The 57,671-nt window shown below is 68.4% G+C and carries 51 protein-coding genes and 6 pseudogenes (1 of these 57 running past the window's edge); 32 read left to right on the forward strand and 25 right to left on the reverse strand.

Annotated features, from left to right (window positions below; translation table 11 throughout):
• From FF36_RS19115 to FF36_RS19135, 6 genes and pseudogenes are all read left to right on the forward strand, one after another.
• Positions 1–381 (forward strand): hypothetical protein (locus FF36_RS19115; protein WP_044886489.1); only part of this gene is annotated, 381 nt, incomplete at its 5' end.
• A 432-nt stretch (positions 382–813) separates the two neighbouring features.
• Positions 814–1,518, forward strand: coding sequence for an Imm52 family immunity protein (locus FF36_RS34970; protein WP_128423338.1), 705 nt, complete (start codon positions 814–816; stop codon positions 1,516–1,518).
• A 546-nt stretch (positions 1,519–2,064) separates the two neighbouring features.
• Positions 2,065–2,342, forward strand: a pseudogene (locus FF36_RS40930) (hypothetical protein); the annotation flags it as partial.
• Between the two features lies 1 nt (position 2,343).
• A pseudogene (locus FF36_RS40935) lies at positions 2,344–3,075 on the forward strand (polymorphic toxin-type HINT domain-containing protein); the annotation flags it as partial.
• 29 nt (positions 3,076–3,104) lie between these two features.
• Positions 3,105–3,560: a hypothetical protein gene (locus tag FF36_RS19130; RefSeq protein WP_044886492.1), complete on the forward strand. Its 456-nt coding sequence runs from the start codon at positions 3,105–3,107 to the stop codon at positions 3,558–3,560.
• Positions 3,561–4,320: 760 nt separating this feature from the next.
• Positions 4,321–4,581 (forward strand): DUF7660 family protein, encoded by a 261-nt coding sequence (locus FF36_RS19135; protein WP_044886493.1) that lies wholly within the window; start codon positions 4,321–4,323, stop codon positions 4,579–4,581.
• A 150-nt stretch (positions 4,582–4,731) separates the two neighbouring features.
• On the opposite strand, the gene FF36_RS19140 is transcribed toward FF36_RS19135, so the two are convergent.
• The 3 genes from FF36_RS19140 to FF36_RS36005 all read right to left on the reverse strand — a co-directional run bounded on the left by FF36_RS19140 (position 4,732) and on the right by FF36_RS36005 (position 6,909).
• Complete coding sequence (locus FF36_RS19140; RefSeq protein ID WP_052681222.1) at positions 4,732–5,610, reverse strand: ABC transporter substrate-binding protein; 879 nt, start codon at positions 5,608–5,610, stop codon at positions 4,732–4,734.
• A 106-nt stretch (positions 5,611–5,716) separates the two neighbouring features.
• Positions 5,717–5,902 carry a hypothetical protein gene (locus FF36_RS38405; RefSeq protein ID WP_236706178.1) on the reverse strand — a complete coding sequence of 62 codons (186 nt, stop codon included), beginning with the start codon at positions 5,900–5,902 and terminating at the stop codon, positions 5,717–5,719.
• A 677-nt stretch (positions 5,903–6,579) separates the two neighbouring features.
• On the reverse strand, positions 6,580–6,909 hold the full coding sequence (locus tag FF36_RS36005; protein WP_052681223.1) for a TetR/AcrR family transcriptional regulator: 330 nt from the start codon (positions 6,907–6,909) through the stop codon (positions 6,580–6,582).
• A 43-nt stretch (positions 6,910–6,952) separates the two neighbouring features.
• On the opposite strand from FF36_RS36005, the gene FF36_RS19155 reads away from it, so the two are divergent.
• On the forward strand, positions 6,953–7,198 hold the full coding sequence (locus FF36_RS19155) for a HepT-like ribonuclease domain-containing protein (protein ID WP_044886494.1): 246 nt from the start codon (positions 6,953–6,955) through the stop codon (positions 7,196–7,198).
• A 164-nt stretch (positions 7,199–7,362) separates the two neighbouring features.
• On the opposite strand, the gene FF36_RS19160 is transcribed toward FF36_RS19155, so the two are convergent.
• Together FF36_RS19160 and FF36_RS38410 are read right to left on the reverse strand one after the other, a co-directional pair.
• Positions 7,363–8,241 (reverse strand): ZIP family metal transporter, encoded by an 879-nt coding sequence (locus FF36_RS19160; protein ID WP_044886495.1) that lies wholly within the window; start codon positions 8,239–8,241, stop codon positions 7,363–7,365.
• A gap of 181 nt (positions 8,242–8,422) precedes the next feature.
• Positions 8,423–8,679: pseudogene (locus tag FF36_RS38410) on the reverse strand (IS6 family transposase); the annotation flags it as partial.
• A gap of 296 nt (positions 8,680–8,975) precedes the next feature.
• Between FF36_RS38410 and FF36_RS19165 the strand changes: the two are divergent.
• Positions 8,976–9,812, forward strand: a complete 837-nt coding sequence (locus FF36_RS19165) for a hypothetical protein (RefSeq protein ID WP_242422635.1) — start codon at positions 8,976–8,978, stop codon at positions 9,810–9,812.
• Positions 9,813–9,991: 179 nt separating this feature from the next.
• Here the strand turns inward: FF36_RS19165 and FF36_RS19170 are convergent, their stop codons facing one another.
• Positions 9,992–10,381, reverse strand: a complete 390-nt coding sequence (locus FF36_RS19170) for a hypothetical protein (RefSeq protein WP_044886497.1) — start codon at positions 10,379–10,381, stop codon at positions 9,992–9,994.
• 7 nt (positions 10,382–10,388) lie between these two features.
• Positions 10,389–10,583, reverse strand: coding sequence for a helix-turn-helix domain-containing protein (locus FF36_RS19175; RefSeq protein ID WP_044886498.1), 195 nt, complete (start codon positions 10,581–10,583; stop codon positions 10,389–10,391).
• A gap of 681 nt (positions 10,584–11,264) precedes the next feature.
• Here FF36_RS19175 and FF36_RS19185 point away from each other — a divergent pair.
• Positions 11,265–11,861, forward strand: a complete 597-nt coding sequence (locus tag FF36_RS19185) for a TetR/AcrR family transcriptional regulator (protein WP_052681224.1) — start codon at positions 11,265–11,267, stop codon at positions 11,859–11,861.
• A gap of 10 nt (positions 11,862–11,871) precedes the next feature.
• On the opposite strand, the gene FF36_RS19190 is transcribed toward FF36_RS19185, so the two are convergent.
• The 3 genes from FF36_RS19190 to FF36_RS19200 are packed head-to-tail and all read right to left on the reverse strand — an operon-like array spanning position 11,872 to position 14,318.
• Positions 11,872–12,642: an enoyl-CoA hydratase-related protein gene (locus tag FF36_RS19190; protein ID WP_044886500.1), complete on the reverse strand. Its 771-nt coding sequence runs from the start codon at positions 12,640–12,642 to the stop codon at positions 11,872–11,874.
• A 48-nt stretch (positions 12,643–12,690) separates the two neighbouring features.
• A complete protein-coding gene (locus FF36_RS19195; RefSeq protein WP_044886501.1) occupies positions 12,691–13,170 on the reverse strand; it encodes a nuclear transport factor 2 family protein in 480 nt (159 codons plus the stop codon).
• Positions 13,167–14,318, reverse strand: a complete 1,152-nt coding sequence (locus FF36_RS19200) for an NADH:flavin oxidoreductase/NADH oxidase (RefSeq protein ID WP_242422629.1) — start codon at positions 14,316–14,318, stop codon at positions 13,167–13,169. The genes FF36_RS19195 and FF36_RS19200 overlap by 4 nt, the downstream gene beginning before the upstream one ends.
• Positions 14,319–14,487: 169 nt before the next feature.
• Here FF36_RS19200 and FF36_RS19205 point away from each other — a divergent pair, with 169 nt between their 5' ends.
• On the forward strand, positions 14,488–15,111 hold the full coding sequence (locus FF36_RS19205) for a hotdog domain-containing protein (RefSeq protein WP_052681225.1): 624 nt from the start codon (positions 14,488–14,490) through the stop codon (positions 15,109–15,111).
• Positions 15,112–15,117: 6 nt separating this feature from the next.
• Here the strand turns inward: FF36_RS19205 and FF36_RS19210 are convergent, their stop codons facing one another.
• The 10 genes from FF36_RS19210 to FF36_RS19255 form a co-directional block, all read right to left on the reverse strand.
• Positions 15,118–16,290, reverse strand: coding sequence for an acyl-CoA dehydrogenase family protein (locus FF36_RS19210; RefSeq protein WP_044886502.1), 1,173 nt, complete (start codon positions 16,288–16,290; stop codon positions 15,118–15,120).
• A gap of 14 nt (positions 16,291–16,304) precedes the next feature.
• A complete protein-coding gene (locus tag FF36_RS19215) occupies positions 16,305–17,486 on the reverse strand; it encodes an acyl-CoA dehydrogenase family protein (RefSeq protein ID WP_044886503.1) in 1,182 nt (393 codons plus the stop codon).
• Between the two features lie 82 nt (positions 17,487–17,568).
• Positions 17,569–18,348, reverse strand: coding sequence for an aspartate/glutamate racemase family protein (locus FF36_RS19220; RefSeq protein ID WP_044886504.1), 780 nt, complete (start codon positions 18,346–18,348; stop codon positions 17,569–17,571).
• A 73-nt stretch (positions 18,349–18,421) separates the two neighbouring features.
• A complete protein-coding gene (locus tag FF36_RS19225) occupies positions 18,422–19,201 on the reverse strand; it encodes an SDR family NAD(P)-dependent oxidoreductase (RefSeq protein WP_044886505.1) in 780 nt (259 codons plus the stop codon).
• A 35-nt stretch (positions 19,202–19,236) separates the two neighbouring features.
• Positions 19,237–20,013 (reverse strand): enoyl-CoA hydratase/isomerase family protein, encoded by a 777-nt coding sequence (locus FF36_RS19230; RefSeq protein WP_044886506.1) that lies wholly within the window; start codon positions 20,011–20,013, stop codon positions 19,237–19,239.
• 125 nt (positions 20,014–20,138) lie between these two features.
• Positions 20,139–20,894, reverse strand: coding sequence for an SDR family oxidoreductase (locus FF36_RS19235; protein WP_044886540.1), 756 nt, complete (start codon positions 20,892–20,894; stop codon positions 20,139–20,141).
• 11 nt (positions 20,895–20,905) lie between these two features.
• On the reverse strand, positions 20,906–21,292 hold the full coding sequence (locus FF36_RS19240; RefSeq protein WP_236706182.1) for a Zn-ribbon domain-containing OB-fold protein: 387 nt from the start codon (positions 21,290–21,292) through the stop codon (positions 20,906–20,908).
• Between the two features lie 17 nt (positions 21,293–21,309).
• On the reverse strand, positions 21,310–22,461 hold the full coding sequence (locus tag FF36_RS19245; protein WP_044886508.1) for a thiolase family protein: 1,152 nt from the start codon (positions 22,459–22,461) through the stop codon (positions 21,310–21,312).
• A 7-nt stretch (positions 22,462–22,468) separates the two neighbouring features.
• Positions 22,469–23,404, reverse strand: coding sequence for a TIGR03620 family F420-dependent LLM class oxidoreductase (locus FF36_RS19250; protein WP_044886509.1), 936 nt, complete (start codon positions 23,402–23,404; stop codon positions 22,469–22,471).
• A 5-nt stretch (positions 23,405–23,409) separates the two neighbouring features.
• Entirely contained in the window at positions 23,410–25,119 is a 1,710-nt protein-coding gene (locus FF36_RS19255) for an AMP-binding protein (protein WP_044886510.1), read from the reverse strand.
• A gap of 667 nt (positions 25,120–25,786) precedes the next feature.
• Between FF36_RS19255 and FF36_RS19260 the strand changes: the two genes are divergently transcribed.
• Positions 25,787–28,120: an ATP-binding protein gene (locus FF36_RS19260; RefSeq protein ID WP_052681226.1), complete on the forward strand. Its 2,334-nt coding sequence runs from the start codon at positions 25,787–25,789 to the stop codon at positions 28,118–28,120.
• 144 nt (positions 28,121–28,264) lie between these two features.
• On the opposite strand, the gene FF36_RS19265 is transcribed toward FF36_RS19260, so the two are convergent.
• Genes FF36_RS19265 through FF36_RS19275 form a run of 3 tightly spaced genes read right to left on the reverse strand, consistent with a single transcriptional unit; the run spans position 28,265 to position 32,485 of the window.
• Positions 28,265–29,473, reverse strand: coding sequence for a Zn-dependent alcohol dehydrogenase (locus tag FF36_RS19265; protein ID WP_242422631.1), 1,209 nt, complete (start codon positions 29,471–29,473; stop codon positions 28,265–28,267).
• Positions 29,424–30,983 carry an aldehyde dehydrogenase family protein gene (locus tag FF36_RS19270; protein ID WP_044886512.1) on the reverse strand — a complete coding sequence of 520 codons (1,560 nt, stop codon included), beginning with the start codon at positions 30,981–30,983 and terminating at the stop codon, positions 29,424–29,426. The genes FF36_RS19265 and FF36_RS19270 overlap by 50 nt, the downstream gene beginning before the upstream one ends.
• A gap of 53 nt (positions 30,984–31,036) precedes the next feature.
• Positions 31,037–32,485: a cytochrome P450 gene (locus FF36_RS19275; protein WP_242419363.1), complete on the reverse strand. Its 1,449-nt coding sequence runs from the start codon at positions 32,483–32,485 to the stop codon at positions 31,037–31,039.
• A gap of 254 nt (positions 32,486–32,739) precedes the next feature.
• Between FF36_RS19275 and FF36_RS19280 the strand changes: the two genes are divergently transcribed.
• The 3 genes and pseudogenes from FF36_RS19280 to FF36_RS19285 form a co-directional block, all read left to right on the forward strand.
• The coding region (locus tag FF36_RS19280; RefSeq protein WP_242419364.1) for a porin PorA family protein at positions 32,740–33,588 on the forward strand (849 nt) is incomplete at its 3' end.
• A 1-nt stretch (position 33,589) separates the two neighbouring features.
• A pseudogene (locus tag FF36_RS40940) lies at positions 33,590–33,951 on the forward strand (hypothetical protein); the annotation flags it as partial.
• Positions 33,952–33,992: 41 nt separating this feature from the next.
• The gene (locus tag FF36_RS19285; RefSeq protein WP_242422633.1) at positions 33,993–34,862 is read left to right on the forward strand and encodes an enoyl-CoA hydratase/isomerase family protein; all 870 of its coding nucleotides are present in this window, start codon (positions 33,993–33,995) and stop codon (positions 34,860–34,862) included.
• Between the two features lie 90 nt (positions 34,863–34,952).
• On the opposite strand, the gene FF36_RS19290 is transcribed toward FF36_RS19285, so the two are convergent.
• Positions 34,953–35,987 carry a TIGR03617 family F420-dependent LLM class oxidoreductase gene (locus tag FF36_RS19290; RefSeq protein WP_044886514.1) on the reverse strand — a complete coding sequence of 345 codons (1,035 nt, stop codon included), beginning with the start codon at positions 35,985–35,987 and terminating at the stop codon, positions 34,953–34,955.
• A 155-nt stretch (positions 35,988–36,142) separates the two neighbouring features.
• Here FF36_RS19290 and FF36_RS19295 point away from each other — a divergent pair, with 155 nt between their 5' ends.
• The 4 genes and pseudogenes from FF36_RS19295 (at position 36,143) to FF36_RS19305 (ending at position 39,923) form a co-directional block, all read left to right on the forward strand.
• Positions 36,143–37,333: a TetR/AcrR family transcriptional regulator gene (locus FF36_RS19295; RefSeq protein ID WP_044886515.1), complete on the forward strand. Its 1,191-nt coding sequence runs from the start codon at positions 36,143–36,145 to the stop codon at positions 37,331–37,333.
• Positions 37,334–37,560: 227 nt separating this feature from the next.
• A pseudogene (locus FF36_RS36405) lies at positions 37,561–37,884 on the forward strand (helix-turn-helix transcriptional regulator); the annotation flags it as partial.
• 21 nt (positions 37,885–37,905) lie between these two features.
• Positions 37,906–38,718, forward strand: a complete 813-nt coding sequence (locus FF36_RS40430) for a LuxR C-terminal-related transcriptional regulator (protein WP_339325616.1) — start codon at positions 37,906–37,908, stop codon at positions 38,716–38,718.
• Positions 38,715–39,923 carry a helix-turn-helix transcriptional regulator gene (locus tag FF36_RS19305; RefSeq protein WP_044886517.1) on the forward strand — a complete coding sequence of 403 codons (1,209 nt, stop codon included), beginning with the start codon at positions 38,715–38,717 and terminating at the stop codon, positions 39,921–39,923. Before FF36_RS40430 ends, FF36_RS19305 begins: the two co-directional genes overlap by 4 nt.
• Positions 39,924–40,013: 90 nt before the next feature.
• Here FF36_RS19305 and FF36_RS19310 read toward each other — a convergent pair whose 3' ends face one another.
• Positions 40,014–41,231: an acyl-CoA dehydrogenase family protein gene (locus FF36_RS19310; protein WP_044886518.1), complete on the reverse strand. Its 1,218-nt coding sequence runs from the start codon at positions 41,229–41,231 to the stop codon at positions 40,014–40,016.
• A 399-nt stretch (positions 41,232–41,630) separates the two neighbouring features.
• Between FF36_RS19310 and FF36_RS19315 the strand changes: the two genes are divergently transcribed.
• The 14 genes and pseudogenes from FF36_RS19315 to FF36_RS19375 form a co-directional block, all read left to right on the forward strand.
• Complete coding sequence (locus tag FF36_RS19315; RefSeq protein ID WP_044886519.1) at positions 41,631–42,134, forward strand: ketosteroid isomerase-related protein; 504 nt, start codon at positions 41,631–41,633, stop codon at positions 42,132–42,134.
• A 34-nt stretch (positions 42,135–42,168) separates the two neighbouring features.
• Positions 42,169–42,669, forward strand: a complete 501-nt coding sequence (locus tag FF36_RS19320) for a ketosteroid isomerase-related protein (RefSeq protein ID WP_044886520.1) — start codon at positions 42,169–42,171, stop codon at positions 42,667–42,669.
• Between the two features lie 45 nt (positions 42,670–42,714).
• Positions 42,715–44,343, forward strand: a complete 1,629-nt coding sequence (locus FF36_RS19325) for an AMP-binding protein (protein WP_044886521.1) — start codon at positions 42,715–42,717, stop codon at positions 44,341–44,343.
• Complete coding sequence (locus FF36_RS19330) at positions 44,340–44,909, forward strand: flavin reductase family protein (protein WP_082122049.1); 570 nt, start codon at positions 44,340–44,342, stop codon at positions 44,907–44,909. The genes FF36_RS19325 and FF36_RS19330 overlap by 4 nt, the downstream gene beginning before the upstream one ends.
• 31 nt (positions 44,910–44,940) lie before the next feature.
• Positions 44,941–46,455, forward strand: coding sequence for an aldehyde dehydrogenase family protein (locus FF36_RS19335; protein WP_044886522.1), 1,515 nt, complete (start codon positions 44,941–44,943; stop codon positions 46,453–46,455).
• A gap of 103 nt (positions 46,456–46,558) precedes the next feature.
• Positions 46,559–46,901 (forward strand): 3-hydroxyacyl-CoA dehydrogenase NAD-binding domain-containing protein (locus tag FF36_RS38420; RefSeq protein ID WP_277912952.1); only part of this gene is annotated, 343 nt, incomplete at its 3' end.
• 1 nt (position 46,902) lies between these two features.
• Positions 46,903–47,619 (forward strand): annotated as a pseudogene (locus tag FF36_RS38425) (3-hydroxyacyl-CoA dehydrogenase family protein); the annotation flags it as partial.
• 385 nt (positions 47,620–48,004) lie between these two features.
• Positions 48,005–49,168 (forward strand): acyl-CoA dehydrogenase family protein, encoded by a 1,164-nt coding sequence (locus tag FF36_RS19345; protein WP_236706190.1) that lies wholly within the window; start codon positions 48,005–48,007, stop codon positions 49,166–49,168.
• 124 nt (positions 49,169–49,292) lie between these two features.
• Positions 49,293–50,960: an acyl-CoA carboxylase subunit beta gene (locus tag FF36_RS19350; RefSeq protein WP_082122051.1), complete on the forward strand. Its 1,668-nt coding sequence runs from the start codon at positions 49,293–49,295 to the stop codon at positions 50,958–50,960.
• Between the two features lie 68 nt (positions 50,961–51,028).
• Positions 51,029–53,044, forward strand: a complete 2,016-nt coding sequence (locus FF36_RS19355; RefSeq protein ID WP_044886524.1) for an ATP-binding protein — start codon at positions 51,029–51,031, stop codon at positions 53,042–53,044.
• Complete coding sequence (locus FF36_RS19360) at positions 53,041–53,808, forward strand: enoyl-CoA hydratase/isomerase family protein (protein ID WP_044886525.1); 768 nt, start codon at positions 53,041–53,043, stop codon at positions 53,806–53,808. The genes FF36_RS19355 and FF36_RS19360 overlap by 4 nt, the downstream gene beginning before the upstream one ends.
• Complete coding sequence (locus FF36_RS19365; protein ID WP_242422634.1) at positions 53,808–55,814, forward strand: acyclic terpene utilization AtuA family protein; 2,007 nt, start codon at positions 53,808–53,810, stop codon at positions 55,812–55,814. Before FF36_RS19360 ends, FF36_RS19365 begins: the two co-directional genes overlap by 1 nt.
• On the forward strand, positions 55,807–57,315 hold the full coding sequence (locus FF36_RS19370) for a CoA-acylating methylmalonate-semialdehyde dehydrogenase (protein WP_236706192.1): 1,509 nt from the start codon (positions 55,807–55,809) through the stop codon (positions 57,313–57,315). Before FF36_RS19365 ends, FF36_RS19370 begins: the two co-directional genes overlap by 8 nt.
• 11 nt (positions 57,316–57,326) lie before the next feature.
• Positions 57,327–57,671, forward strand: partial view of an acyl-CoA dehydrogenase family protein gene (locus FF36_RS19375; RefSeq protein WP_044886526.1) — the 5' end (the start) only. It continues 795 nt past the right edge of the window; the window shows 345 of its 1,140 coding nt (coding positions 1–345); it begins with the start codon at positions 57,327–57,329; its stop codon lies beyond the right edge, outside the window.

The raw sequence follows: 57,671 nt of genomic DNA on the forward strand, positions 1-57,671 counted from the left end.
GACCAGACCCAGACCGTCTACAACCTCACCGTCGACACCCTCCACACCTACTACGTCCTCGCCGGCACCACACCAGTCCTCGTCCACAACAGCGGTGCCTGTTTTGAGACACGAATGGAACGTGCTGGTGATCTCGCCGAGAATTATGTCGAAGGGCAGAAAACTCGCGATCCCTCGTCACAGTGGTATCACGAGTTCCTGAGTGACGATGAACTGCTGGATGCAATCAATGAAGCGCCCGAGGGGGACGGAATTCTTGTCTCGCGTGGCGGTAAAATCCTCGGCGGTCATCACCGCTGGGACGAACTCCTCACGAGAATCGCTGACGGGCGTATCGACCCGAATACGGAAATCCGCATCGATGTTCTTAATGGGGGGTAATAAACAATGCCTATGATCCGCCCGGCTGATCCCGACTTTCGGGTGTGCCAGATCAGCTTTGAAGTCCTGCTTGGTATCCAATTGGAGGCAGAGCGCCGGGGATGGGCGACCCGGTGGACATCGGTGGACGCGCTACGTGCACAGGTGAAAGACGACACGGTATTTCTTCAGTCGCTAATGAGGGAGGAGCGTTCCGGGGTCGTTCGGTCCTACCGGTGCCTCGTGCTATTCCGAACCCCAAGTGGTGCGGAAAGCGGCGCAATTACAACGATCGATCTCGCCCCGGAGACGCTCGCATCGCTGGACCGGCTGGATGTGGATGTGGTCACTTGTGGAGTATTTATGAAGATCTTTTCCATGGCGTTGGGGGGAATTTCGCAAATATCCAAGGAGTAGCGGAGGAGGTATCCCACAACAATCTGGGCCATCTGTATGAATGCGGACCGCTGCTATATCGGGGCCTATTGGGGAGGGCGCGTCGAGTCGGCTGGCGAATGCGCTGTACGGCTGGCCGGCTGTCTGGGCCAGCTCGGCGCCGCCCACCCGGCTTTGGCGACATGGTTCCGCAAGGGCAGGACCAAGGCCGCAGCCTCCGGCAACCCGGTGTCGACCAGCGTCGACTCGCTGGAATCGATGCTGAAGGCTGGCCGGAATCGCACCGACTTCGGTGGTCATGTCATCCCCGAGCTCGGGTTCAGAGTCTCACTGTGGAACAAGAGCCCCGAGCCCGCTTCCTTCAGCGCCCACTGCGGCGCCAATCCGGAAACGAATTCTATTAAGAACAGCTTTCTGCTGAAACTGCCTGAGCCATCGGAGTCCACGGCCGGCTTGTACGATCCACACACTGCACGAGGCCTTTTCCGGGCCGTGGTCGAGGCGTGGCGTCCAGAGTGGGCGACGTTCACGAGCCATTCGATGCGGGAAGCTCATGAAAACCCTCCAGGGCAGCTGGTAGGAGGCTGGCTCACATACCTCTCGGGAACCCCTGGCACATTGGCGACCAGGGATTCCCGGCTCTCGTTCGAACGGTTCGCGGGCGGGGATCTCATTATCACCGGAACCAGCCCTCTACACGTGTCGGAGGCACAGCTCTCTGCGGTCAACACGCTTCTCGCTGCCCTGGAGCCGGACACCTGACGGCACCTCATGTACCGTCTTCCAACCTTCGACCGGTGACCGGTGACCGGACCAGTGAGTATGAACCGAATCTCATCGGAGCGATTACCGCGGCGGCGGTGTACTTGTATGCGGGTCAGTTCCTGGCCAGGGACCGCGACCGCGACCGCGCTGGCCGAGCTTGTCGGGATCCCCTGGCGGCGGGCACCGTGGGTGCGATGACTGCCCGCGCTGCCGCCGGCCTGGACGGCTTCCTCGGCACGGTCCGTGGCCTGCTCGCGGGCGCCGAGGTGGTCGGGGGTGGCGGTGCCGCGGCTCCGCGGACGAACTCGGTGGTCTCGCGGCCGACCCCTGCGGCCGCGGGGCGAAGTCCGCTCCGGTGCCGCTGATCCACGGCACGTTCTACAACGGCTACTCCGACGTGGTCCTGCCTCCCGCGATTCGCTCGAACGACCTCACCCGATCTCCTCGGGCACCGTTCCGCTCACCACCGGCGGCAACAGCTTCGACCTAGACCGCCAGCAAGCAGTACTCGTCCGGACCTGTGCCCGCCGCTGCGCTGCATCGGTGACCCCAGCCTGGCCCCGAACATTACTGGCCTCTCCGCCGGCGCCGCCCGCGGCCGGCAACAACCCGGCCAACAATCCGGCCGACGACCCGGGCACCCTGGCGGCCCAGCCCACCTGCGCCGCCAGCCCCGCCACCCCCCTCACCGGCGAGGTCGCCGGCTACACCGGCACCCCGATCTGCGGACCGGGCGACGACGACTGCGATCTCCCCGGCAGCCAGCCCGCCTCCTGCGATACCCCGAACAGTTTTGACGGTGCCACCGAGGTCCTCCTGGCNGATGGCACCCGCAAGCGCATTGAGGAGGTGAAGGTCGGTGACCGGGTCCTGGCCACCGACCCGACGACCGGGCGTACCGAGGTTCACACCGTCACCGCGGTCATCGTCGGCCATGGCCTGAAGCATCTTGTCGATGTCACCGTGGCCACGGCGGATGGTCCACGAACCCTCACTGCGACCGATCATCATCCGTTCTGGGATGATGCCCACCACGGCTGGGTCGACGCCGACCAGCTCACCTCCGCCGACCGGCTGCGCACTCCCACCGGCGCCGACGTCCCTGTCACCGCCACCCACGACCGCGACCAGACCCAGACCGTCTACAACCTCACCGTCGACACCCTCCACACCTACTACGTCCTCGCCGGCACCACACCAGTCCTCGTCCACAACAGCGGCGGAAACGCCTCAATCGATGACAACCGACTGGCCCACGTCGAGTACCGGCACGGTCCGGGAGCTCGCGATCTAGCCATACGAGACGGCAGCCCCAACCTGCCTGGAGAGTTCAACGAGGATTTCATCTGGAACAGCGAGGATCAGCAGGTTCTCGGCGAAAATCTCCGGCGAGGCGTCGACAACTCGCCCGAGCTACCTAATCCCAACGGTCCTGGCCACCTACACCAGTATAACTTTGGACGCACGATTGGTATCAACGGTGCTGGAAACGAGACCAACGTTGCAGAAATCGTTGTGCGTGACGGAAGAATATGGACCGCTTATCCGAAATAGCGATCAAGCGTCCAGAAAGGGTTCCTTTTGTGACGCAGCGCATCTTCACCTGGACCAAGGTAATACATGGCTGGGCATCTTTTGAGCTGGCGAGCGAGGGTGTCGCTGCATATCGCACGACAGTCGGTGACTCGACGGACGTGTTCAGGGTACTTCTCGTCTCCATACTGGGAGTCCTGAACGGCGAGGAGCGCCAGGAGTGTTCCTTTGACAACGAGCCTGGCGAGATCCGGCTGGTTCTCGAATCGAGCCAACCTCTTCTGAACATACGAATAGAGAGGCACGATGAATGGGGTAAAGGCGCAGGCAAAGTTCAGTGGTCAGCCAGGAATATCGACGCCAGAGCGTTTGCGGCCGACGTCTTGATGTCCACTGTCGACCTGATGGAGAAGGCAGGGGTCAAACATTTTCAAGAGCTTTGGCCGGCCTACCCTTACCCGCAGGCCGAGGTCGACCAGGTTAAGCGAGTACTGGCCGTCTCCTGACGGGGGCCTGCGACTGTAAGGGCGTGTCTCACGTGGGCTGTCGGGATCTTGCCGGATGATGTGAAGCGCGAACGACCGCCCTGAAAGATCAAGAACGGACTGGGGAAAAGTGCAAAACCAGGGTCACTTGACGGACGAGGATTTTCGGGCGCTCGAGGACTTCGCCGAGCGTATCCGCGGAGAACTTCGGCTTGCCGGTCTACCGATCATTCACAAGGAAGGCGAAATAGTGGCCGGAGTCGAGGTTGCGAGCTCTTCGACGAGTTCAACTCCTTCCCAGAATCTCCTTGGAGCGGCGGATGAGCCACGCATTTCCACGCCTGGCGAAGTGGCAGATCGTCACCGCGGTCGTGATCGGCCACATGCCATACGGACTTAGGGCCCGAGTACCCTCCGGAGAGATCGGAGTCGTCGACCGGGTACTGATCAGCGATCTACCCATCGGTCTCTCCGAGTGGCCTGTTCTGGGCGATCAACTGACTTTGGTCTCGGGTGGTATACCTCAGGTGGACAGTTGCGCCTCAGCGCCCGTACCTCCGACCTCGAGCTCGCAAGGACTCGATCCAGACACAAACCTGGGTAAGCGGAGGCTCCATGCGACGAGATCTGGGGAACCACTGAGCGAAGCGGCTGGTATTACAGTCTCAGTGACCGCAGCGGCACCCCGGGCCGGATCGAGACCTGAAGAGCCCCAACGAAGGGGGAAGTTCGACCCGGGAGAGGTCGGGACCTCGACCAAGGTTCGAGAGGGAGGCGGTGTATGGAGGACCGAGCGATAGTTCGGCCGGAAGACGTACACGGGCGGGCGGGTCTTGTCAGCTACCTGGAACACCTCGTCGCCGAAATTGAGACAGGGAAGATCGTGACGGAGAATCCCAGGACTCACATGTACATCGAGGCGGCATCAGCTTGGACCGACGGCCTGGATCTATGGCTCGAAGGTAAGGGCATCGGCCTATCTGAAAATCCGACCTGGCAGATAGTTGCCATGATATTCACCGCCGCCGTCTACTGCGAATAGCACGTCTGCCATTGACTCCCTGCGTAGGCCCGAGAGCGTTCCGTGTCGTGAGGTCGCGGGTGGCGGTGTCGCGGGTGGACACGGTGTGGCGGGGGGCGGGCCGGGGTCGTGGAAGCGGGGCCGGTCGGCGTGGACTCCCGGCCCCGTCACCTATGCGGGATTCTCGGCGTCGACGATCCTGGTCGCCTGTGCGTCGGTCAGGTTGTAGTGCAGGAAGTCGCGGAGGAAGGTCCTGGTCTCCTGAAGGATGTTCAGCCCGGAGAACTCCGCGGAATGCAGCGTCTTCGCCGCCCACCGGATCTGGAGGGCCTCCTCGATGCCGTACCGGTCCCAGTGCCAGCCGCCGGTCGGATTGATGTAGGCGCGGTTGTTGCGGACCGCCGGCTGGTTCTTCCAGAACGGATCCGTGGTCAGTTTCGCCAGCGTCTGCTGGCCGGTGTCGTTGCCGGTGAACGCACTGCTGGCGAGGATGATCACATCTGGATTCCAGCTGGCGACGGCCTCGGTGGTCGTCGGCCGGACGGTGCCCTTCACCTCGGCGGCGGTGCGGCCGTCGGCGGCGGTGCTCCACTCGTCGATGATGCTGTCGGTGCCGTCGACGACCAGCGGGTTCAACGAGTAGATGTGCAGCACCTTGGGCCGCTGCTCGGTCGGGATCGTCGAGCTCGTCGCGCGGATCTGGGCGAGCTTCGCGTCGAGATAGGCGTTGTAGCGCTGCGCCTGAGTCCTGGCCGCGGGCCCCAGCACGTCGGCGGTCGTGCTGACGACCTTCTTCAGCCCGTCGAACGTCTGGAAGGCCAGTTGGAGCGTGGGAACACCCACACTCGTCGTCTTCGCCTGAGTCTGGGTGCCCGTGTTGTTGAACAGCACGTCGGGATGTGTGTTCAGGAGTTCCTCGGTGTTCGCCGTCGTCGACGTGAACACCGTCTTCGCCTGACGCAGCGCCGGGTCGATCGTGTAGAGCCACGGCGCCGAGGACGGCGTCAGCACGGTCGCGACGATTTTGCTGCCACCGCCGAGTATCTGCACGACCTCGTTGAGCAGCCGTAGCCAAGGCCATGGCCTGGATCGTGGCGACACTGCGCGCCGCGTGACGCTCGGAGGTCACACGACAAGCTGCGGGGGTGGGTGAACGTCAGCCATAGCTGGGATCGAGCGGGGTGGTGGGGTGCGCGGCCACGGCGTCGAGCGTGGGATCGGCGAGGACCGCGTCGATCGCGGCGTGGCTGGCACCGAGGTAGGTGGCGTAGCCGTCGATCTCGGTGGCGACGAGCCAGGTCCGATCGTAGGGCCACCACAGACTCGCGCACCTCCACTCCACCGGTAGCCGGCAGCACCGGGGCGGCGCTCACCGGCCCGGTGAGCAGGTGGTACGCCCGGTGCGTGGTCCGCACGCGCACCGGCCGGTCCTCCCAGGCTCGCGTCTCAGGGAGGCCGAAACCCTCCCAGAGGCAGAAGTACGCCTGGTCCGGCGTATGGGTGAAGCTGGACAGGACCCTCGCGAGAGTCTCCGTCTCCCGCGCGTCCAGGCCTCCATCGGAGGGCCGCCCCCAGCGGTCGGAACCGGCGACGAGGTCGTCGAACCGGGTCTCGGCGGTCAGCGCCACGCCTCGGCATGCGGCGATCTCGGACCATCGGTGTCGCCGTCCCTCATCCTCACGGTCGTACGTCGGCGGCAGCACCCTGGCATAGGCCGAGAAGACGGGCGGCACCATCGCCGCTACCGTCGCGGCTGACGTGGTGGCGGTCAGAGCAGCCGCTGCCCACGCCGCCGGACTGACGTCGGACAGCAGCGACATCCCCGGCGCCCAGGCGACCGGCTCCCCTATGTCCATCACTCCACTCTGTCAGGCAATCCCCACTCCGCGCTGCGGGTCGCCGAGCTCGCGTACACCCTGCGCCTGCCCCTGCGCGATCAGGTCGTGCATCAGCCCGAAGGGCGCGGCGGCGGCCGCGGTGAGCCGGTCGGCGCCCTCGCGGTGCTTGCCGGTGTGAACATCAGTTCCAGCAGCGCGGCGTCCTCGGTGGCGAACCGCGGTCGGCCGCAGCTATGGCGTGCAGGCGCGGCCGGAACTCCTGCCCCGCGGCGGCGGATGCTGCGCATAGTTCGTCGTCCAGCCGGGCGAACCCGGCCTCGGCGAGGGCGTCCAGCAGGGCCTGACGGTCCGGGAAGTGCCGGCGGGGCGTGGAATGGCTGGGTCCGCCTCGGCTCGCTTTTACACCCTTGCGCCGGGTCGGCGTCTGGGCTGGGACATCGAGCAGCTCGCCGATGACCTCGCCGATCTGTTTGGCCGGCCCGTCGATCTGGTCTCCGTCCGCGGGCTCCACCCGTTGCTACGCTCGTCGGTCCTGGCTGAAGCACGGCCCGTGGATGCGGCGTGACGTCCTCCTGCTCGGCGAGATGATCGAGGCAGCCGATCAGGCGCAGAGACTCACCGAGGGGATCACCATCGGCGATCTGGAGGCGGACCGCCAGCGCCGCGACGCACTCCTGTGGAACTTCACCGTGCTCGGCGAGGCCGCCAGCCAGCTCTCCGACGAGGGCTGGAGCGCAGCGGCCTGGACATCTGTGATGACCGGCGCGCGGTCGCGGCCAAGGATGCCGGAATCACAGTGATCGACCCGCGCGACTGATCACGCCGCCGGTCGTCGGAACGCGCGGCCGTCGGCGTTGGTGGTACAGACATCCGCCCTCGGTTCACACCGCGTGACCTGAGCGGCCACACGCCACGCCGCATCCGCGACGAGAGACCACGCGGCGATCGCTGGGGCTGTAGTGCTCTAGGCGCCGCCGGCGGTGACGACGGCGTCGGTGATGAATCCGGCGGCGAGGCCGGCCAGGACTCCGAGATAGAGCAGCTCACGGCGGCCAGCGCGGGACGCGATGCCGATGAGCTGGATGACGACGTAGAGGATGGAACCGGCGGCGAGGGACAGGAAGATCACGCTGAGCGGGTCGCTGGTGAACTGGCGGCCGATCGCGGTGCCGATGAGAGTGGGTCCGCCGCCGATGAGCCCGGTAAGCAGGAGGAATCCCCAACTTGGCCGGTCGGCGTCGGCGGCGAGCGGGGCGACGATCCCGAATCCTTCGGTGGCGTTGTGCAACGCGAAGCCGATCACGAGGAGGGTCGCCAACGTGATCTCGCCGCGGCCGGCACTGCCTCCGATGGCCAGTCCTTCGCCGAAGTTGTGCAGGCCGATCCCGACCGCGATGGTCAGCGCGAGCCGCCGGGCGGCTGACAGGCCCGTGGTAGTGGGTGGCTGAAGTGCGGCGAGTTCGTCGGCGGCCATTGCCCCGGGCCCGAAGCGCGCCCCGGCGCCCGGCTCCGGCTGTGGCGGGGTGGGCCGGCGCATGAGGACGCGTTCGTAGCCGAGGAGGCTGAGCAGCCCGACGGACAGGCCGCCGAGGAACAGCGCGCCGTAGCCGAAGACGGGGCCGAGGCCGCCGCTGTGGTCGTGGACCTTGCTCAACGCGGCGTCGAGAGGTTCCCAGGCATGCGCGAGCACATCCCACACGAGGAAGATCAGGATGCCGATGGCGGTCGCGTTCAGGAACTGCCGCACTCCTGGCATCGGGCGACGTAGCCGCCCCACGGGAAGCCCGATCAGGATCGTGACCCCCGCGATGAACCCCAGTACCAGCGTCCGTGTCTCGCTCACGTTGCCTCCCCGTCAAACCAGCCGAATCCGGTTGAGCTTAGGTAAGGCTTAACTATGAAGCAAGGAGAAGGTTGGGAGTGTTTCGGCCGTCCTGGGTCGAGTGATGATGTGACCACGCTGCCGAGGTTGGCGGGAGGACGGTGCGAAGGCTGGGCCGCCGCGACGGCGAACGCCTCGTCGTCCTGTCCCCGGGATGATGCCTGCACGGCCCGGGCCGCCTCGGCCAGCAGGGGGGTGCAGCGCTGCACCCGCCGGTACCTGGTCACCTGATCGCCCTCGGGGCCACGCTCGGCGAGCAGACCTTCGATGTCCCGGTACGACAATGGGTACCGGAGGCATCAGCGAACCGCCAGAATGATCACCTCTGCCGGGAGCCGGGAGCCGGGACTCGGCGAACTCCGATACCAGCACCGGCGGCGTGACCGCACCTCGACCCATCACCTGATCAGGTCCCACCGTCGGCACGAAAGTCCGGCCCCGACCGGATGCAACAGAGCCGGCCTGGTTAACCGCCCTGATGCCGACGCGGAGAGGATCGCGGTGAGCGGCAGGTCGTTTCCTCGCGGAGGGGCCTTGGATGTCCGTCGGTGGTGCTCCCGCCCCTTCCTCCCTCGCCCGGAGGAGGGATATTCCCCCTGCGGGGGAGGTTTCGCTCCTGTGACGCCACCTAACCTCCGGAGTGACGGTCGTCATAGGTGCGATGACTCCGGCCAAGGAGGCTCTCGTTGGGACGCATGCCGCAGGACGTGATGTCGCACGAGCTCAATCTGCTCTGGCAGTCGATCTTCACCTGGGTGAGCTGGGCCATCGCGCTCGCGATGATCCTGATCGCGATCTACTTATGGCGCAAGGAGCGGACGCCGTTCTATCTCTGCGCGGTGCTCGCGGCGGGCGTCGCGGCGTTCGCCGAGCCACTGTACGATGTTGCCTTCGACCTGTGGTTCTTCAACGCGGACAGTTCCGGTACCCCTGGTGCGATGTGGTCGCACTTCAGTGCCTTCGGTGTTGTGCAGCCCAACTGGACGCACAGTGGCTACATCATCCTGTACGCCGCCGTCGCACTATATGCGGGGCGGAAGATGTACGAAGGCCGTCTGACCCGCAAGGGACTGTTCGCAATCTGGGGTCTGGAGATTCTCACCTCGTGCGCCTTCGAGGCGATCGGTACCGGCGTCGACGTCTACACCTATTACGGCCCCTACGAGTTGCGGATCTGGCACTACCCAGCCGTGATCGGCGTGCTCGAGGGCACCCAGACAGTCCTGTTCACGGTTCTGGCCGTGCAGATCTGGCAGCGCGTCTCCCGTCCTTGGGGCCTGACCTCGCTGTTCGCTGCCTTCCCAATGACGATGTTCGGAGCGAATTTCGGCATCGGCAGCCCCATCATCATCGCGTTGCACCTGGACGGTGCGGACTTCTCCCGCGGGCTCGTGTGGGCAGCGACCTTTCTCACGATGGCCCTCTGTGTCCTGGCCATCCACGGCGCATCGAAGTTCCTTCCTCGGCCCCGCACGGTCGTCGAGCCCGCTGGCCTGCCCGTCCCGTCGAGCGACGACGCACTACTGGTGTGACTGCGCCCCCCCGGTTGGTCGAGTCGCCCGAGTGGACTGGTTCGCCGGCCAGGTTCCTGCCTCACGCGGCGGACCCCGGCCGGGAACTCCTGCGAGATGGCCCCTTTGGTAGAAGCCTGCCGGTCGCCGCGCCATCCACGAAGAAACGCAGGTCACCCACAAGCTTCCGCATGACTTCTTCATGGCCGGCACCGAAGAGCAGATCCATGGTAGGCGCGTAGCAGACGAAGAATCCTGGCGGGAACGCCGATACCAAGGCGGTCCGGCAGTCCCGCGCCACCCTCGCGCCCGACGAAGAAGACCTCGATGCCCGTGTCGGCGGTCAGCCGGGCGTGCCGGGCCATTTCCTTGCCGCGCTCCCAGGTGAGGGCCCGGCGTAGGCGGCCGGGCAGCGTGGCCGGCGACAGCGTGATCGCGTCCCGGACGGTTTCGGCACCGCGGCCGGCCGGCGGCGGGCCGTTGGGCACCCGGGACCCACGGCCGTAGCCGCCCAGGCACGGCAGATGCGGCAAGATCGTGATCCGGGTGGAGCGCCAAACCAGGGTGCCGATCGCGGGGGCCTGGTCCACCCGATGATCAGATCTCCTTCCCGGTCCCGCCACGAGCGCCAGCGTTACGTCGCAGCTCCCGGGAGACCGTCGACGGCGACCCCTCCAGACGCCGCGCGATCTCCCTGACGCTGTCCCCGCCGGCGTGGCCGAGGGCGACCTCATCCCGCTCGGCGAACGACAGATACCGAGGCGAGTACGCGGAGAAGCCCGGAGGAGGCATTCCGCCACCATGCCGGAATCACCGGGTCCCGACCGTCGGCGACACACCGGCATCGACGCCGGTGTCCTCGCTGGCCAGCCCACGAGCGATCGCGTCCCGGAATCGGTGGCGATGCTTTCGTCCCGCCACCGGCGGCCGTCCCGGCGCCCGCATACCCCGCCGGACCTGTCGCCGCCGCCGTCCAACCCGGCCGTCGCCCCACTCCCACACCTCCAGATCGAGGTGTTGCGACGACCAGTTGAACGCGCCCAACACGCATCCGGCACTTACCATCGAACCCCAAAAAGCGCAGCGTACGACCCTTCGTCGGCGCCACCGGAGTGTGCTGGGATAATGTCGCCGCCGAGTCCTTTTCCGGCACATTCAAAAAGTAATTCGCCCACCGGGAAACTTACCCTATCCGCCGCGCCGCCCGTAGCGTGACCGTCGAGTACATCGTAGCCGTCTTCCGCTGGCGGCGACTCCACTCCACCCTCGACTACCACACCCCGGAACACATCGAGAGCCTCTATCGGGCGGGCGAGGCATCAATGTTCAGGGGTGGCGCGGGGCTGATATAGTCCACTGAAGTCATGTCCGTGAAACGGGTGACAGTGCACGTTCACATCGCGGTCCCGGGTGCCCCGGGCAAGATCTCGGAATGCAGCATTATCGGGCTGTGGCACGGTAGTGAGGAGAAGCGTGAGAGTCGCAGGTTCCAACAAGGCCGATACCTGGAGCCGCCTCAAGGCGGCGGGGATCGATCTTCTGTTCAAGCATGGGTACGAGGCCATGAACACCCGCCAGCTCGCGGAGGCGGCCGGCCTGAAGCCCGGCTCGATCTACTACTACTTCAAGAGCAAGGAAGAGTTTCTCCATCGGCTGTTGATCGATCTGCTCCAGGAGGTGGTCGCCGACCTGGAGGGCGGGCTGGAAGACGTGGGCGACGTCGAACAGCGTCTGGAGACGTACGTACGCATCCTCGTCAGGTGGCACGTCGATCGCCGTGAGGAGACGTTCATCGCCTCGATTGAGATTCGCTCGCTTTCTGGGCAGCGCCACGAGAGATACATGCTGCTCAGGCGTCGTTTCGACGCCCTTCTCGCCGAGATCCTGCAGCAGGGAATCGACGAGGAACGCTTCGCCGTGCCCAACGAGCCGGTCCTGAGGAACGCCATCCTGTCGATGATCACTGGGATCTGCGGGTGGTACGATCCGGCCGGCCCGCTTGGGCTTTCCTCCATTTCCGATGAGTTTGTGAGACTGACGCGTAACATGGTCGGGCTGCCGAGCAGGTGACCCGCTCGATTCACTCGGTGTAACGAGCCGCGCGCTGTTCGAGCGTGGCACGACGGGCTTCGAGTGAGTCGGGGTGCCTGGACAGCTCTCGTGTCAGACCTTGCTCGAAAATGTATCCCTCCTGCAGGTCCATGGTCTCGATGCCGGTCAACGAGCGCTTCGCCATGCGGATCGAGGCGCTGCTGTGGCGTACGATGCGACGTGCCTGCTCATGGGCCCTTTTGATTAGTTCTGTCGGTGGGACCACGGCGACGATGCCACCGAGTTCCGCCAGGCGACCGGCCTCGATCGGGTCGCCGGTGAGGTACATCCAGCGGACGATCGGCTCAGGCACCAGGCGGGCGAGATGGCGTGCTCCTCCCATGATTCCAACGCCTACTTCCGGCGTCCCGAATCTGGCGTTCTCCGCGGCGATGACGAAGTCACAGGACGCGGCTATCGCCAGCCCGGTCCCCAGCGCTACGCCGTGGACCGCGCCGATCACCGGAACGGGGCACTCCTGGATCGCGAAGAACGCCGCGCGCACCTCTGCCATCCGTTCGTCCGAGTTATCCGGCGTGAGAGTGCCGAACTCGTGCAGATCGTTGCCCGCGCAGAAGTGCCTACCTTCGCCGGCCAGCACAATGGCCTTCACCCCCGGAAGATGCCGGTCCGGTCGTGAGAAGAGGTCCTCGAGTTCGCGGTACATCGCCTGGGAGACGGAATTGACTGGCGGGCGGGCCAGCCACACGGTGCTGAGCGGGCCTTCGGACTCGAGACGGAGAAACTCGAATGTGCTCATGCAGGACTGCTCCTTACTTCCCGGCACGTGGCTGTGGGGGAGATTGACCTATTCCGCCCGAATCCGGGCGGGCCTGAGCAGGGCGAGATTCATCGGCTCGGAGACGAACCAACGCCTGACGATGCGCGTGCGGATCCGCCACTCGCCGTCGAGACGCAGGTACAGATCGTCGTACGAGGCCGCGACCAGGCTCGGAAGGCCGTCGTGCCCCACGCAGATGGCGAAGGAATCACTGGAGCCCTCGGCGCGCTCCCCGTCCAGTAGTCGGACGATGTGGTTTGTCGCCCAGTGGTGGGTACTCTGGTAGCTCTGCTGGACGAACGTGATCGCCTGGGGCAGCTCCGCGAGACCGCGGAACCGGCCTGTCCTGGTTCCGATGATGTACTCGCCGTCGGGATGCCAGATGGACAGGAACGTCGTCTGGTCCCCCCGGTCGATGCCGACGCAGTACTTCGCGCCGAGCTCGATGATCTGAGCCCTGCTCAGCAGCTCCTCGACACCGACGGTCACGTCCCGGTCCGCGCTCATGCTCGCCGTTCCCGCTGGGTGGCCATCCTGTCCAGTTGCCGCCTTCGTTTCGCGATCCACGACCGGCTCTGCACGGGCAGGAGGGCGAAACGGTCCCGGTCGCTGTACTGGCCCAGGTCCTCCCGCGCGCGGATCGGCCACGCGGGATCCACCAGCGCCTCGCGGCCGATCGCGACGAGGTCGGCCGCGCCGGCCCGAATGACCTTGTCGGCCTGCCCGGCGTCGACGATGTGGCCCACGGCCATCGTGCGGATCTCGGCGCGGCGACGGACCTCGGCCGCCCAGTCGACCTGGTAGCCCGGACCAATGCTGTGGACATAGACGCCGCCGATGCCGCCGGACGAACAGTCGATCACGTCGACGCCGACGGCCTTCAGCCGACCCGCGAACTCGATGGTCTGCTCTAGGTCGATGCCGTCGTGACCGTTGTCGACGACGGACAGTCGGACGAACAGTGGCCGGTCCTCTGGCCACTGCCTCCGGACCGCCTCGGCGACCAGCAGCGGGAATCGCATGCGGGCGTCGCGGTCGCCGCCGAACTCGTCGTCGCGCGTGTTGCTGATCGGGGACAGGAAGCTGTGCAACAGGTATCCGTGCGCCATGTGCAGCTCCAGGACGTCCGCCCCCGCCTCGGCCGCCCGGCACGCCGCCGTGCGCCAGTCCCGCAGCTGCTCCGCCAGCTCCGTGGTGGTCAGAGCCCTGGGGCGTTGCCAGCCCGGCGCGTAGGGCTGATCGGTGACCGAAAAGATCTCCCACCGTCCGTCCGCGGGCCGATCGGCCTCGGTCACCCACGGCGGCAACGTGGCGGCCTTGGAGCCGGCGTGGCCGAGTTGAATGCCGAATCGTGCCCCCTGACCATGCGCGAAGTCGGCGATGCGCCGTAGCGCGTCGCCCTGGTCATCTCGCCACAGGCCGACGTCGCCGTAGGTGAGCCGACCCTCGGGAGAGATCGACGTCGCCTCCGTCATGACCAGCCCGAAACCACCCATCGCGAATCGTCCGAGATGCACCAGGTGATAGTCGCTCGCGAGGCCGTCGACGGCCGAGTACTGACACATGGGGGATACCGCGATGCGATTACGGAAAGTTACTTCCCCCACCGTCAGTTCCTCGAAGAGCCCACGAGATTGCTGCTGGGTGTTCACCACGATACCGTCCTTGCCGGTGTGCTCGCCGTGATATCGGCCGTGATATGGGCCGGGCGTTTGTCAATCAACGTGGGTCATGCGTGTGGATGCGGCTCTTCTCGCGAGCGATGACAACTGTCGGGCGTACGTTTGATACGATTCTCTTCTCTCGCGAAGGAAGGACTTCGACGTGATCCCTGACGCCCCGAGCGAATTCGGCCGGCAAAGCTATACGGGCCTCGCCGCGGAGATCATCCGTCTGCTCGACGCTCTCTCGATGGCGCAGCCGGATCCGGTCGTTCTCGACGACGGCCGCCGGGTCGTGCGCGATCTGGCCACCCGGGTCGAGGCTCTGCCCATCATCCCCGAGGATCCCCGGGTTCCCGCGCACTCGCCCGAGAACCCGCGATTCCAGCCGGCCGAGCGGGGCCTGGTGCCGCCGGTTTCCATCGATCTGGAGGATGGCAAGCAGCTCGTCGGTCGCGTGCGCTTCAGCCCTCATTTCGCGGGGACAGCCGCCGTACATGGGGGCTCCCTTGGACTGCTCTTCGACGACCTCCTGGGTAGGCTCGCCAACTCGGGACTGGTCGGGAGAGTCGCCCGCACGGCCTATCTTCACATCGACTACCGCCGGCTGGTCCCGGTGGCGACCGAGCTTTCCTGTCGAGCCTGGATCGCGGCGGTCGACGGTCGGAAGCGGACCGTCCGGGGCGTGCTCTCCTACGCCGGGGAGGTCGTCACGGAGGCCGAAGGACTGTGGATCGAGCCGCGGCCGGACAATACTGGCGATCATCGGTTTCATGATTCCGCCTGACTCGCGCTAGCGTGGCCGTGACCATTTGTGAATGTTGTTCCGCTGAATTGCGGAGGATCCGCCGATGATTGGCATCAACAATACGTCGCGCACATATCTCTCCATGTCGAAGTCCTTGACGTAGCCATAGGCACCCAGGACCGTCTGCGCGTCGAGCACGATCTGCTTGCACGTCTCCGTCACGAACAGCTTGGCCATCGAGGTCTCGACGCCGCAGCGGACGCCGCGGTTCGCCAGCTCCGCGGCATCGTCGAGCACGAGGCGGGATGCATACAGCTTGACTCGCATGTCCGCGAGTGAGTGCGCTATGGACTGGTGCCTGACGATCGGGACGCCGAACTGCCGGCGTTCCTGAGCATAGGCATGCGCATCCGCGCAGGCGGCCGCGCCGAGGCCCAGGGCCATGGCGGCCACCTCGAGTTTCTCGATGTCGAGGCCGGCGCCGGTGATGAGCGACCAGCCACGGTTCCAGGCTTCCTCACCCCCCATCAGGTTGGCGAGGGGCACCCGGACGTCGTCGAAGACGACGTCGGTCGTCCCGCTGCCCTTGAGCCCCATCGCGTCGATCGTCGTGATCGTCACGCCCTCGGCCCGGCTGGGCACGAGGACCGTGCTGAGGTTGTGGTAGCGCGGAGCGTCGGGATCGGAGGTGGCCAGCGTGTAGATGTAGTCACTGATCTCAGCCCCGGTGCAGAACCGTTTGGACCCGTTGACGATCAGCTCGTTCCCGTCCCGACGTACGGTGGTCCGCACATCCGCCAGGTCCGCGCCCACGTCCGGTTCGGTCCAGCCGTAGGCGAACAGCAGGCGACCCTGGGCGATCTCGGGAAGCCAGCGCTTCTTCTGCTCCTCGCTGGCGCACTCCACCACGGTCATTCCCGCGTAACAGCTCGCCATGATGTACGGGATCGCGACCGCCGAGCTGCGTCGGGAGAGCTCTTCGATCACCATGAGTGTGGCGTGTATGTCGCGACCCAGGCCGCCGTACTCCTCGGGGATGGCCAGCCCGGCCACTCCGATCCCCACGAGCTGGTCGAAGACGTCGCGAGGGAACTCGTTCGCCTTGTCCCACTCGGCGGCGGCGCTGCGCGGCATCTGCTCGTCGATGAAACGGCGCAGAACCGCACGGAGCTCGAGCGCCTCGTCGGACAGGTACCGGTTGGTGGTTTCCAGCGACATGGTTCCCGACAACGTCATCCCCTGCCCCTGCCCGCGGCCTTGTAGGTCTCCCGCGCGATGATCAGCTTTTGGATCTCGCTGGTTCCGGCACCGATCTCGTGGTGCTTCGCGTCGCGGTAGAGCCGTGCCGCGGGGTATTCCTCCATCAGGCCATAGCCCCCCAGGATCTGGACGACCTCGCGCGAGGCCTCGACCGCCACCTCCGAGCTGTAGAGCTTGAGGACCGCCGCTGCCCGCGTCACTTCCTCGCCGCGTTCGATGGCACGGATGAGGTGATAGAACATCACCCGCGACATCTCCACACCGGTCGCCATCCGAGCGATCTTGTCCTGCGTCAGCTGGAAGGTCGACAGCGGCTGACCGAAGACCTCTCGCTCGCTGGAGTACTCGACAGCGAGGTCAAGACAGGCCTGGGTGATACCCGTGTTGGACGCCCCCTCGAAGACCCTTTCCAGGTCCAGCCCCTCGAGCATGTAGTAGAAACCGTTGTCGACCTCCCCGAGGACCTGGTCCGCCGAGACCCTGACGGAGTCGAAGAACACCTCCGCGGTCGGTGAGCTCCGCAGGGACAGCTTGTCGAAAGGCTTGCCGACGGTGAGGCCCGGCGTATCCCGATCGACGAGAAAGCAGGTACCGCCGCGGGCGCGCCGATCCTCGCCGCTGGTCCTGGCGAAGACCATGAACATCGTCGCGATGGGTGCGTTCGTGATGAAGGTCTTCGAGCCGTCGATGACCCACTCGTCGCCCACCCTGCGTGCGGTCGTCCGAGGGCTCAGGGCGTTGGAGCCGCCATGGGACTCGGTCAGGCAGATCGACATGGACGCCTCGCCGGCGATCAGCGGGGCAAGGTACTTCTTCTTCTGCTCCTCCGTGCCACGCTTGATGAGGTGACGGGCGACCAGACTGAGATTCACGAACAGAGTCGCGTCGAGGCCGGCGTCGACGCGAGCGGTCTCCTCGGCCACGATCGCGCGAGTCATGAGGCTGCCCCCGCCGCCGCCGTACTCCTCCGGGGCGAAGCAGCCGAGGATTCCCTGCTCACCCATGAGCCTGAGCAGCTCCTGCGGTGGCTGACCGGCACGCTCCATCTCCGCGACGATGGGACGCACGTGGCTGTTCATGAACTGCTGCACGACCTGTTGGAACTCGCGCTCCTCCTCGGTGAGGATGGACAGCGCCACGGAGCTGGTGGACATCGGGGATCCCTTCGACGATGGTGACCGCGGGTTGACGACCGGACGGGCTCAGAAATCGGCTGCACCCGGAACCCTGACGGGCTCAGAGCCCGAACAGTCCTCGAACCCGGTCGGTGTCCGCGTCGGCAAGACGCTGGGTGTAGCCGGTACGACTGGTGGGCGGCAGGCCGCCCTTGACGGTGAGGTCGACGCGCATCTCGAGGGTCTTGAGCCCCACGCTCAAGGTCTCGAACACCGGGATGTCACCCTTGAGCCTGGTCAGTCCCGCGGCGGCGGTCATGGTGCTGAGCCCGGCGCTGCCGATCACGATCGCGCCGGCGCCGCGGTCGACAAGCCTGCGCGCCTGGCGCTCGACGTCGGCGACGACGAAGTCGGGATTCGCGAAGCCCTCGGTGAAGGCCCGCGCAGACGGGGTCTCGATGCGCTCGACTCCTACGCAGCGATCGAGAAGCCCGTTCTTGGCGATCAGACTGTGGCACGTCTCGGCCCAGGCGAGGTCCTCGACCGTCACGACACCGAAGCGGTAGGCATAGGAGCTGGCGAGATGCAGCGTGGCCTCCCAGGGTCCGACGACCGGGATGTCGACCAGGGTCCGGGCCTCGGTGATACCGGGATCACCGCTGCACGCGACCATCGCGCCGTGCGCCCCTTGCCGACTCGCGTCCAGGATGTTGTGGATCACGTCCACCGAGTTCAGCAGGTACGGGTATCCGAACACCGTGTCCGACGCGCGCTTCAACTTCGCCCAGCGGTGCCTGATCTCCGTGTCGTCCCGCTTCACCTTGTCGAACACCGCCGTGACCATCTCCGTGTAGGGCTCGGATCCACGCTGGGCGTTGATGTGCACGACAGCCAGTTCCACTGCGTCTCCTATTGAATCGAGCGTACGATTGATATTAGGACACCGTAGATCCACCGTCAACGAATCTGTCGGCTTACCTGAGTGCGCCGACGGACAGCCCGCCGCACACGGTCAGCGTCTGGCCAGTCACATAACTGGCGTCACGTGAGGCCAGGAACGCGATGCAGGCGGCGATCTCCTCCGGTCTGCCCGGCCGCCCGGCCGGGATCTGAGCTATCTGGCTGCGTTGGAACTCGCCCGGCGTGCTCAGGAACATGCCGGTGGCGACCACGCCCGGCTCGACGCAGTTGACCGTGACTCCGTGCTTCGCGAGCTCGATCGCGGCCGACCGGGTCAGTGCCTCGATACCTCCCTTGGCAGCGCCGTAGCTGATCCCGGCGACCACGCCCCTGGCGGCGACGGAGCTGGTGTTGACGATCCGTCCGTAGCCGCGCTCCTTCATCGCGGGCGCGAAGGCGCGCACCGTGTGCAGCGTCGCCACCAGATGCGTGCCGAGAACCAGCTCGAAGTCCGCATCGGTGATCTTCGCCAGCACCGCGTTGCGGACCGCGCCCGCGAGGTTGACCAGGACACGCGGTGCCCCGAACCGCTCGGCCACGCCGGCGGCCAGCAGGTCGACGGCGGCGGAGGAGGTCACGTCGCAGACATGGCTCGATGCGCTGAACCCGTCCGCCACCAGTCCGGCCGCCACCCGCTGCGCGGGATCCGCGGCGATGTCCACGACGCACACGTGCGTGCCTGCCTGCGCGAGCCGGTGCGACGTGGCGGCGCCCAGGCCGCCCCCGCCCCCGATGACGACCGCTACCTCGCGTTGCTCCTCCACGGCTGTCCTCTCGCCGTCGCCGGTCACCATCGCCGGTCCGCACCATCGCCGGTCCGCAACGTCACTCACCGTCGCCGGTAGTGCGGCGCGCGACCCTCCAGGAAGGCCGTGATGCCCTCACGGTGGTCCTCGGTGTCGAACAGGGCGGCGAAGATCTCCACCTCGCGCCGATGCCCTTCGTCGAGCGAGTGCCGCAGTCGGTAGTTGGCCGAGCGCTTCGCGGCCTCCACGGCGAGCGGTCCAGCCCGGTTGATCCGCTCGGCGATGGCCAGGGCGGCCTCCAACGAGCCCCCCGGGGGGCAGACCTGATCGACGAGACCGATCGCGTGCGCCTCCCCGGCCGGCAGCCGGTCGCCGGTGAACAGCAGCCGTTTGGCGGTGCCGACCGGAAGCGCGGAGAACAGCATCTGCGTCCCACCGGCCCCCGGAATCAGACCGAGCTGCACCTCGGTGACGCCGATCCTCGCCTGTTCCTCGGCGATCGCGATGTCGCAGGAGAGCAGCAGCTCAAGACCACCGCCGAGCGCATGTCCGTTGATGGCCGCGATGACCGGAACCCGAAGGTCGAACAGCGCCTGCTGCATCCTCTGGACCCGCAGCGCCATGGCGGCGGCGCCCTCGCGGTCGATCTCGGTGAAGTACCGGATGTCACCACCGGCGACGAAGCATCGGCCGGTGCCGATCAGGATCATGCTTCGCAGGTCGAGGTCCTTCTCGATCGCCCGAGCCGCGTGTTCGATCTCAACCGCCACATCAGGATGCAGGGCGTTCACCGGCGGGTTGTCGATGGACACGACACCCGTCGCACCGATGTGTCTGACAGTCACGAAGTCGTAGGACATACCGCGGCAGATCCCCTTCCTTGTTCTCGACCGGTCCTTGTTCTCGCTGTGGCGTCGGTTCTCGCTGTGGCGCCGCCGCACGCGGCATGGCGATCAGACGGCATGGCGATCAGACGGCATGGCGGTCAGACGATCCGGCGGGTGACGGCCAGGGGCGCGTGGCGCAGGCCCCAGGCGAACGCGGTCCACGGCCACCGCGGCACATACACGTTGCTGCCTCCGCGCTCGATGGCATCGACCAACGCACGGTGGCCCACCTCGGCGTCGACCATGAGCGGATGGCGACGGCCGGTGTGGGCGTGCATGTCCGAGTCGATGTAGCCCGGCCGGATGGTGGTCACGGAGATGGGCATCCCCTTCGCCTCGACATCGCTACGGATGCCCTCGGCCAGATGCGCCAGGGCGACTTTGGACGCGGCGTACACGTTCATCGGGCCGGGCATACCGCGGGCCGCGACGACCGAGGAGACGACCACGAGGTGGCCGTGTCCCTGCGCGTAGAACACGCGCATGGCCGCTTCGCACTGCGCGATTCCACCGACGAAGTTCGTCAGGGCGGTGTCCCGGTTTCCGTCGAAACGGCCCGCCCCGATCCGTGCTCCCTTGCCCAGCCCGGCGTTCACGACAACCCGGTCCAGGCGTCCGGTCGCCGCGACCGCCTGCTCGAACGCCTCGAAGACGCGGTCGTGGTCCGTGACGTCCATCCGCAGCGGGACCACCCGGCGACCGGGATGGCGGACCTCGATCTCGGCCTGAAGCGCCTCGAGCCGCTCCAGGCGGCGGGCGGTGACCACCAGATCCGCGCCGCGTGAGGCGAAGACCCGCGCCATACCCTCGCCTATGCCCGCACTCGCGCCGGTGATCATTACTGTCTCGTTCATCACCGGCCCCGTCATACCTTTCGGAACACGGGCAGTACGCGATCACCACGGCGGGCGAAGTCGAGCTGGACCTCAAGGCCGATCTCGACCTTGTCAGGATCGACGTCGACGATGTTCGTCATCATCGTCGGCCCCTCGGCGAGCCTGACGAGAGCAACCGTGTACGGCGTCAGATCGGCGAAGGCGCCGCTGCCACGGTGGACGACGCTGAAGGTCTCGACGACGGCCAGACCGGACGGTCGCCTCCACGTGAGCTTTCGGGACCAGCAATGTGAACAGAGATGACGCGGGTAGTACTGCCACTTCGCGCACCCGTCGCAGTGCTGTAACCAGAAGACGCCGTGACCGCACTCGCGCCAGAAGAACGCGGCCGGGTCCTCCAGCGGATCGACGTCCACTTCCGCGGGGGTCGTTGTCATCGGGCACTTCCCAGGACCAGGAAACCGTTGTTGGCCAACCAGCTGCCTTGACCGTGCACGAGGCCGAGCTCGGCGCCCTCGACCTGCCTGGCGCCCGCCTCTCCGCGTAGCTGGACGACCGCCTCGACGACGGAGTCCAGGGCCGCGCCCATGCCGGGATGGCGAAATGCCAGCGTGCCGCCGTGCGTGTTCACGGGCAGTCGCCCGCCAAGGTCGACGGCACCGCTCTCGACGAACGCCCCGCCCTCACCCTTCTCGCAGAAACCGATCTCCTCGAGGAGGATCAGGGGGACGATGGTGGCCGGATCGTAGAGCTCGACGAAGTCGAGGTCGTCGAGCGTGATACCGGCCTGGGCGACGGCCAGGTCCGCGGCGACGCGGATGTGGGCGAACCGCGCCAGGCTCGGCGCCTGCGTCAGGCTCATGAAACCGCAGGACTCGCCGTAGCCCCTGACGGCGACGGCGCGGTTGCCCGTGGGCCTGTTGGTGACGACGAAGCCCTGTGCCCCGCCGGTCGAGATCAGGGCGACCATCGACCGGGTCAGCGGGCTGCTGATGACGACATCGTCCAGAACCGCCTGGATGGTCAGCTCGCCGGCGACCTCCGTATCGGGATTCAGCAGGCCATGCCGGCGGATGGTGACCGCGAGCGAGGCCAGTTGTTCCATGGTGGTGCCGTAGTCGTGGAGGTGCCGTGCGGCCATCAGGGCGAACGCGGTAGGGATGAGGGGACCGAACGGCCGCTCATAGGTCTGATCGAAACTTTTCATGTAGAGCTCGATCGCTCCCTCGAGCCCGAGGGTCGTCGCGAAGTTGTCGGCTGACAGCACCAGCACGTTGCTGGCCAGGCCGGCGTTCACGGCCGATCGAGCCATGCCGATCACGTCTGTCGCGGGACGACCGCCGTAGGGCGCCATCGCGACGTAGGCCGGTCCGATGCCGAGGTACTCGGCAAGCTCGGCGGGGTTGCACGCGAACGGCTGCGGGATGGACGAGGACAGGACCAGCCCGTCGATGGCGTGCGGATCCAGTCCCGCGTCGGTCACGGCGTCCGCGGCGGCGTCCGCCAGGAGCTTCAGGTAGGGCGGAGCAGGCTTTCCGCGGCCCACGATCCGCTGGGAGACGCCGGAGATGTAGACGGGGTTCATCGTTGGCTCAGCCGACACGACCTGGCCTTTCGTCTATGTGCAACCAGTCGCTCAGGACAGTGGTCAAAGATCGCCATCCCTCGAGCGGCGGGTGATCGCGGTCCGCGGCGAGCACATTGAGCGCCACATGGTCGGCGCCGCGGGCCAGATGCGCCCGGACACGCTCGTAGATCGCGTCCGCACGCCACACGAACAGCTCGTCGATCAGCCGGTCACCGCCGCGACCCGAGAAGTCGTCGGCGGTGAACCCCAGCCGCTCGAAGTGCCGCACGTAGTTGGGCAGTCTCAGGTAGAAATCAAGGTAGCGGCGGCCGATCTCGCGCGCCTCGGCGTCGTTGTCGGCCCAGATCACCACCTGCGTCACCCCCAGGAAGGCGTCCGGGCCCACGTCGCGGCGGGCCGCCTCGGTGTGCGCGAGCGTCGCGTTGTAGGTGAGTGCACCGCCGGTGCAGCGGCCGGCCAGCTGGAGCATCTTCGGACCGAGCGCACCGATGAGGGTGAGCGCGGAATCTGGCGTCCGCTGACGAACGGATGCGTCGCGCATCTGCTGCAGGTACTCGGTCATCGCCGCGAGCGGGGCGCGGAACTCGTGCCCCCGCCTGTCGGCGAAGGACGCATGGCTGACGCCCAGGCCCAATGCGTAGCGGTCACCGTGGACCTCCCAGAGCACTCGCCGCCCGCTCACCAGTGCCTGGGCGTCGCGGGCATACATGCTCGCGACGCCCGTGCCGATACGGAGTCGGGTGGTGGCGGCGAGATACTGGGCGGCTGTGGTCAGGGCCTCGCGTCCCGCGTCACCCGGCGTCCACAAGGTACCGAACCCCAGGCCCTCCACCTCGCGGGCCAGCTCGACGGCCCGGGGTATGGGCAGCGGATCCAGCGTGGCGGTCCAGATCCCGACGGGACCGGCGTCGAAGCCGTGACCGCGGCTGCGTGTCCTCACCCTGACTACTCGGATCCGACGGTGCCGGACTTGGCAAGAGACTCGCGCAGCACGAACTTCTGCACCTTTCCGGAGGGGGTACGCGGCAGGGACTTCACAACGGCCACCTTCTGCGGCCAGAACGGCTTCGCCATGCCGCCCTTGTCGAGGTAGGTCACCACTTCCGCCAGCGTGGGCTCCCTGCCGTCGGCCACGATGACCGCACAGACCCGTTCACCAAGCCGCTCGTCGGGATAGGAGACCACCGCGACGTCCTGGATGTTCGGATGCGTGTAAAGGGCGTTCTCGATCTCGACGGCGGAGATGTTCTGACCGCCGCGAATAATGATGTCCTTGCTACGCCCCTCGATACGGATGGCGCCGTCGTCGGTCACCCGACCAAGATCTCCCGTGTCGTACCAGCCGTCCGCGGTGAAGGCATCGGCGGTCAGGTCGTTGCGGCCGAAGTATCCCGCGAAGAGGCCCGGGCCACGGACCTGTAAGTTCCCGATCACGCCCGGTGGAACGGGCTTCTGGCCAGCGTCGACCACGCGGATCGTCTGCCACGGAACCGGGAACCCGTCGCTGGAGTTGAGGGTTTCGACGCTGGCGCCGAGCTGGTGGATGCTGGCGATCCCCGTCTCCGAACAACCCCACAGCGGAACGAGGCTGGTCGAGAACTCCTCATGCATGGCGACGGCCACGCCGGGAGGAATCGAGGCGCCGCCGCAGGCGAAGGCGCGCATCGTGTCGCTCGGGGCCTGCGCGCGGTTCTTCCGGGCCTCGATCATGTCGAGCGCGAAGGCCGTGGCGGACAGCGTCCAGGTGATGCCCTCGGTCCCCATCATGTCGAGCAGTCCGTCGACGTCCCACCGATCCTGGTAGACCACCTTCTGGCCCATGGACAGCGGAACCAGCATGCCATGAATGAACCCGGTCAGGTGGCCCAGCGTCGACGCCATGAACGCCACGTCGTCCGCGGTGAGGGACAGCGCGTCGGCGATGACGTTCCGGTATCCCGACCACGCGGTGTTGTAGGTGTGCAGTGCGCCCTTCGGCGTACCCGTGGTGCCGGAGGTGTACACCAGCATCGCGATGTCATCGGCACCGGGACGCAGCGGTTCGAGCGTCTCCGCGAGGCCGGGGGCGAGCTCTCGCCTGACGTCGACCAACGAGCGCATGAAGTTCGTCTCGGGATCGATCGTGTCGTCCGCGTCGAAGAAGTAGAGCTGCTGGAGGGTGTCGATCTCGGACTGGAGCCGCTGCGCCGCCGCCGCGAAGTCATAGCCGCGGAACCGCTGCGGCGCGAGATACACTTTGCTCCCGGAATCTTCCAGCATGAACCGCAGTTCACGCTCGCGGTAGATAATCGGAATCGGGTTCGGTACGGCACCTATGCGCATGGTCGCCAGGGCGATGGCCGGACCTTCCCAACCATTGGCAGCCTGGATCGAGACCACGTCTGCGGGCTTGACGCCGATGGCGAGCAGTCCACCGGCGAGCCGATCGACAAGAGCGCCGAGCTGACCATAGGTCACCGTCTCGGGTAAGGGGACCCCGCTGCGGTACGAGACGATGGCCGCCTTCTGCGATAACCGCCGGACGTTGTCCAGGAAGTCGTCCAGGAACGTGCGGTCACGCCACTGTCCGCTGTCGCGGAATCGCTCCACGTCGGCCGGATCGAACGCGCGGATCCAGGACGCCAGCCGTGTCCCCTGATGCTTGCGTACATTCATCCCGCTGACTCCTTGTTCGCACGTCACGGCCCCACGGCGCGTTCTTCGTCGTTGCGAGGGTCGTGCTGTTCGTGGACATGACGCATAAGCCGGCTGGTGCGTGTGGCCGGCCTCGTCGGTGGGGGAGTATCGGCCCCGGGTGAGGCTGTGCTTCCACCGCCACTGCCACCGCCACCGCTACCGCCGCCGCGATCGCGGGCTCCCCGGTCCCGGGTGGCCTGGGTCAAGATTCGAGCAAGCGACCGGTTCTTGTCAATCGTTCGACCGCTTGATTCTTTGGGTTGTGGTGCGACCCGCCTGACCGGCGCCTGTCGTGGGGCGGGCGCCGCCGTCGCGGGCTGCTCGGCCCGCGGGGCCGAGCGGGCTGTCGGGGCTGGACAGGCTCCGAATGTCGCGGGCACCATGCCTTGACGGCGTGGTTGACGTGACGTACGCTACAAATCGAGCGTACGATTGATTATCGATGAGGTGACTGTCGACCATGGATCCCTGAGTCTGCGGCGTGTCCGGCGGATCTCGGTGGCCGGGTCTGCCATCGGGGCCGCGACCATGGGTTCGCCGAGCACGACCCGGCCCGGGCCGGTTCACGTCGCGTACGTTCCGTGCACAGCTGATCGCACTCGGGGAGAGCCCTCTTGCGCGAACCTCACGCGAACCATCTCCTGAGATGAAGCTCAACACCCTGCCTCCGGACCTGACGAACTTCGTCGGCCGCCGCCGCGAAGTCATGCACGTCAAGGACGCCATACGGACGTCGCGCCTGGTCACTCTGACGGGCCCAGGGGGAGTCGGCAAGACCCGGCTGGGAACCGAGGCCGCTCGTCGGCTCGCCGGCGAGTTCAGCGGGGGAGTCGCCTTCGTCGAGTTGGCCGAGGTGACCAATCCGGATCACATCGCACTGGCCATTGCGGAGACGATGCGACTACGCATCGAATCGGGTATCTCGCCGCTCGATGCGCTCTGCGGGTATCTCAGTACCCATCGGCTGCTCCTCCTGCTGGACAACTGCGAGCATCTGGCGCCCGCCTGCGGGCGGCTGGTCCGCCTCATCATGCGTCGTGCGCCGCATGTGGGCGTCCTGGCGACCAGTCGCGAACCACTGGGCATCCTTGGCGAACTCACCTGGAACGTGCCACCGCTCAAGCTGCCGCGGGATTCGGCCGAGACGCTTCCGGAGGGCGACGCGGTCGACCTCTTCCTGGCCAGAGCAAGATCGGCCATGTCCGACTTCACTCCCGGCGCCGACGAACTCCACTCGATAGGCCGGCTCTGTCGCCATCTGGATGGAATGCCGTTGGCCATCGAACTGGCTGCCGTCCGTATCAGGTCCTTCTCGGTCGATCAGATCCTTTCGCAGAAGATGGCACTGTTCGACGTGCTGAAGGTCGGAAACCGAGCCGGCCCGGCGCGGCACCAGACGCTGTGGGCCGCGATCCACTGGAGCTACGAGCTCTCCTCGCCGGACGAGCGCGCGTTGTGGGAACGACTCGCGGTCTTCTCGGGCTCCTTCGATCTTCAGGCCGTTGAGCAGGTCTGTGCGGGCGACGGCATCACCGCCAGCGACGTGGTCAGCTTGCTGGGCGACCTGGTCGAGAAGTCGGTGGTGACCCGGACCGAGGGCCGGGCCGGCGGGCGACGGTACCGGCTGTTGGAGAGCATCCGCATGTTCGGCCTGGAGCTGTGCGGATCGGTGGAGGTGTGGCGTCGCCGGCATCGCGACTACTACCTTCAACTCGCGGAACAAAGCGAGCGGAGCTCTCTCTGGGACCGTCAGTTGGAGACGGTGCAGAGGCTGGAAGGCTCGCTGGGCAACATCCGCGCGGCCCTCGAGTACTCGTTCACTCATCCCGCCGAACGGCTCCTCGGTCTGCGGATGACCGCGGCCCTGTGGTTCTACTGGAATGCCTGTGGGCATTTACAGGACGGGTGTCACTGGCTGCGTCGAGCCCTCGTGGAGAATCCCGATCCGTCCGCTGACCGGGCGAAGGCGCTGTGGGTGCTGGGGTGGTTTGAGATGCTGCGGGGCAACAACGCTGCGGCCAGGGAGAACCTCGACGAGTGTCGATCGGTTGCCGACGAGATCGAAGATGAGACCGCCAGCATCTGCGCCATCCAGTTTCGCGGAACCGTCGAGCAGATCGACGGCGACTTCGCGCACGCGCTCGATCTGCTCGAAGCCGCCAGGAAGGGTCACGAGAGGTCGGGGCAGCCCAGCGCGCTCAGTATCCTGTGCGGAGCGCAGCTTGCGTTCGTGCACTGCCTCACCGGCGAGGTTGACAAGGCACTGCAGGCCTGTGATCTGGCGCTGGCTCAGGGGGCGCTGCACGCCGAGCGGTGGGCCACCTCATGGGTGCTGTGGGCACGTGGCCTGACCGAGCATCTCCGCGGCGACCTGGCGAGTTCCACGAGTCTGTTACGGGACTCGATCGACCTGAAGCGATCGCTCGGCGACTGGCTCGGCGTCACCATGTGCGTGGAGATCCTGGCCTGGAACGCCGTCGATACCGGTTGGTCCGCTCGGGCCGCTCGATTACTCGGCATCGGACGCATGCTGCACGGCTCGATGGGCGGGATGACCCCGTTGTTCGGCGCTTCGGCGCTGGTGGAGAAACGCGACGTCTGCGAGGCACGGGCCCGACTCGAGCTCGGCGACGAGATCTTCGACGCCGAGTACGCTGCCGGGCACCACCTGGAACTCCCCGCCGCGCTCCACTTCGCGCTGGAGGAACCCTCCGGTGAGCCCGAGCCCACGGAGCCCGAGCCCACGCGGCCCGCGCCGACGGCGGACCGGGAGGAGGTTCTCACCGCCCGGGAACTCCAGATCAGCCGGCTGATCGCCGCGGGGCTACGCAACAGCGATATCGCGGAATCCCTTACCATCTCCCGGCGCACGGTCGAGGGCCATGTCAACCGGATCCTGGCGAAGCTGAACTTCCGTTCACGCGCACAGGTGGCGGCGTGGATGACCCGTCGCCAGTTCGACCTCCAAAGAACCCGATAACTGGTCGACGACGCGGCCGCTCGGTCCACCGCGCTCGGCTTGCTTTCTCACTCATCCCTCGTCGCGCCGAGGTCGCGCCCTTCCCGGACGGCCCGGGTGCTGGGCCGTCCGGGCGTCGACGCGGGCGTCGCTACCTCCTGGTTCTCAGTGCTCGTGAGCGATCACACCACGGATGTTCTTGTGTGCCATGAGATCGTCATAGCCCTGGTTCACCTGGTCGAGGGTGTACACGTTGGTGATCAGTTCGTCCAGCTTCACATGACCGGTGCGGTACAGGGACAGGATCTTGGGAATGTCGTACATCGGATTGCAGCCGCCGTACAGGGAGCCCTGGATCCGCTTGCCCCACAGGGCCAGCTGCACTCCGGACAGGCTGATCGTGTCGGTCTCGTACTGACCCATCGACGTCACCACGATCGTGCCGCCCTTGGACGTGGCCGCGGCCGCGTCGGAGACCACCTGGGCCGTCAGCTCATCAACCGTGATGATGGTGCTGTCGGCCCCGACCCCTCTGGTGAGCTCGATGACCAGGTCCTGGGCTTCCGCTGCGGAACCGGCGGTGTGGGTGGCACCGAACTTCTTCGCGGCCTCCAGTTTGGCTGGTTCCGGGTCGACGGCGATCAGGTGCTGAGCTCCGGCGTAGGCAGCGCCCTGGACCGCATTCACGCCGATGCCGCCGATGCCGTAGATGACGACGGTGTCCCCGGGGCGAACGCCGGCGGAGTTCACGGCGGACCCCCATCCCGTCGGGACGCCACAGCCGACCAGGGCAGCCTTGTCCAACGGCAGATCGTCGTCGATCCTGACGACGGAGTTCTCGTGCACGGTGGCGTACTGGCTGAACGTGCCCAGGGTCATCATCGAACCGTAGTCACCGTTCTTTCCCTGGAACGGGAACCGGCCCCCGGGCAGAAAACCGTCGAGCCCGTTCGCACCCATGTCGCACAGCCGGGAGTTGCCGGTAACGCACCAGCGGCAACGACCACAGACGGGGAAGAACGAGGCCACGAAATGGTCCCCCGGCGCTAATCGGGAGACTTTCGACCCGACCTCGAGGATCTCGCCGGCCGCCTCGTGCCCAAAGACCATCGGCGGCCTGAACGGTAGGTGGCCCTTCACCATGTGCAGGTCGGAGTGGCACAGGCCCGAGTAGTCGTATCGTACCAGAACCTCGTTCGCGTCGGGCTTGACGACCTCAAGCTCTTCGATCTCGAAGGGCTTTCCGGCCTCGTAGAGAACCGCGGCTATCGTCTTCATCTGCTCTCCCTCGATTCGCTGAATGTGGTCTCGGCTGCTCGCGGCATCAGTCCTCCCAGCTGGGCGCCGGTGTCGAAAGCACGAGTCCGAAGGCATGGTTGGAAATGTTGGGCTCGAGGCTGATCTGGACGGACTTCACCTCGGTGTACTCATCGAGGGCGTGAGCGCCGAGCTCCCGCCCGAGACCGCTCTGCTTGTAGCCGCCGAACGGGTACTCCTCGTGGACCATGTGCCAGTCGTTGATCCACACCGAGCCGGCCTCCAGCCGGCGCGCGACCTCCAGCGCCTTGTTCGGGTCGGCACTCCAGACGCCGGCGGACAGGCCGTACTCGGTGTCGTTCGCCAGGGAGATCGCTTCGTCCACACTGTCGTACTTCAGGACGCACAGCACCGGCCCGAAGATCTCTTCGCGCGCGACCTTCATCTCGTTGGTGACACCTGTCAGGACTGTCGGTTCCACCCAGTAGCCCCGGTCGAAGCCAGCCGGCACTCCTCCGCCATGGGCGATGGTCGCGCCCTCCTGCTTCGCGGACTCGATGTAACCCAGCACCCGGTCGCGCTGCCGAGCGCTGATCAGAGGCCCGATGTTGGTGGCGGGGTCCAGCGGATCGCCTATCCTGATGGTCCTGAGGCGATCGATCAGCCGGTCCACGAACTGGTCGTGAACCGCGGCAGGCAGCAGCAGGCGGGTTCCTGCCTCGCACGCCTGGCCGGCATGCATGAGGAACGCCCAGATCGAGCCGTCGACCGCCAGTCGCATATCGGCGTCTTCCAGCACGATGTTCGGGCCCTTGCCGCCGAGTTCGAGGGTGACCCGCTTCAGGTTGCTGGTGCTCGCGGCCTGGGAGACGAGCTTGCCGACCTCGGTGGAGCCGGTGAACGCGATCTTCCGGACGTCCGGGTGTTTCGCCAGATGCGCGCCGACTTCCTCGCCGTTCCCGGTGACGACGTTGAAGACCCCGTCGGGAAGACCGGCTGCCCGCAGTTCGCGCGCAAACTCCAGGGCTCCGATCGGCGTCTTCTCGTCGGTCTTCAGGACCACCGAGTTGCCGGCGGCGAGTGCTGGTACGACCTTCCAGACGGCCAGCGAGAGGGGAAAGTTCCAGGGCACGATCGCGACGCAGACGCCAAGAGGTTCACGGCGGATCAGTCCACCCATGAGAATCGGGCCGACGAGTGGTCCCGGGGTTTCGAACTCGTATCCACGCAGCAGCCTGGCGAAATAGCCCAGGTTGGAGATCGGCTGACCCGCGTTGAAGCCCATGGACAGCAGGTACGGGGATCCGCCCTCGCGGGTACCCAGCACGGCGAGTTCTTCGGCACGGGCCGTCAGGGCGGAGGCGACCGCATCGAAGATCTCGGCTCTCCGCGCCGGCGACACCCCGCGCCACACACCCTCGTCAAAGGTGCGCTTGGCCGCGGCCACCGCCGCGTCCGCGTGTTCGATCCCGCCCTTCGCGGCGGTCGCGACGATCTCCTCGGTGGCCGGGTTGATGATCTCATAGTGTTCTTCTGTGTCGACCCACCGACCGTCGATGAACATCCGGTAGTGCGGAACCGAGGTAGTGGCGGAAAGGACTGCGGGAAGCTCCTGGACAACTGTCATGACAGATACCTCTGCTTGATGGTCGGCGGGCGGCCTGGTTCGCGCACCGCCGACTACTGCGTGACGGGGGTGAACTCCACATCGAGGCGCTCGGGCCCTCGGGTGAACATGCCCGCGTCGACGGGCTCCTTGCCGTCGGCGAAGCGGATGTCCGGCATGGCCTGAAGTAGCTGGTTGATGGCGGTCTCCGCCTCCCGTTTCGCGAGCAGCGAGCCGACACAGAAGTGACGACCAAGAGCGAACGCTATGTGGTCGGCTGAACCGACGAAGGCTTGGTTCATGTTGACGTCTTCGCGGAAGATGTCAAACTTGTCCGGGTCGTTGAAACGGCGCTCGTCGCGGTTGGCGGCGCCGTTGACGCACGCGACCACGCTTCCCTTCGGGATCACCGTGCCGGAGACGTCGATGTCCTCGGTTGCGGTGCGGAGAATGATCTGGACCGGAGGGTGATAGCGGAGCGTCTCCACCAGGGCCTGGGTGGCCAGGGCTGGGTTGGCCCGAACGGCCGCCAACTGCTCAGGGTGCTGAATCAGGTACTTGAGGGTACTGGCGATCGCCTTGTCGGTGGTCTCGCCGCCGGCGATGAGCAGCAGGCCGATGAGGGCCTTGATCTGCTCGTCGGAGAACTGCTCGCCCTCGATCTCGGCCTGCGTCAGGCGCGAGATCAGATCCGTGCCGGGATTCTTTCGCCGCTCGGCGATGATCGGCAGAATGTAGGCGGGATAATCCCGTTGCGTACGCATGCCCCACGCGTGGACTTCCGGGTCGTTGGTGAGATTGGCGAGAAAGGCCATCAGCGACGAGTACCAGTCGTGGAACTTGGGAAGGTCCTCGTGAGGCAGGTCGAGCATCTTCACGATCACATTGATCGGAAACCACTTCGTGAAGTTCTCGATCAGGTCGGTCCGGCCGGAGTGACGGAACTCGTCGATCATCTCCCTGGCCAGCTCGTCCACCTGGGGCAGCAGTTCCTGCAGATAGTTTCCGCGCAGGGCGGGAGTGACCAGGTGGCGGTTGACGGCATGTTCCCGACCGCTCATCTGAATCAGGGTCTTGCCGATCACCGGCTCCATCTGGAACGCGTAGTTCTCATTGGAGAACGCGACCGAGTCCTTGTAGATCCTGGCTACGTCGTTGTAGCGGGCGACGAAGTAGTAGCCGCTCGCCTCGTCATGTAAAACCGGGTAGTGGTCGCGCATGATCTTGTAGTACTTGTGCGGATCCTGCGCGAACTCCGCGGACAGAACATCGGGCTTCTCTGGGGGGTTCGTGGGCACAGTTTCTCCACTTTCATCTCGATGCCGGGATTCGCGGTGGCCTGTCGGCGAGTGATCGTCGCACCTGGCCGAGAGGTGTGTCACAGGTAAAAACACCTGATCCGACACCTGTCTTGGCTGGGCCGGTGCCTCCCGCCCCTGGCCGGCGACCCGACCCGCCGTCACGCGGTAGGAACTCCGGTGGTGCCCGACCAGAAGTGGCAGGGCGGCCTCGGCCGTTTGCATGTCGACATCCCCCGGACGAAGGTCGGACAGCCTTCGCTCGGGGGATGTCGATAACCTGTCCGCCCGGCATCCTCGGGAGGCGACGCGGTGGGGTGATCTCGCCCCGCGTCGGGAGACGCCCGGTGCCAGGCGAACGTGCTGCCGCGGAGCCGTAACCCGACTGCCGCCATGACCTTCGAGGCGTCCCGGCGTTCCGTGATCCGGTGCAGGACACGGCGCGTGACTGTGACGCCGGCCGGCCTGAGGAGGCTGCTGTGCCCTTTCGACGTTGGTCCATTGCCTGGGCGGTGGTGGGGATCCTGGTGGTGGTAGCGGCGGTGATCCTGCGGTTCGTCCTCGTTCCGATCGCCACCCGACTGCCTGGCGACACCGATCTGACCGTTCATTACCAGGGCACCGCGAACCTGCTCGACAGCAAGGCCTTACAGGCCGGAAAGGCGAGTTCCGCATTACGCTCGCACCTGCCCATCACGGTGGACCGCCGGGTGCAGGTGCTGTCCACCGCCGGGGACACCGCCGTGGTCAGCGACGCGCTCACCGTGCACGCCCCCGGTCAGGATCTACCCAGCAGCTACCGCTACGCCGTCGACAGGTCGACGCTGAAGGGTGTGACGCCACCCGCCGGGAGCAAGACCGAGCCCGCGACGGGCGCGTTGACCTCGGCCTTTCCGCTTCACCCCAAGAGTGACAGCTCGTACACCTACTATGACCCGGCCACCCGGACCATCGTCCCGATGACCTACGCCGGGCATGACACCCGCGGTGGCCGGTCCGTCAACGTCTACCGGATCTCGCCCTCGGGCGCGGTCCGCAATCCCGACCTGCTCGCCTCCCTGCCGCCGGCCCTGCCCAAGAGCCTCGTCGTCGGTCTGGCGCCCCTGCTGCCCGCCGGCGTCCGTGCGGCCCTGACCCCGGCGACGGTCGCCGCGCTGCCCGACCCGATCCCGCTGACCTACACCGGCAGGTCCGCCATCGTCGCCTACGTGGATCGCCAGACCGGCGTCGCGATCGACGAGACCATCTCCCAGCAGGTCATCGTCAACGTGACGGTCGGCGGCAGGACCGTGAGCCTGCTGCCCGTCGTCGCCCTCGACTTCCACATCNCCCCCGCCAGCATCGCCGATCTCGCCGACAAGGCGAAGTCCGCGGGACTCCTGCTGATCCTCGTCGGCCTCGTGGCGCCGCTCGTCCTGCTGGTGCTCGGCGTGGCGCTGATCGTGCTGGCCATGCTGCGTGAGCGACGTGTGCTGCGTGCACTCCTGGGTGTCCTGCTGCGCAGGCAGGGGCCGGGCGGCCCGGCGCGCGGCGGCGCGGGGTCGGCGGACGGCGTGCGACCGGCGGACGGCACCGGGTCGGCGGGCGGCGGTGAGCCGGTGGGCGGCGGTGAGCCGGTGGCCAACATCGGCGACGACGGTTCCGGTGACGCCCGGCGCCCCACGCCGCAGTCCGCACGATCTCTCGACTGATCCGCACAGCGGGCCCCCCGACGTCCCGGCGAAAGGAACTCATGGGAACGACGCAGATGGAGACGCTTAACGTTCGACGGCCGCGGACCGGGGTCGCCCTGGTGACCTTGGAACGCCCCGAACGGCTCAACGCGTTGAATCGGCCGATGCTTCGTGAGCTCCGGGAAGTCGCCGAGGAGCTGGCCACCGACGCGTCGGTGCGGGCCGTCGTCCTCACCGGAGCCGGTCGCGGCTTCTGTTCCGGGTATGACCTCGACGGCGCGGCCGAGTTCGCGACTCTCGGCCCGACGGGCGGGCTGGCGCTGCAGGACATGGCCAACCGGACGCTGCACGCCCTGCACACGCTGCCCCAGCCGCTGATCGCCGCCGTCGGCGGCCCGGCCATCGGCGGCGGCGTCAGCCTCGCCCTGGTCGCCGACATCCGCATCGCGGCCGTCGACGCGCTGTTCCAGGTCGCGTTCGTCCGGATCGGCATGTCGGGCGGCGATCTGGGTGCCTCCTGGCTGCTGCCGCGGATCGTCGGGCGAGGACTCGCCGCCGAGCTGATGTACACGGCGCGACCGGTCGGCGCCGAGGAGGCGGTGCGCATCGGCCTGGCCAACCGGGCCGTGCCCACCGCCTCGCTGCTCGACACCGCGCTCGACCTCGCGGGCCAGATCGCCGTCCACCCCCCGCTGGGTGTGCAGCTGTCCAAGCGTGCGTTGCAGGCCAGCACGGACTCGCCGTCACTGTGGTCGGCCCTGGAGACGGAGGCCCGCGGTCAGGCGCTGCTGATGGGGCATCCGGACACGGCGCAGGCGATCGCCGCCCTGCGGGAGAGCCTGGCCGCAGGCCGTGCGTCGAACGGCCGTGCGTCGCAGGACCGTGCGTCGCAGGACCGTGCGTCGCAGGACCGTGCGTCGCAGGGCTGAGTTCCGGGGGACATGAGCGAGGGGGCCGGATCGGCGTCGATCCGGCCCCCTGCCCTGCCCTGCCCGGCCGGGCAGGGCGAACCTGGCGGGTCAGCTCGCTCGCAGCTGGGACACGAGGTCGTAGCGCACCTCGTCGGCCAGGTCGTAGGGCAGATACAGGGTGAAGCGGTCGATCAGCCCGGTGAAACGGCGGCGGATCTCCCGGGCGACCGAGGCCGGTTCACCCACCGTGGCGAAGGTGTGGAGCACGGTGTCGTCGACGAGCGCGGTCATGGCGGCCCAGTCCTTGCGCCGGGACAGCAGGTGGAGCTCCGTGTGCAGATCACCCCAGCCGTGCAGTTCGAGGACGCCGCGGTAGGCGGGCGTCGCGCCGTAGAAGGCGATGCGCTCACGGACCGCCCGCACCGCCTTCTCGACGTCCTCGTCATCGGTCCCGGTTGCCACCAGGCCGGGGTAGGACAGCGTGAACCGTTCGCGGGTCTTTCCGTTCGCGTCGAGCACGGAGGCGAGCTGGGGGAGCGTGACCTCCCGCAGGTAGCGCTCGCTGGTGAAGGAGTGCACCAGCATGCCGTCGGCGACCTCGGCCGCGACCGACGTCATCTTCGGCCCGACCGCGGCGATCAGCACTGGCGGTGGCCCGAACGGGTTGGGCCCAGGATTGAACATCGGCGTCATCAGGGTGTTCCGGTAGATCTCACCGTGGAAATCGAGTGGCTCGTCGTCGTGCCAGCTCCGCCAGATTGCGCGGAGGGCCAGCACGAACTCCCGCATCCGTTCGGCGGGTGCGGACCAGGGCATGTCGAAACGCCGTTCGATGTGCGGCCGGATCTGCGAACCGAGGCCCAGAGCGAAGCGGCCGGCGCTGAAGGTCTGCAGGTCGTTGGCGACGGTGGCGGTCGTCATCGGGTTGCGGGCGAACGCCACGGCGATGGCCGTCCCGATGTGCAGCCGGGGTGAACGGTCCGCGGCCAGCAGCAGGGGGAGGAACGGGTCCCGGTTGATCTCGGTGCTCCACACGCCGTCGTAGCCGATGTGATCGGCGTGCGCGACCTGCGCCGTGAGATCGGCGATGTCCGCGCCGCGGGTGCCGTCGGTGGATCCGCCGATATGGCCGTCGACCAGCACGTGCCGACTCCTTCTGATCGTGGCAGATGTGGTTCCCGACCTGTCGGGACGGGCCGGGGAACGGGCGAAGTAAATCAGGGGTAACCTTGCGAGGTCAACAGATCCGACTGTTCCCCGATGGGAGGCGGTAGGCCCGTGACCGGCGGAAGTACCTGGTGAGCGCGCGGGTCGGCCGGGCGCCGATCACGCGGACCCCACGGCCGCGCGACCGTCGAGCGCAGATCCTGGCGGCGGCCAGCGACCTGTTCTATCGCTTCGGTTATCACAACGTCGGCACCGAGGACATCGCCAAGGCGGTCGGCATCACTCCCGGTGCGCTCTACCGCCATGTCCGCAGCAAGGAGGAGCTCCTGGCCAGCGCGCTGTCGGACAGTTTCGAGCGGGCCACGATCGTCATCGATCGTCAGCTGCCCGGCGGCTTCGCCGCCGTGGTCGGGGACCTGGCCGAGACCGCCGCGCACCGGCGCGAGCTCGGGGTGCTGTGGACGCGGGAGACCCGGCATCTGCACGCCGAGTACCGCACGCCGATGCTGGAACGGTTCTTCGCGTTCCTGGGAAACCTGACCGCCGCGCTGCGGGAGGCCCGCGGCGAGCTGAGCCGCGACGACGCGCAGCTGTTGTCGTGGTGCCTGCTCGCCGTGCTCACCAGCGCCTCCTACCACCGGGTCGCCGCCTCCCCGGAGGTGACGACCACGCTGCTGCGCGACATGGCCCTGCGGGTGTGCGAGGCGCGGATCGATGGCTGCGGGGTTCACGAGGAGCCGGTCGCGGGCCGCGGGGAGACCGGACTGCCGCCCCGGGCGCGCCGGGAGGCGCTGCTGGCCGTCGCGGCCCGGTTGTTCGGGGACCGTGGCTACCAGTCGGTGACGATGGAGGAGGTCGGCGCGGAGGTCGGAATGACCGGCACCGGCGTCTACCGGCACTTCGCCACCAAGGGCGACCTGCTGAGCGCGATCGTCGCGCGCGCCACCGAGTCGTTGCAGCTGGGTCTGTCCCGGGCCCTGTCCGCGGCCACGACCCCGGCGGCCGGCCTGGACAACGTGGTGGCTGCCTACATCGACTTCGCGATGGCGCACACCGACCTCGTGAACGTCCTGCTCGCCGAGGTGATGAACGTGCCGCAGCCGTACCGCCACCGCATCCGGCGGGCCGAGCACGACTACGTCGCCGAGTGGGTCTGCCTGCTGGCGGCGACACATCCGGAGCTGGACCGCACCACGGTTCTCTTTCGGGTCCACGCGGTTCTCACCGTCATCAACGACGTCGCGCGCACCCCGCACCTGCGTGGGCAGCCGGGCCTGGTGGACAAGGTGCGGCTGGTCGCAGCCGCTGTCCTGCACGGCTGACGCCGGACCGCCCCGACCGGGGCGACGAAGTTCGCTCCGGTCTTGACGGAGTGAACTGGGTCACTTATGGTCCGACAAGTAAATCCCGTGACACACGCCGACGGTTCTGTCGGCCTTCGCGTCGGCGGCCCGGTGGGACGCCGTGGCGCCTGCGGTGGTCGCGGGCGGCAGCTCTCGGAGCGGGAGGGTGCACAGCCTTGATAGCGCCGGGCTCTTCGATCGTGTCGATGCAGGTGGAGGTTCGGGATCGACAACGGGAACTGGTCTCGGCGCTGCGCGCGGTGGCGGGGGCATCGGTGCCCGCCTGCGCCGATGGTCCGGCGGCGGCTCTGGTGGCCCGGCTCGATCGGCTCGCGGCCGAGTCCGCCGACGCCGAGCTGCGTGCCGCCCTCGGCGCGGGCCGCTTCGACCGGATCGGCGATCTGTTCGCCGAGCTCGGCGCGGTGCGGTCGGAGTTGTGCGCGTGGGCGGTGGAAGGGCCGTTCCAGGCGCTGACCCGGATCCGTGACCAGCTCGCTCTGCTGCGCCGGGAGACGAGCTCCGGGCGGATCNCCCGGGCCGCCCCCGCCGCGCTGTGCGCGGCCGGCGGCTTCGACCGGGCGATGATCTCCAGCCTGCGTGGTTCGACCTGGCTGCCGGTCGCGCTGCACGTCGAGACGAAAGTCGACGGCCCCGCCAACGAGGCCCTGCGCCGTTTCCTCACGGACGCGGAAATACCGCTGGCGTCGTCGATGCCCGAGACCGAGCTGGTCCGCCGGCGGGCGCCCGCGTTGATCCGGCAGGCTCAGTCGGACGGTCGCGTCTTCCGGCCACTGATCGAGATCTCCGGGACGCGGGAGTACGTCGCCGCGCCGATCGTCGCGGGCGGCTGCGTCCTCGGTTTCCTGCATGCCGACACCTACGCCTCGGGTCGCCGCCTGACCGACGCCGACCGGGATCACCTCCAGACGTTCGCGGACGGTCTCGGACTCATCCTCGAACGAACGGTCCTGCTGGAACGCTCGAGGCTGCAGCACGATCGGATCGCGGACGCGCTCAGGGCCGTCCGCGCCACGAGCGAGGTGCTCGGTACCGCGCCGGTCCAACTGGCACGCACGATCACGCAGCGCCGCGCGGTGGTGGCCGGGCGGTCCTCGCCCTCGCCGTCAGCCATGATCGCCGCGGCACCCCCGCTCCCCGACGGTCTCACTCCGCGGGAGCGTGAGGTGCTCCGCCTCCTGGCCGCGGGCGCGACCAACGCCCAGATCGCCAACGCCCTCACAGTGTCCGAGACGACGGTGAAGTCCCACGTGAAGCACATCCTGCGCAAACTGCGCGCCTCGAACCGAGCCGAGGCGATCGCCCGCTATCTGTACCTCGCCCGCACCGCGGACCGAGCATTATGACGGTGCCGGCCGGCGAGCGCCGGCACAGCATGTTTCCGATACCCGCCGGCGACCGGGGCTGGCGGCGGCGCGAACGCGAACTCGGCGATCGGGTGGCCTTCCTGCACGGCGAGGTCCGTGACGCTCTCGGTATCGAACCGTCGCGCGGCACCGTCCTCACCTCCTCGGCGTCGTGGACCGAGGTTGTCTCGGACCTTGCCCAGCTCTGCGTCGACCGGCTGCGCGCGATGGCCGGGCACGCCGACGAGACCGGCCTGCGGACCTGCCTGCTCCTGCTGGACCTGCACGAACTCGCCTTCGACCTCGGCCGGCACGAACGAGACCGGCGCACGCGTCGACTGGCCGCCTGCTCCGAGGGACTTGCGCGCATGCGGGTGCTGCCGCACTCGACGGATCTGCTGGACCACGCGTGCGAGGAACTGGTCCGGCGCTGCGGATTCGGCCGGGCGGTGCTGTCCCGGGTCGACGACGGCGTCTGGCGGCCGTGGATGGCGTACTTCAGCAACGGCGACGAGTTCGAGTCGTGGTTCACGGGCTGGGTCGACCAGCCGATTCGGCTCGAGGGGCGCACCCCCGAGACGAGGCTGCTCACCGAGTGCCGGCCCGTCGCCGTCTACGACACGGCGAACGCCGTCGTACACCGGTCGATCATCGTGGACTCGGGTCGCTCGGACTCCTACGTCGTCGCCCCGTTGATGCACGGCACCTCGGTGGTGGGATTCCTCCACGCGGACCACCATCCGGCTTCGCGGCGCGTGGACGACTTCGACCGGGACGTCCTCTGGGCCTTCGCGGAGGGTTTCAGCCACCTGTACGAGCGGATCGTTCTGGCCGAGCGCCTTCGAACCCAGCGCGACCAGGCTCGGGAGATCCTGTCGTCGGCGGTCGAATCGGTGAGTGACTTCTGCGACGCGAGCATCGACTTCTCGCCGCACGCGGCCGTCGGAGCCATGCCGCGGACTCCCGTTGCGCCCCATCCGTTCGCCACCGGGCATCCTGGTGGGGAGCTCACCGCGCGCGAGTCGGAGGTCCTCGAGCTGATGGTGGCGGGAGCGACGAACGGTGCCATCGCCGAGACGCTGGTCATCTCCGAGGACACCGTGAAATCACATGTGAAACACATACTGCGCAAGCTCGGTGCGGCGAACCGGTCGCAGGCGATCGCGCGGTCGCTGGGAATCGCCGTGCACGGCGACGGTGTCTGAGGTCGCCGATATCTCTGGAGGTCGCCGGTCAGCGTGGCCGTCCCGGGGCGGCCGGGCGCTGCTCGCCGCCCCGGCCGCACCCGGCGTTGCTCACGGTGCGCCGAGCAGCCCCAGTTCGGCACGTCCGAGCAGGTCGTAGGCCTGGTCGGTGGTGAGCGGATGGAAGGGGCCGCCGCGGGCGTCACGGTAGAGGCGTTCGAGCACGTGTCCCCGCCGGAAGGAGGACCCGCCAACCAGCCGGAGGGCGGCGTCCGTCACCCTGATCGCGGTCTCCGTCGCGGTGACCTTGGTGACGTCGATGAACCCCGTGCGCGCGATCGGATCCCATTCGGCGTCGCGGCCCTCGATGAGGATCCGGCCGGTGGTTTCCAACGCCCGCGCCGCGGTCTCCACGTCCACCAGCATCCGGCCGAGTCCGTACTGGACGAAGCCGATCCCCTTCAGTGCGACGTCCTTGCCCTCCATCGTCGCGCCGAGGCTCTTCTTCTTCAGGATCTCCCGCGTCTCGGTGTAGGCCTTCTCCGCCAGGCCCAGGTACACGGCCGCGAAGCTCATCGACGCCCACTCGAACTCGCCGAACAGGCCGTTGCGGAAGTTCCCGCCGTAGGAGTCGGCGGGTGCCGGCACGTCGTCGAAGACGACCGTGTGGGTGCCGGTCGCCCGCATCCCCATGGTGTCCCAGGTCTCGACGATGCTGATCCCGGGGCTGTCCATCGGCAGCACGAAGACGGCCTCCCGGGCCGCGTGCTCGGTGAAGTCCTCGGGTAGCTGCCCGTTCTCGTCCGTGATCGTCGCATTGAAGGCGACGATGTCGGCTCCCAGGCAGAGGGTGGCCCATGTCTTCTTGCCGTGGATCCGCCAGCCGCCGTTCCCGTCGGGAATCGCCTTCGTGTCGGCGAGGCCGCTCAGACCGGCCCGGTCCTCACTGAACGGTCCGCAGATGATCTTTCGTTCCCGAACGACCTCGGTGAAGACGCGCTCCCTGGTGGCCTCGTCGAGCAGACCGCGGAAGATACCGATCATCGTCTGGTGCATGTTGAACGCCAGCGCGATCGCCGGGTCGCCCTTCGCGAGCTCCCTGGAGACGAGCGCGGTGGTGGCGATGTCGGCGCCGAGGCCGCCGTACTTCTTGGGCACCGCGATCCCGGGCAGGCCGCTGTCCTTGTAGAGCGGCACGAGTTCGGTGGGAAAGCGGTTCTCCGCGTCGGCGGACGGACCGGCCACCGCGAACTCCTTCGCCAGCGCACGGGCCGCCTCGAGCACCTCGGCCCGTTCGGCTGGCGTTATCTCCACATCGTGTTTTCCCATGCCGCAGCTCACTCCTCGTTGTTGATGACCGCGTACTGGCGAACACCGCGTACTGGCGAACGTAGACCGGATATGCGCGTGTTGAAATCTCCCCTCGGGAGAGCTTCTGCCCTTCGATGGGGTGACACGTCGCCGGGGTTCGGCGGCCCGCCGGACGCCGGCCCCACACTGTCCCTGTCCCGTTCTGCGGGGCCCTTGCCCAGTTCCGCGCGGTCCTTGTCCCGCTCCGGCGATCGCCGGAGCGCGCCCCGGCCGTTCGGGGCTCACCCGAAGGGGCAAGGTGTTTAACCCCGGGGGATGACGCGTCCGGTCTCGTCCGGCCCTACCGTTGGGCCATCCCCGCCGGCCGTCCGCCGGCCATCGGCGGTCTTTTCCCATCGGCGCAAAGGAGCGTGGCAGATGTCGTCCTACCGGTTCGCCGTGTTATGGCTGAAGGCGTTTCGTGAAAGCGCGGAGAAGGTCTGCGCCCTGTACGCCGACGACTTCCTCTTCGAGGATCTGATCCTGGACCAGTCGATCACCGACAAGGAGGATCTGCACCGAGTCTTCGCGCCGTACGCGAACAAGGATCTGAACAACGGCATCGGGATCAACCTGTTCCGGATCGACGAGTACATCGGTGATGCCCGCAGCGGGATCATCCGCTGGACCTGGGAGCCCGCGGGCTCGGCCGCCTTCCTCGGCGTCCCCACGGGCGGGAAGACGTTCAGCACGTCCGGTCAGACCTTCCACATCTACGACGCCGACGGCCGCATCAAGCGTGAGTCGACCTACTGGGACGCCGTCTCACCGCTGCACACGCTGGGCCTGCCGGTGTCGATCCACGGTGGCGTCGCCGCCCCGGTCCCCGCGTCCGCCCCGGTCCCCGCGTCCGCCCCGGTCCCCGCGTCCGCCGCGGTCTGAGGCCCCCGAGACCCGAAGCGAAGGGAACACGTCGATGAGCAAGGCCACCGACCACGCGCAGCGCTGGGCGCAGGTACTCACCACGGACACCGATGCCGCCGTGGCCCTGTACGCGGACGAGGTGCTGTACGACGACCGCCGATCGGTCGACCACGTCTATGACACGGCCACCGACAAGGCCGAGCTGCGGGAACGCCTCGCCCCGTATGCGAACGGCGACGCCGGCAACGGCGTCGGGATCCATCGCTTCGAGGTCCTTGAGGCCATCGAGACCACCGGGGGCAACGGGGCGCCCGCCGTCACGATCCTCTGGCGTTGGACCGGTGAACACCTCGCGGGCTTTCGGGGAGTGCCGACCGGCGGCCGGACGCTGTCCACCCGCGGCCAGACCTGGCACCAGTTCGATGCCGACGGCCGGATCGACCGTGAGCTGACCAACTGGAACGACACCCCGGTACTCCAGGAGCTCGGCCTGCCGGTGCTCACCCCGCACTACTGGGACGCCGACTTCGACCCCGCCTCGCTTCTGGGGTGAAGCACCGGTCGGTGGACGGCAGTTCGATCTGGAGGTCAAGCAGTCATGTGGGGCACCCTGCCAGAGGTGTTCGATCGGGTGTGTCTGTACTACGCGGACTCGACGGCGATCATCGACGATGATCGTCGGCTCACCTACCGGCAGATGCAGAGCTGGGCCAACCGAGTGGCGAACGGACTCGGGGCGCTGGGGGTGGAGAAGGGCGACCGGGTAGGCCTGCTGCTGCCCAACAACCTGGAGTTCATACCGACCCAGCACGGCATCTGGAAGGCCGGGGCGGTGCTGGTGCAGATGCCGACGCGGTCCGCGGTCGGTGGCCATCGCACCATCCTGGGGCAGGCCGGCGCCACCACCCTCATCTATCACGCCCAGTTCGACGCGGTCGTCGCCGAGCTGCTCAACGGTCTGCCCGCCGTCAAGCGGGTCATCCGTCTGGCCGGCGGCCACGGGGCCGCTGCCGCCGCCGCTGTCAGTGCCGCCGCTGTCAGTGCCGCCGCGGGGCCGACGACGGTCCTCGACGCCCTGGACGTTCTCGACTACCGGACGTTCTTCGACTCGCAACCGGATTCGCCGCCGTCGGTGTCCCTGGCCGAGGACGACGACGCGTACGTGCTGTTCACCTCCGGGAGCACGGGCGAGCCGAAAGGGGTGGTCAATTCCCACTTCACCTGGGCGCACTACAGCATCACGGCGGGACTCGAGATCGCCGACATCCGGCCGGGTGAGATCTTCGCGCACGGGGCTCCCCTCACCCACTTCACGCAGATCTTCGTGATGCCGACGTTCCTGCGTGGCGGGGTGAACGTGATGCTGCCGGGCCTCGACGTCGACGTTCTCCTCAGGACGATCGAGAAGGAGCGGGTGACCGCCACGGCCGTGGTCCCCACGATCGTCTACCTCCTGCTCGACCATCCCGGCCGGACGTCGTTCGACCTCTCCTCGCTGAACACGATGGTCTATGCGGGCTCCCCGATCGCCCCGGAACGCCTCCGTGAGGCACTCGACGCCTTTGGTCCGATCTTCGTCCAGACCTACGCCGGGACCGAGCCGGGCTACGTGTCGTGTCTGCGCAAGGAGGACCACCGGGTGGACACCGAGCAGGGTGTCCGACGGCTGGCGTCGGCCGGGCGACCGATCCCGTACGTGAAGGTCACCATCCAGGACGAGAGGGACCGGCCGCTCCTGGTCGGCGAACCGGGAGAGATCTGCTCGCGGCAGCTCGGGCAGATGCTGACCTACGTCGACCCCACCCGCAACGCCGAGGCGTTACGGGACGGCTGGGTGCACACCGGCGACATCGGTTTCCTGGACTCCGACGGTTTCCTCTACATCGTCGATCGCAAGAAGGACATGGTGGTCAGCGGCGGATTCAACGTCTTCCCACGTCAGGTCGAGGACGTGCTGTTGACCCACCCGGCGGTGGCCCAGGCCGCGGTGGTCGGCGTACCGCATGAGAAATGGGGCGAGGCCGTGCTCGCGGTCGTGGTCGCCAAGCCGTCCGAGACGGTGCGGGAAGGCGATCTGATCGCGTACGTCAAACGCGAGCTGGGAAGCGTGCCGGCGCCGAAGTCGATCGTGTTCTGCGACAGCCTCCCGGTGAACCCCGCGGGCAAGGTCGACAAGAAGGCGATTCGCGCGCCGTACTGGGCCGGACGCAGCCGGGAGATCGGATGACTGCGCAGCGCGCCGCCGACCGGGCCGACCGGGCCGACCGGACCGACCGGGCCGGACCGGGGCCGCGGCCCGAGCCGCCGGCGACGCTCGTCGACGCGGCCACCTTCCGCGAGGTCCTGTCGCATTTCGCCACCGGTGTCGTCATCGTGACGGCGCTGGCCGGGGACCGACCGGTGGGCCTGACCTGCCAGTCGTTCACCGCCCTGTCCCTCGATCCGCCGATGATCCTGTTCTGTCCCGCTCGGACGTCCACGTCCTGGCCGGTGCTGGCGGGCTGCGGGCGGTTGTGCGTCAACATCCTCAGCGCCGACCAGCACGAGATCAGCAATGGCTTCGCGCGCAGCGGCGCGGACAAGTTCGCCGGCGTCGCGTGGACGCCGCTGTCGAACGGCGCACCCGCGCTGGAGCGCGCCGCCGCGCACATCGGCGTGCGCATCGCCGAGGTCTACGACGGCGGCGACCATCACATCGTTACCTGCCACGTGGAATCCCTGCGAGCCGGCGAGGGCGGCGCTCCGCTGCTGTACTACCGCAGCGAGTACCGCCACCTCCGGCATCAGGACTGACATCCCACCGCCTTTCGAGAAGGAGGAGAACGTGTCCGCACCGCATTACCCGTTATTCATCGGCGGGGAATGGCTCGATTCCACCGAGCGGTACGAGATCAGAAGCCCCGCGACGGACGAACTCGTGGCGACCGTCGCGAAGGGCGGGGCCGAGCACGTCGACCGTGCGGTCGACGCGGCCAGGGCCGCGCACGAGGCGGGCGTGTGGCGGCACACCGCGCCGCAGGAGCGCTCGGCGTTGCTGCACGCGGTCGCCGGTCGTCTCGAGCAGCGCCTGCCCGAGCTTGCGGCCCTGCAGAGCCGGGAGAACGGCGCGACGATCCGCGTCACCGGTGCCCTGCATCTCGGCCTGTCGATCGGTCAGCTCCATTACCTCGCCGATCTCGCGAAGTCCTACGAGTTCGAGAAGGCCGGACCCGAGATCGGTCCGATTCCGGCCGCGGGAGTACTGCGCCGGGAGCCGCTGGGCGTGGTGGCCGCGATCGTGCCCTGGAACATCCCCCTTCTCGTGATCATCTGGAAGGTCGCCCCGGCGCTCGCCGCCGGGAACACCGTCGTGCTCAAGCCCGACGAGCACGCGCCGCTGCTGGCCCTCGAACTCGCCAGGGAGTTCGAGGCGGCCGGTCTGCCTCCGGGGGTGCTCAACGTCGTCACGGGTGACGGCGATCCGGTCGGCGCCCACCTCAGCGGCCATCCCGACGTCCGCAAGGTGGCCTTCACCGGCTCGACCGAGGTCGGCAAGGCGATCCTGGGCGCGTCCGCCGACACGGTGAAGCGGGTGACGCTGGAGCTGGGTGGCAAGGGGCCGAACATCATCCTCGAGGACGCGGACCTGCCGCTGGCCGTCGACGGGGCGCTGTTCGCGGCCCTGGCCAACAACGGGCAGGCCTGCGAGGCGGGCACCAGGCTGCTCGTTCCGGGCGTGCTGAAGGACGAGGTCGTCTCCCGGCTGGTGGAGCGGGCGAAGACCCTCAAGCTCGGTGATCCGCTGGATCCGGCGACCGACGTCGGCCCGGTGATCAGCGCCGGACAGCGGGACCGGATCCTGGGCTACCTGGAGTCGGCCCGCGCCGACGGCGCCACCATCGCCCTGGGCGGTGGCGCCCCACAGGGGCCGGGGTTCGAGACGGGGAACTGGGTCGAACCCACCGTCGTCACCGATGTCACGAACGATGCCCGGATCGCCCGCGAAGAGGTCTTCGGCCCGGTTCTCACCGTGCTGACGTACGACTCCGTCGACGAGGCGGTCGCCATCGCCAACGACACCGACTACGGACTTTCGGCCGGCGTGTGGGGCCGGGATGAGCAACGCGCTCTGGCCGTGGCCCGCCGGCTCGACGCCGGCATGGTGTACGTCAACGACTGGCACGTCATCCACCCGGCCTACCCGTTCGGCGGATTCAAGCAGAGCGGACTGGGACGCGAGGGCGGCCCCGACGCGCTCGACGCCTACACCGAGCAGAAGTTCATCTCGCTCGCCCGCTCCGGCGGGCTGGCGGACCGGGCGGCCTTCGCCCTGGTGCTGGGAACGCCGCCGACCCGCTGACCCTCGGCAGACCTGCTGGCCCTCGGCAGACCTGCTGACCCTCGGTAGACCTGCTGACCCTCGGCAGACCTGCTGACCCTCGACAGACAGGGACGGATCAACGATGGAGCACGTCAGCACCGCCGGCGTCGTCGATCCGACGACCGTTCCGGTCGTGCGCAACCAGATCCGGTCGTTCCTCGACCTGCGACACGTCCGGGCCGGCGGCAGCCGCCCGCCCGGGTTCGACCGGTTCCAGGCCACCAGGCTCGGTGTTCTCGGGGCCGGGATGATGGGCGCGGGCATCGCCTACGTGGCCGCGCAGGCCGGCATCGAGGTGGTGCTCAAGGACATCAGCCTCGCCGCGGCGCGGCGGGGCAAGGCCCACGCCGAGCGGCTGGAGGCGAAGGCGCTGGCCCGGGGCCGCACCTCGCCGGGGGCGTCGGCGGCGTTGCTCGACCGGATCCNCCCGACCGCCGACCCCGCCGACTTCGCCGGGGTGGACGTCGTCGTCGAGGCCGTCTTCGAAAGCGTCGAGCTGAAGCACAAGGTCTTCGGGGAGATCGAGGAGATCGTCGACCCGGCCGCGGTGCTCGGTTCGAACACCTCGACGCTGCCCATCGCCCTGCTGGCCGAGGGGGTCCGGCGGTCCGAGGACTTCCTCGGCCTCCACTTCTTCTCTCCGGTCGACCGGATGCCACTCGTCGAGATCATCCGGGGCCGGAGCACGTCGGACGCCACGCTCGCGAAGGCGTTCGACGTCGTCCGGCAGCTCGGCAAGACGCCGATCGTCGTGAACGACGGCCGCGGGTTCTTCACGAGCCGCGTCATCATCGCCTTCCTCAACGAGGCGATCGCGGCGGTCGGGGACGGCATCGACCCGGCCGCTGTCGAGGCGGCGGCGTTGCGGGCCGGCTACCCGGCCGGACCGCTCGCGCTTCTCGACGAGCTGACGCTGACCCTGCCGCGAAAGATCCGGCAGGAGGCGCAGGCGGCGGCGGAGGCCGTCGGTGATGTCTGGCGGGGCCATCCCGCGGACGCGGTCGTCGACCGGATGATCGACGAGTTCGGCCGGCCGGGGCGGTCCGGCGGCGCCGGCTTCTACGAGTACGACGACACCGGCCGGCGCGGCGGCCTGTGGCCGGGCCTGCGGGCGGCGTTCGGCACGCCGGGCCGCGGCAGCTCNCCCGCCGACCCCGCCGACCCCGCCGACCCCGCCGACCTTGCCGACCGGCTGCTGTTCGCCGAGTCGATCGAGGCCGTTCACGCGATGGACGAGGGCGTCGTCGGGTCGGTGCCCGACGCGAACGTGGGCTCGTTGCTCGGCATCGGCTTCCCACCCTGGACGGGCGGGGTGTTCCAGTACATCAACCAGTACGCCGACGAGCACGGCAGGGGCCCGGCGGGCTTCGTGGCCCGGGCCCGCGAGCTGGCCGACCGCTACGGCGCCCGCTTCGCTCCGCCCGGCTCGCTGGTGAGCCGGGCGGTCACCGGCTCGCTGTATGCGTAGCGGCGCGGCCCGGATCCGGTTCGACAGACGATCAATCGCTGGGAGGCGTTGTGGACTTCGGTGAGCGTTGTGGACTTCGGTGAGGACGCGGAGCTCGCGGCTCTGCGGGAGACGGTCGCCGCGATCGCGAAGCCGTTCGGCGGTGCCTACTACACCGAGCGGTCGCACGCGCGCAGGCCGACCAGCGAGGTGTGGGCGGCGCTCGCGCAGGCCGGTTTCCTCGGGGTGAACCTCCCCGAGGCCTACGGCGGCGGTGGCGGCGGCATCGTGGAGCTCGCGGCGGTCTGCGAGGAGACCGCCGCGGCGGGCTGCCCGCTGCTGCTCCTGGTGGTCTCCGCCGCGATCTCCGGCGAGGTCATCTCCCGTTTCGGCAGCGCGGAGCAGAAGCTGCGGTGGCTGCCCGGCCTCGCCGACGGCAGCCACAAGGTGGTGTTCGCGATCACCGAGCCGGGCGCCGGGTCGAACACCCACCGGCTGGCGACGAAGGCGGTCCGCGACGGCGACGACTGGGTGCTGACCGGGCAGAAGTACTACATCTCCGGCTTCGACGAGGCCGCGGCCGTCCTCGTCGTCGCCCGGACCGGCGTGGACGAGGCCACCGGGCGGGCGCGGCTGTCGCTGTTCGTCGTGCCGACCGACACGCCGGGCCTGGTCGCCCACCCGCTGCCGGTCGCCGCACAGATGCCCGAACAGCAGTTCACGCTGTTCTTCGACGACGTCCGGGTGCCGGCGGACGCGCTGATCGGCGTCGAGGGCGACGGCTTCCGGCAGGTGTTCCACGGCCTGAACCCCGAACGGATCACCGGCGCCGCGATCTGCGTCGGCATCGCCCGGTACGCGCTGGGAAAGGCCGCCGACTACGCGCGTCACCGGCAGGTGTGGGACGTCCCGATCGGCGCCCATCAGGGCGTCTCCCACCCGCTGGCGAAGGCGAGGATCGAGACGTCGCTCGCCGCGCTGATGACGCAGAAGGCCGCGTGGTCGCATGACCACGGACTGCCCGCCGGGGAGCCGTCGAACATGGCGAAGTACGCCGCCGCGGAGGCCGCCCTCGCGGCGGTGGACCAGGCGATCCAGACCCACGGCGGCAACGGGATGGCCGTCGAGTACGGCCTGGTGCCGCTGTGGGGGATGGTGCGCACGCTGCGGATCGCCCCGGTCAACCGGGAGATGATCCTCAACTACGTCGCGCAGCACACCCTCGGCCTTCCCCGGTCCTATTGAGGAGCTCCGGCCCCAACGAGGAGTTCCGGCCCCAACGAGGAGTTCCGGCCCCAACGAGGAGCTCCGGCCCCAACGAGGAGCTCCGGCCCCAACGAGGAGTTCCGGCCCCACTGAGGAGACAGCGATGACGTATTCCGCCACGAGATGGGCGCCCGCGCCGGGCGGGCCGGCGGCGCGGGCGCGGGCGGCCGAGGGCACCGTCCTGCGGTCCCGCCTGGACACCGCCTCCGAGTTGTATTGCACGAACCGTGCCGCCCAGCTCGCGAACCTCGCGCAGCTCGAAGAGCAGCTCGAGATCGCGCGGGCCGGCGGCGGCGAGCACTACCGCGACCGTCACCGCCGACGCGGCCGGTTGCTGGTGCGCGAACGCGTCGAGCTGCTGCTCGACCGGGACTCGGCGTTCCTCGAACTGTCCCCGCTCGCGGCCTGGGGAACGGAGTTCGCTGTCGGCGCGAGCGTCGTCACCGGCATCGGGGTGGTGTCCGGGGTCGAGGTCGTCGTCATCGGGCACGACCCGACGGTCCGCGGCGGCACGATGAACCCGTACTCGCTGCGCAAGACGCTGCGTGCCCTCGACATCGCCAGGCGCAACCGGCTGCCGGTCGTGAACCTCGTCGAGTCCGGCGGTGCCGACCTGCCCAACCAGTCCGACCTGTTCGTCCAGGCCGGGAAGATCTTCCACGACCTGTCCGCCCTGTCGGCCGACGGCATCCCCACCATCGCCCTGGTCTTCGGCAACTCCACCGCGGGCGGGGCGTACGTGCCGGGCATGTGCGACCACGCGGTGCTGGTGGACCGGCAGGCGAAGGTGTTCCTCGGCGGGCCACCGCTGGTCAAGATGGCGACCGGCGAGGAGTCCGACGACGAGGATCTCGGCGGCGCGGCGATGCACGCGCGGGTCTCCGGAGTCGCGGACTACTTCGCGGTCGACGAGCCCGACGCGATCCGAATCGGCCGGCGGATCCTGTCCGAGATCAACTGGCGTAAGCGCGGACCCGGGCCGAGCCTGCCCGCCGACCCGCCCGTGTACGACGCCGACGAGCTGCTGGGGATCGCGCCGGCGGACATCCGGGTGCCGTTCGACCCGCGCGAGGTGCTCGCCCGGGTCGTCGACGGCTCGCGGTTCGGTGAGTACAAGCCCGACTACGGCACCAGCCTGGTCACCGGCTGGGCATCGATCCACGGCTTTCCGGTCGGGGTCCTCGCCAACGCCAACGGCGTGCTGTTCAGCGCGGAGGCGAAGAAGGGCGCCGAGTTCATCCAGCTCGCCAACCAGGTGGACACGCCGCTGATCTTCCTGCAGAACACCACGGGCTTCATGGTGGGTGCGGCCTACGAGCAGGGCGGCATCATCAAGGACGGCGCCAAGATGATCAACGCGGTGACGAACAGCGCCGTGCCGCACCTGACCGTCAACATGGCGGCGTCGTTCGGCGCGGGCAACTACGGCATGTCGGGGCGCGCCTACGACCCACGGCTGATGTTCGCCTGGGTGGGCGCCAAGCTCGCCGTCATGGGCGCCGCCCAGCTCGCCGGGGTGCTGTCGATCGTGGGCCGGGCCGCCGCCGAGGCCGCCGGCCGACCGTTCGACACCGCGGCCGACGACCAGCGCCGCGGGGAGATCGAACGCCAGATCGGCGAGGAGTCGCATGCCTTCTTCCTGAGCGGAAAGCTCTACGACGACGGCGTCCTCGACCCGCGCGACACCCGCACCGTGCTCGGCATCGCCCTGTCCGCCGCGCACTCGGGCCCGATCGAGGGACGCCGTGGCTACGGCGTCTTCCGGATGTGAGCCCCGTGCGCCCGGTGACAGCCCAGAGCCCGGTGACAGCCCAGAGCCGAGCGACCCCAGGGGGGCGAGTGATCACAAAACTGCTGGTCGCGAACCGGGGCGAGATCGCGGTCCGGATCATCCGGACCGCGCACGAGATGGACATCGCCACGGTCGCGGTCTTCTCCGACCCCGACGCGGGCGCCCCGTTCGTCGCCGCGGCCGACGAGGCCGTCCGGCTGCCCGGGGCGACGCCGGCCGAGACGTATCTGCGTGCCGATCTGGTGATCGACGCCGCGCTGCGGGTGGGGGCCGACGCCGTCCATCCCGGCTACGGCTTCCTGTCCGAGAACGCCGACTTCGCGCGGGCGTGCGCCCAGGCGGGGATCGTGTTCGTCGGACCGCCCCCGGAGGCCATCGAGGCCATGGGGTCGAAGACCCGGGCGAAGGAACTGATGGGCGCGGCCGGCGTGCCGGTCCTACCCGGTCTGATCGTCGACGACGAGCTGCTCGCCGAGCCAGACCGGCTGCTGAAGGCCGCGGCTGAGCTGGACTTCCCCGTGCTGGTCAAGGCCGTCTACGGCGGGGGTGGGCGCGGGATGCGCATCGTGCACGACCTCGGGGCGCTCGCGGACGCCGTGGCGGGTGCACGGCGCGAGGCGGCCTCGGCGTTCGGCGACGGCACGGTGTTCCTGGAGCACTACGTCTGGCGTCCCCGCCACGTCGAGGTGCAGGTCTTCGCCGACACTCACGGCGACGTCGTGCACCTGTTCGAACGGGAGTGCTCGATCCAGCGGCGCTACCAGAAGATCATCGAGGAGGCGCCGTCCGTCGCGGTCGACGAGCACCTGCGGGAACGCCTCGGCTCCGCCGCCGTCGCGGCCGCCGCGGCGATCGGCTACGTCGGCGCCGGGACCGTCGAGTTCGTGCTCGACCGCACCGGCCGGTTCTTCTTCCTCGAGGTGAACACCCGGCTGCAGGTCGAGCACCCGGTGACCGAGCAGGTGACCGGGCTCGACCTCGTCCGGGCGCAGCTGCTGGTGGCGCAGGGCGCGCCGCTGCCGGCCGAGCTGCGCCACGCCCGCATCACCGGCCATGCCGTCGAGGCCCGCCTGTACGCCGAGGACGTGCCCGCCGGGTTCCTCCCCGCGACCGGGACGATCCACCGTTTCGACGTGCCCACGTTCGACGGCGTTCGCGTCGACAGCGGAGTCGCGGACGGGTCGGTCGTCGGCGTCCACTACGACCCGATGCTCGCCAAGGTCATCGCGCACGGCGCGACGCGTGACGAGGCGATCCGTCGACTCGCCCGCGCGCTGGCCGGCACCCGCGTGCACGGGGTGACCACCAACCGGGAGCTGCTGGTCGCCGTTCTGCGCGACGAGGAGTTCCGCTCCGGCGACATCGACACCGGTTATCTCGACCGGCACGACGCGGTCGCGATGGGCTCGCCCGCGACGTCCGCCGACGTCCTCGCGACGCACCTGGTGGCGGCCGCGCTCACCGCCGCGGCCGAGCGCCGGGCGACCGGGATCCTCCCGACCGCGCCGCCCGGCTGGCGCAACGTCCCGACCTCCCCGCAGCGTGCCGTCTTCGCGCTGTCCGGCCCGGGATCGTCCGGGCTCGGTGCCTCCGGGCGCGAGGTGGAGGTGACGTACCGCTGGCGCGCGGACCGCGTCGACGTCACCGTCGACGGCCGGGACCGGGACGTGGTGGTGCACCGCCTCGACGGCGAACAGGCCGATCTGACCGTGGACGACGTTCGTTCGACGGTCCGGGTCCACCGCGTCGGGCCGGAGGTCTACCTGGACGGTCGCGGCGGGTCGACGGTGGCCCGGGAGACGCCCCGGTTCGTCGAGCCGGGCGCGAGCGCCGCGGCGGGATCGCTGACCGCTCCGATGCCGGGAACGGTGGTCCGGGTCGCCGTCGAGCGGGGTGCGGCCGTGACCGCCGGAGAGGTCGTGCTCGTTCTGGAGGCGATGAAGATGGAACACGCGGTGACCGCGCCGCACGACGGCGTCCTGCACGAGCTGGACGTGCGTCCCGGCCAGACCGTCGACGGCGGGCACGTCCTCGCCGTCATCACACCGGGGCCGGCGCGATGACCTCGCCCGCGGTCACCTACCGGCGGGACGACCGGGTCGCGTGGCTGACCATCGACCGGCCGGAGGCCCGCAACACGCTGTCCGCCGAGGTCCGCCGGGGCCTGTGGGACGGTTTCGCCAGGTTCAACGCGGACGGGGACGCGTCCGTTCTCGTGCTCACCGCCGTGGGCGATCGGGCCTTCTGCGCCGGGGGCGATCTGAAGGAGATGGCGACCCAGGCGCTTGGGGTGCCGCCACTGGACTACGTGCCCCAACCCGGCCGGAACATCGAGGTCGACAAGCCCGTCGTCGCCGCCGTCAACGGCGTCGCCTATGCCGGCGGATTCCTCCTGACGCAGTGCTGCGACCTGGTCGTCGCCGCCGAGCACGCCAGATTCGCGATCACCGAGGTCAAGGTCGGCCGCGGGGCGCCCTGGGCCGCGCCGCTGCCCTACCTGCTGCCGCCCCGGATCGCGATGCAGATGCTGCTCACCGGCGAGCCGATGGCCGCCCGGCGCGCCTACGAGCTCGGCCTCGTCAACGAGGTCGTCCCGGGAACCGACCTCGCCGGTCGGGCGCGGGAACTCGCCGCGACGATCGCGGCCAACGCGCCGCTGTCGGTGCGGGCCGCGAAGCGCACCGTCGGTCTGCTCGCCCAGCTTCCCCTGTCCGAGGCGTACCGCGAGGCGGAGCGGATCTGGGAGCCGGTGTACCTCAGCGCCGACGCCCAGGAGGGGCCGCGGGCGTTCAGCGAGAAGCGCCGACCGGTCTGGAGCGGGCGCTGATGGCCGCCGACCAGCACCCTGGCGCCGACCAGCACCCTGGCGCCGACCAGCACCCTGGCGTGGACGGACCGGACGCCCGTCCGGTCCGGCGTCCGGTCCGCATCGCGAACTGCTCGGGTTTCTACGGCGACCGGATCGACGCCGCGCGGCTCATGGTCGACGGCGGCCCGATCGACGTGCTCACCGGCGACTATCTCGCCGAGCTGACGATGCTGATCCTGTGGAAGGCCCGCCGACGGGATCCCGGTGCGGGCTACGCGCGGACGTTCCTCGTCCAGCTCGAACAGGTGCTCGGCACGTGCCTGGACCGGGGGATCCGCATCGTCGTCAACGCGGGCGGCCTCAACCCCGCGGGCCTGGCCGAACAGGTCACCAAGGTCGCCGCCGGGCTCGGCCTGTCGCCTCGGGTCGCCCATGTCACCGGAGACGACCTGACGGACCGGATCGGGCCGTTACGGGCGGCCGGCGAGTCCTTCACGCACCTGGACACCGGGCGCCCGTTCGCCGAGCTGGCCGCGAGCGGGGTCGAACCGGTGACCGCGAACGCCTACCTCGGCGGCTGGGGCATCGCCGCCGCGCTGGCGGCGGGAGCGGACGTCGTCGTCACTCCGCGGGTGACCGACGCGTCCCTCGTCGTCGGCCCGGCGGCCTGGTGGCACGGCTGGGCGCGCACCGACTGGGACCGGCTCGCCGGCGCGGTGGCGGCCGGCCACGTCATCGAGTGCGGGCCGCAGGCCTGCGGCGGGAACTACGCGTTCGGCTCGGAGGTCACCGATCGGCGGTATCCGGGGTTCCCGATCGCCGAGGTCGCCGCCGACGGCTCGAGCGTCATCACCAAGCACGCCGACACCGGCGGACTGGTGTCCGTCGGAACGGTCACCGCGCAACTGCTCTACGAGATCGCCGAGCCTGCCTACCCGAACCCTGACGTGGTCGCGCACTTCGACACGGTGGGCCTGACCCAGGAGGGGCCGCACCGGGTGCGGATCTCCGGCACCCGGGGAAGCCCGCCGCCGGGCACGTTGAAGGTCGCGATGAACTACCTGGGCGGCTACCGCAACACGATGACGCTGGTCCTGACCGGTCTCGACATCGAGGCGAAGGCCGCCTGGGCCCGCCGGGAGCTGTTCGACCTGCTCGGCGGCGAGAACGCGTTCGACGCCGTCGACGTGCGCCTGCTGCGGTTCGACCATCCCGACGCCGACGACAACGCCCTGGCGACGGCGCACCTGCGGATCACGGTGAAGGATCGTGATCCGAAGCGGGTGGGCCGAGCGTTTTCGGACGCGACGATGGCACTGGCCCTGGGCGGGTACGCCGGCTTCCACACGACGACCCCACCGACCGCCGAGAGCGCGTACGGCGTGTACTGGCCGACGCTCGTCGGGCGGGACGCGGTGGAGCATCGCGTCGTCCTCGACGATGGCCGCGGGATCGCCATCCCGCACAGCCCGCTGGCCCCGGCCACCGCGGCGCCTTCTGCGCGGACATCGCCGGCGACGCCGTCCCCGAGTGCTCCGCCGTCCCCGAGTGCTCCGCCGTCCCCGAACGCTCCGCCGGTCCCGAACGCTCCGCCGGTCCTGAGTGCTCCGGGTGGCACGGTACGGATCCCGCTGGGTCTGCTGGTGGGCGCCCGCTCCGGGGACAAGGGCGGCAACGCCAACGTCGGCGTCTGGGCCCGCGACGCCGCGACCTACGCCTGGCTCGCCGCCGAGCTGACCGTGCGGCGCTTCGCCGAGCTGGTGCCGGAAGCCCGGGGGCTGGACGTCCGCCGCTACGAGCTCGCGAACCTGCGGGCGGTGAACTTCGTCGTCGTCGGCCTGCTCGGCGAGGGGGTCGCCTCGGCGACCCGTCCCGACCCGCAGGCGAAGGGGCTTGCCGAGTACGTGCGTTCGCGCCATGTCGAGGTACCCGTCGAGCTCGTGGATCCCATCCATGTCCCGTCTCGCGCACGTGACGGGGCTCTGTTCGTCAAGCGGTCCTCCCGTAGGGAATCAGGTGGCTGACATCGTGAACGAGTTGCATCATTTTGTGGCCGGCAAGCTGCTGCCCGGAACATCCGGCCGGTTCGGCGACGTGTTCGATCCGAACACCGGCCGGGTCCAGGCCCGCGTCCCACTGGCGTCGCAGGCCGAGGTCGACGCCGTCATCACCGATGCAGCCGCGGCACAGCTCGAGTGGGCGCGGTGGAATCCGCAGCGCCGGGCGCGGGTGCTGATGCGTTTTGTGGAACTGGTCCGCGCCGAGCGCGAGAGCCTGGCCCGGCTGCTGTCGTCCGAACACGGTAAGACGATCGCCGACGCGGTCGGCGACATCGAGCGGGGGCTGGAGGTGGTCGAGTTCGCGATCGGCATTCCGCACCTGCTGAAGGGCGATTTCTCCGCGAGCGCGGGCACCGGGATCGACGTCTACTCGATGCGCCAACCGCTCGGCGTGGTCGCCGGGATCACCCCGTTCAACTTCCCGGCGATGATCCCGTTGTGGAAGGCCGCCCCGGCCATCGCCTGCGGCAATGCGTTCGTGCTCAAGCCGTCCGAGCGTGACCCGTCGGTGCCGCTGCGGCTGGCGGAGCTCTTTGTCGACGCCGGCCTGCCCCCGGGGGTGCTCAACGTGGTGAACGGCGACAAGGTGGCCGTGGACGCGCTGCTGACCGACCCGCGGATCCAGGCGATCGGGTTCGTCGGTTCGTCGGCGATCGCCGAGTACATCTACGCCACGGCGGCGGCGCACGGCAAGCGCGCGCAGTGCTTCGGTGGCGCGAAGAACCACATGATCGTGATGCCGGACGCCGACCTCGACCAGGTCGTCGACGCCCTCGTCGGAGCCGGTTACGGGTCTGCGGGGGAGCGGTGCATGGCCATCTCGGTGGCGGTCCCGGTCGGGGCGGCCACGGCGGACGCGCTCGTCGAACGGCTCGCCGCGCGGGTGCGCGCCCTGAAGGTCGGCGCCTCGGACGACGCAGGAGTCGACTTCGGCCCCCTGATCACCGCGGCCGCCGTCCAGCGGGTGCGCGACTATGTCCGCAGCGGCGTCGAGGAGGGCGCGGACCTGGTCGTCGACGGTCGCGAACACGTCGTTGCCGGCCATGAGGGCGGCTTCTTCCTCGGCGGCACGCTGTTCGACCATGTCACCCCGGACATGCGGATCTATCGGGAGGAGATCTTCGGCCCGGTGCTCACGGTGGTCCGTGCCCGGGACTACGCCGAGGCGTTGCGGCTGCCGAGCGAACACGAGTACGGCAACGGGGTCGCCATCTTCACCCGGGACGGTGACACCGCCCGCGATTTCACCAGCCGCGTCAACACCGGGATGGTCGGGGTGAACGTGCCGATCCCGGTCCCGATCGCCTATCACACCTTTGGCGGCTGGAAGCGGTCCGGTTTCGGGGATCTCAACCAGCACGGTCCCGATTCGATTCGTTTCTACACGCGAACCAAGACCGTCACCTCGCGCTGGCCCGGTGGGACCAAAGAGGGCGCCAGCTTCGTCATCCCGACGATGAACTGACGGCTCACCCGATGATTCTCACCGCCGAACAGCACGCGCTGCGCGACACCGCGGCCGCGTTCGCCGCCGAACATCTCGAACCGAACGCGCTGCGCTGGGACCAGACCAAGCACTTTCCCGTCGACGTGCTCCGCAAGGCCGCGCAGCTTGGCATGGGCGGGATCTGTGTCGCCGAGGACGTGGGCGGCAGCGGACTCGGTCGGCTCGACTCCGCGGTGATCTTCGAGGCGCTGGCGACGGGGTGCCCGTCGATCGCCGCCTATCTCTCCATCCACAACATGGTCACCGCGATGATCGACCGGTACGGCGACGCGGGGCAGCGAGCCCGTTTCGTCCCGGCACTGTGTTCCATGGAG

It is taken from the genome of Frankia torreyi, from assembly GCF_000948395.1.
GTDB lineage: Bacteria > Actinomycetota > Actinomycetes > Frankiales > Frankiaceae > Frankia > Frankia torreyi.

What these genes read in the sequence shown, in the direction of transcription:
- FF36_RS19315 (WP_044886519.1), top strand. Translation starts at nt 41,631, where the DNA reads ATGTCGTCCTACCGGTTCGCCGTGTTATGGCTGAAGGCGTTTCGTGAA.
- FF36_RS19210 (WP_044886502.1), bottom strand. Translation starts at nt 16,290, where the DNA reads ATGTCGCTGGAAACCACCAACCGGTACCTGTCCGACGAGGCGCTCGAG.
- FF36_RS19175 (WP_044886498.1), bottom strand. Translation starts at nt 10,583, where the DNA reads ATGCCTCCTCCGGGCTTCTCCGCGTACTCGCCTCGGTATCTGTCGTTC.
- FF36_RS19165 (WP_242422635.1), top strand. Translation starts at nt 8,976, where the DNA reads ATGCCGCAGGACGTGATGTCGCACGAGCTCAATCTGCTCTGGCAGTCG.
- FF36_RS19360 (WP_044886525.1), top strand. Translation starts at nt 53,041, where the DNA reads ATGACCTCGCCCGCGGTCACCTACCGGCGGGACGACCGGGTCGCGTGG.
- FF36_RS19325 (WP_044886521.1), top strand. Translation starts at nt 42,715, where the DNA reads ATGTGGGGCACCCTGCCAGAGGTGTTCGATCGGGTGTGTCTGTACTAC.
- FF36_RS19365 (WP_242422634.1), top strand. Translation starts at nt 53,808, where the DNA reads ATGGCCGCCGACCAGCACCCTGGCGCCGACCAGCACCCTGGCGCCGAC.
- FF36_RS19190 (WP_044886500.1), bottom strand. Translation starts at nt 12,642, where the DNA reads ATGAGCACATTCGAGTTTCTCCGTCTCGAGTCCGAAGGCCCGCTCAGC.
- FF36_RS19195 (WP_044886501.1), bottom strand. Translation starts at nt 13,170, where the DNA reads ATGAGCGCGGACCGGGACGTGACCGTCGGTGTCGAGGAGCTGCTGAGC.
- FF36_RS19235 (WP_044886540.1), bottom strand. Translation starts at nt 20,894, where the DNA reads ATGAACGAGACAGTAATGATCACCGGCGCGAGTGCGGGCATAGGCGAG.
- FF36_RS19310 (WP_044886518.1), bottom strand. Translation starts at nt 41,231, where the DNA reads ATGGGAAAACACGATGTGGAGATAACGCCAGCCGAACGGGCCGAGGTG.
- FF36_RS19275 (WP_242419363.1), bottom strand. Translation starts at nt 32,485, where the DNA reads ATGCAAACGGCCGAGGCCGCCCTGCCACTTCTGGTCGGGCACCACCGG.
- FF36_RS19155 (WP_044886494.1), top strand. Translation starts at nt 6,953, where the DNA reads ATGCGGCGTGACGTCCTCCTGCTCGGCGAGATGATCGAGGCAGCCGAT.
- FF36_RS34970 (WP_128423338.1), top strand. Translation starts at nt 814, where the DNA reads ATGAATGCGGACCGCTGCTATATCGGGGCCTATTGGGGAGGGCGCGTC.
- FF36_RS19230 (WP_044886506.1), bottom strand. Translation starts at nt 20,013, where the DNA reads ATGTCCTACGACTTCGTGACTGTCAGACACATCGGTGCGACGGGTGTC.
- FF36_RS19245 (WP_044886508.1), bottom strand. Translation starts at nt 22,461, where the DNA reads ATGAACCCCGTCTACATCTCCGGCGTCTCCCAGCGGATCGTGGGCCGC.
- FF36_RS19260 (WP_052681226.1), top strand. Translation starts at nt 25,787, where the DNA reads ATGAAGCTCAACACCCTGCCTCCGGACCTGACGAACTTCGTCGGCCGC.
- FF36_RS19320 (WP_044886520.1), top strand. Translation starts at nt 42,169, where the DNA reads ATGAGCAAGGCCACCGACCACGCGCAGCGCTGGGCGCAGGTACTCACC.
- FF36_RS19330 (WP_082122049.1), top strand. Translation starts at nt 44,340, where the DNA reads ATGACTGCGCAGCGCGCCGCCGACCGGGCCGACCGGGCCGACCGGACC.
- FF36_RS19270 (WP_044886512.1), bottom strand. Translation starts at nt 30,983, where the DNA reads ATGACAGTTGTCCAGGAGCTTCCCGCAGTCCTTTCCGCCACTACCTCG.
- FF36_RS19350 (WP_082122051.1), top strand. Translation starts at nt 49,293, where the DNA reads ATGACGTATTCCGCCACGAGATGGGCGCCCGCGCCGGGCGGGCCGGCG.
- FF36_RS19285 (WP_242422633.1), top strand. Translation starts at nt 33,993, where the DNA reads ATGGGAACGACGCAGATGGAGACGCTTAACGTTCGACGGCCGCGGACC.
- FF36_RS19215 (WP_044886503.1), bottom strand. Translation starts at nt 17,486, where the DNA reads ATGTCCACCAGCTCCGTGGCGCTGTCCATCCTCACCGAGGAGGAGCGC.
- FF36_RS19305 (WP_044886517.1), top strand. Translation starts at nt 38,715, where the DNA reads ATGACGGTGCCGGCCGGCGAGCGCCGGCACAGCATGTTTCCGATACCC.
- FF36_RS19265 (WP_242422631.1), bottom strand. Translation starts at nt 29,473, where the DNA reads ATGCCTTCGGACTCGTGCTTTCGACACCGGCGCCCAGCTGGGAGGACT.
- FF36_RS19135 (WP_044886493.1), top strand. Translation starts at nt 4,321, where the DNA reads ATGGAGGACCGAGCGATAGTTCGGCCGGAAGACGTACACGGGCGGGCG.
- FF36_RS19255 (WP_044886510.1), bottom strand. Translation starts at nt 25,119, where the DNA reads ATGAATGTACGCAAGCATCAGGGGACACGGCTGGCGTCCTGGATCCGC.
- FF36_RS19225 (WP_044886505.1), bottom strand. Translation starts at nt 19,201, where the DNA reads ATGGTGACCGGCGACGGCGAGAGGACAGCCGTGGAGGAGCAACGCGAG.